At 43.7% G+C, this 57671-nt stretch carries 46 protein-coding genes, 2 tRNA genes, 2 pseudogenes and 1 riboswitch (2 of these 51 cut by a window edge); of the genes and pseudogenes, 33 read left to right on the top strand and 17 right to left on the bottom strand.

The features are described 5' to 3' along the window. From mraY to EL144_RS03870, 11 genes are all read left to right on the top strand, one after another. On the top strand, positions 1 to 423 hold the 3' portion of the coding sequence (mraY, locus tag EL144_RS03920) for a phospho-N-acetylmuramoyl-pentapeptide-transferase (RefSeq protein ID WP_005704247.1). 663 nt of this gene lie to the left of the window's left edge; only the last 423 of its 1086 coding nucleotides appear in the window; its start codon lies off the left edge, out of view; it ends in the stop codon at positions 421 to 423. A 39-nt stretch (positions 424 to 462) separates the two neighbouring features. Then, positions 463 to 1779 carry a UDP-N-acetylmuramoyl-L-alanine--D-glutamate ligase gene (gene murD, locus EL144_RS03915; RefSeq protein WP_005704246.1) on the top strand — a complete coding sequence of 439 codons (1317 nt, stop codon included), beginning with the start codon at positions 463 to 465 and terminating at the stop codon, positions 1777 to 1779. A 13-nt stretch (positions 1780 to 1792) separates the two neighbouring features. Continuing rightward, the gene (gene ftsW, locus EL144_RS03910) at positions 1793 to 2983 is read left to right on the top strand and encodes a putative lipid II flippase FtsW (protein ID WP_005704245.1); all 1191 of its coding nucleotides are present in this window, start codon (positions 1793 to 1795) and stop codon (positions 2981 to 2983) included. A gap of 39 nt (positions 2984 to 3022) precedes the next feature. Beyond that, on the top strand, positions 3023 to 4087 hold the full coding sequence (gene murG / locus EL144_RS03905; protein ID WP_005704244.1) for an undecaprenyldiphospho-muramoylpentapeptide beta-N-acetylglucosaminyltransferase: 1065 nt from the start codon (positions 3023 to 3025) through the stop codon (positions 4085 to 4087). A gap of 61 nt (positions 4088 to 4148) precedes the next feature. After that, positions 4149 to 5579 carry a UDP-N-acetylmuramate--L-alanine ligase gene (gene murC / locus EL144_RS03900; RefSeq protein WP_005704243.1) on the top strand — a complete coding sequence of 477 codons (1431 nt, stop codon included), beginning with the start codon at positions 4149 to 4151 and terminating at the stop codon, positions 5577 to 5579. Positions 5580 to 5595: 16 nt separating this feature from the next. Further along, positions 5596 to 6525 carry a D-alanine--D-alanine ligase gene (locus EL144_RS03895; RefSeq protein ID WP_032995269.1) on the top strand — a complete coding sequence of 310 codons (930 nt, stop codon included), beginning with the start codon at positions 5596 to 5598 and terminating at the stop codon, positions 6523 to 6525. Then, positions 6522 to 7289 carry a cell division protein FtsQ/DivIB gene (locus tag EL144_RS03890; protein WP_032995268.1) on the top strand — a complete coding sequence of 256 codons (768 nt, stop codon included), beginning with the start codon at positions 6522 to 6524 and terminating at the stop codon, positions 7287 to 7289. Before EL144_RS03895 ends, EL144_RS03890 begins: the two co-directional genes overlap by 4 nt. Positions 7290 to 7310: 21 nt before the next feature. Beyond that, positions 7311 to 8591, top strand: coding sequence for a cell division protein FtsA (ftsA, locus tag EL144_RS03885; protein WP_005704239.1), 1281 nt, complete (start codon positions 7311 to 7313; stop codon positions 8589 to 8591). A gap of 83 nt (positions 8592 to 8674) precedes the next feature. Next, positions 8675 to 9958 (top strand): cell division protein FtsZ, encoded by a 1284-nt coding sequence (ftsZ, locus tag EL144_RS03880; protein ID WP_005704238.1) that lies wholly within the window; start codon positions 8675 to 8677, stop codon positions 9956 to 9958. 43 nt (positions 9959 to 10001) lie between these two features. Further along, positions 10002 to 10919, top strand: a complete 918-nt coding sequence (gene lpxC, locus EL144_RS03875) for a UDP-3-O-acyl-N-acetylglucosamine deacetylase (RefSeq protein ID WP_050332845.1) — start codon at positions 10002 to 10004, stop codon at positions 10917 to 10919. Positions 10920 to 11297: 378 nt separating this feature from the next. Next, positions 11298 to 12461 carry a chorismate mutase gene (locus EL144_RS03870; RefSeq protein WP_005704235.1) on the top strand — a complete coding sequence of 388 codons (1164 nt, stop codon included), beginning with the start codon at positions 11298 to 11300 and terminating at the stop codon, positions 12459 to 12461. A gap of 64 nt (positions 12462 to 12525) precedes the next feature. On the opposite strand, the gene EL144_RS03865 is transcribed toward EL144_RS03870, so the two are convergent. Continuing rightward, positions 12526 to 13161, bottom strand: a complete 636-nt coding sequence (locus EL144_RS03865) for a tellurite resistance TerB family protein (protein WP_005704234.1) — start codon at positions 13159 to 13161, stop codon at positions 12526 to 12528. A gap of 234 nt (positions 13162 to 13395) precedes the next feature. Here EL144_RS03865 and htpG point away from each other — a divergent pair, with 234 nt between their 5' ends. From htpG to rlmKL, 10 genes and pseudogenes are all read left to right on the top strand, one after another. Beyond that, positions 13396 to 15279 carry a molecular chaperone HtpG gene (gene htpG, locus EL144_RS03860; protein ID WP_005704233.1) on the top strand — a complete coding sequence of 628 codons (1884 nt, stop codon included), beginning with the start codon at positions 13396 to 13398 and terminating at the stop codon, positions 15277 to 15279. 83 nt (positions 15280 to 15362) lie between these two features. After that, a complete protein-coding gene (locus tag EL144_RS03855; RefSeq protein WP_005704232.1) occupies positions 15363 to 15707 on the top strand; it encodes an ArsC family reductase in 345 nt (114 codons plus the stop codon). 298 nt (positions 15708 to 16005) lie between these two features. After that, on the top strand, positions 16006 to 17085 hold the full coding sequence (locus EL144_RS11515) for a TonB-dependent receptor plug domain-containing protein (protein ID WP_005704229.1): 1080 nt from the start codon (positions 16006 to 16008) through the stop codon (positions 17083 to 17085). Between the two features lie 15 nt (positions 17086 to 17100). Further along, positions 17101 to 17961, top strand: a pseudogene (locus tag EL144_RS11510) (TonB-dependent receptor domain-containing protein); the annotation flags it as partial. A 124-nt stretch (positions 17962 to 18085) separates the two neighbouring features. Next, the gene (gene dapE / locus EL144_RS03845) at positions 18086 to 19219 is read left to right on the top strand and encodes a succinyl-diaminopimelate desuccinylase (RefSeq protein WP_005704227.1); all 1134 of its coding nucleotides are present in this window, start codon (positions 18086 to 18088) and stop codon (positions 19217 to 19219) included. A gap of 1 nt (position 19220) precedes the next feature. Then, the gene (locus EL144_RS03840; RefSeq protein ID WP_005704226.1) at positions 19221 to 19901 is read left to right on the top strand and encodes a M15 family metallopeptidase; all 681 of its coding nucleotides are present in this window, start codon (positions 19221 to 19223) and stop codon (positions 19899 to 19901) included. A 292-nt stretch (positions 19902 to 20193) separates the two neighbouring features. Next, a complete protein-coding gene (nudF, locus tag EL144_RS03835; protein ID WP_005704225.1) occupies positions 20194 to 20817 on the top strand; it encodes an ADP-ribose diphosphatase in 624 nt (207 codons plus the stop codon). A 55-nt stretch (positions 20818 to 20872) separates the two neighbouring features. After that, entirely contained in the window at positions 20873 to 21697 is an 825-nt protein-coding gene (gene cpdA / locus EL144_RS03830) for a 3',5'-cyclic-AMP phosphodiesterase (RefSeq protein ID WP_005704224.1), read from the top strand. 84 nt (positions 21698 to 21781) lie between these two features. After that, positions 21782 to 21826: riboswitch (PreQ1 riboswitch) on the top strand. Positions 21827 to 21829: 3 nt separating this feature from the next. Beyond that, complete coding sequence (gene queC, locus EL144_RS03825; protein WP_005704223.1) at positions 21830 to 22501, top strand: 7-cyano-7-deazaguanine synthase QueC; 672 nt, start codon at positions 21830 to 21832, stop codon at positions 22499 to 22501. 167 nt (positions 22502 to 22668) lie between these two features. Then, a complete protein-coding gene (gene rlmKL, locus EL144_RS03820) occupies positions 22669 to 24825 on the top strand; it encodes a bifunctional 23S rRNA (guanine(2069)-N(7))-methyltransferase RlmK/23S rRNA (guanine(2445)-N(2))-methyltransferase RlmL (protein WP_005704222.1) in 2157 nt (718 codons plus the stop codon). Positions 24826 to 24954: 129 nt separating this feature from the next. On the opposite strand, the gene trhP is transcribed toward rlmKL, so the two are convergent. Then, complete coding sequence (gene trhP, locus EL144_RS03815) at positions 24955 to 26343, bottom strand: prephenate-dependent tRNA uridine(34) hydroxylase TrhP (RefSeq protein WP_005704220.1); 1389 nt, start codon at positions 26341 to 26343, stop codon at positions 24955 to 24957. 247 nt (positions 26344 to 26590) lie between these two features. Here trhP and EL144_RS03810 point away from each other — a divergent pair, with 247 nt between their 5' ends. Continuing rightward, the gene (locus EL144_RS03810) at positions 26591 to 26929 is read left to right on the top strand and encodes a cupin domain-containing protein (protein WP_005701394.1); all 339 of its coding nucleotides are present in this window, start codon (positions 26591 to 26593) and stop codon (positions 26927 to 26929) included. A gap of 218 nt (positions 26930 to 27147) precedes the next feature. On the opposite strand, the gene EL144_RS03805 is transcribed toward EL144_RS03810, so the two are convergent. The 3 genes from EL144_RS03805 to dnaQ form a co-directional block, all read right to left on the bottom strand. Next, a tRNA-Asp gene (locus EL144_RS03805) sits at positions 27148 to 27224 on the bottom strand. 22 nt (positions 27225 to 27246) lie between these two features. Then, positions 27247 to 27323: transfer RNA gene (locus EL144_RS03800), tRNA-Asp, on the bottom strand. A gap of 95 nt (positions 27324 to 27418) precedes the next feature. Next, the gene (gene dnaQ, locus EL144_RS03795) at positions 27419 to 28183 is read right to left on the bottom strand and encodes a DNA polymerase III subunit epsilon (RefSeq protein WP_050332843.1); all 765 of its coding nucleotides are present in this window, start codon (positions 28181 to 28183) and stop codon (positions 27419 to 27421) included. A gap of 67 nt (positions 28184 to 28250) precedes the next feature. On the opposite strand from dnaQ, the gene rnhA reads away from it, so the two are divergent. Further along, entirely contained in the window at positions 28251 to 28715 is a 465-nt protein-coding gene (gene rnhA, locus EL144_RS03790; RefSeq protein WP_005701392.1) for a ribonuclease HI, read from the top strand. A 141-nt stretch (positions 28716 to 28856) separates the two neighbouring features. Here the strand turns inward: rnhA and EL144_RS03785 are convergent, their stop codons facing one another. From EL144_RS03785 to citC, 6 genes are all read right to left on the bottom strand, one after another. Further along, positions 28857 to 30299: an anion permease gene (locus EL144_RS03785; RefSeq protein WP_005704217.1), complete on the bottom strand. Its 1443-nt coding sequence runs from the start codon at positions 30297 to 30299 to the stop codon at positions 28857 to 28859. Between the two features lies 1 nt (position 30300). Beyond that, a complete protein-coding gene (gene citG, locus EL144_RS03780) occupies positions 30301 to 31698 on the bottom strand; it encodes a triphosphoribosyl-dephospho-CoA synthase CitG (protein ID WP_005704216.1) in 1398 nt (465 codons plus the stop codon). Between the two features lie 174 nt (positions 31699 to 31872). Further along, entirely contained in the window at positions 31873 to 33375 is a 1503-nt protein-coding gene (citF, locus tag EL144_RS03775; RefSeq protein ID WP_005704215.1) for a citrate lyase subunit alpha, read from the bottom strand. 12 nt (positions 33376 to 33387) lie between these two features. Further along, positions 33388 to 34263: a citrate (pro-3S)-lyase subunit beta gene (gene citE, locus EL144_RS03770; RefSeq protein ID WP_032995267.1), complete on the bottom strand. Its 876-nt coding sequence runs from the start codon at positions 34261 to 34263 to the stop codon at positions 33388 to 33390. After that, positions 34260 to 34547 (bottom strand): citrate lyase acyl carrier protein, encoded by a 288-nt coding sequence (gene citD, locus EL144_RS03765; RefSeq protein ID WP_005704213.1) that lies wholly within the window; start codon positions 34545 to 34547, stop codon positions 34260 to 34262. The genes citE and citD overlap by 4 nt, the downstream gene beginning before the upstream one ends. Before the next feature lie 153 nt (positions 34548 to 34700). After that, a complete protein-coding gene (gene citC / locus EL144_RS03760) occupies positions 34701 to 35726 on the bottom strand; it encodes a [citrate (pro-3S)-lyase] ligase (RefSeq protein ID WP_005704212.1) in 1026 nt (341 codons plus the stop codon). 231 nt (positions 35727 to 35957) lie between these two features. Here citC and corC point away from each other — a divergent pair, with 231 nt between their 5' ends. Both corC and lnt read left to right on the top strand, forming a co-directional pair. Beyond that, positions 35958 to 36854, top strand: coding sequence for a CNNM family magnesium/cobalt transport protein CorC (gene corC / locus EL144_RS03750; RefSeq protein WP_005704211.1), 897 nt, complete (start codon positions 35958 to 35960; stop codon positions 36852 to 36854). 186 nt (positions 36855 to 37040) lie between these two features. Continuing rightward, entirely contained in the window at positions 37041 to 38591 is a 1551-nt protein-coding gene (gene lnt, locus EL144_RS03745; protein WP_032995284.1) for an apolipoprotein N-acyltransferase, read from the top strand. A gap of 56 nt (positions 38592 to 38647) precedes the next feature. Here the strand turns inward: lnt and infA are convergent, their stop codons facing one another. Next, complete coding sequence (infA, locus tag EL144_RS03740; protein WP_126379396.1) at positions 38648 to 38866, bottom strand: translation initiation factor IF-1; 219 nt, start codon at positions 38864 to 38866, stop codon at positions 38648 to 38650. Positions 38867 to 39159: 293 nt separating this feature from the next. Here infA and pepB point away from each other — a divergent pair, with 293 nt between their 5' ends. The 5 genes from pepB (at position 39160) to EL144_RS03720 (ending at position 43727) form a co-directional block, all read left to right on the top strand. Next, a complete protein-coding gene (gene pepB, locus EL144_RS03735) occupies positions 39160 to 40467 on the top strand; it encodes an aminopeptidase PepB (protein WP_032995266.1) in 1308 nt (435 codons plus the stop codon). An 11-nt stretch (positions 40468 to 40478) separates the two neighbouring features. Continuing rightward, entirely contained in the window at positions 40479 to 40898 is a 420-nt protein-coding gene (gene ndk, locus EL144_RS03730; protein ID WP_005704206.1) for a nucleoside-diphosphate kinase, read from the top strand. Positions 40899 to 41748: 850 nt separating this feature from the next. After that, on the top strand, positions 41749 to 42270 hold the full coding sequence (locus EL144_RS11690; RefSeq protein WP_331251153.1) for a nucleotide sugar dehydrogenase: 522 nt from the start codon (positions 41749 to 41751) through the stop codon (positions 42268 to 42270). Beyond that, positions 42224 to 42664: a nucleotide sugar dehydrogenase gene (locus tag EL144_RS11685; RefSeq protein ID WP_005704203.1), complete on the top strand. Its 441-nt coding sequence runs from the start codon at positions 42224 to 42226 to the stop codon at positions 42662 to 42664. The genes EL144_RS11690 and EL144_RS11685 overlap by 47 nt, the downstream gene beginning before the upstream one ends. Then, positions 42651 to 43727 (top strand): polysaccharide biosynthesis tyrosine autokinase, encoded by a 1077-nt coding sequence (locus tag EL144_RS03720; protein WP_005704202.1) that lies wholly within the window; start codon positions 42651 to 42653, stop codon positions 43725 to 43727. The genes EL144_RS11685 and EL144_RS03720 overlap by 14 nt, the downstream gene beginning before the upstream one ends. Before the next feature lie 236 nt (positions 43728 to 43963). Here the strand turns inward: EL144_RS03720 and yedE are convergent, their stop codons facing one another. Continuing rightward, on the bottom strand, positions 43964 to 45025 hold the full coding sequence (gene yedE / locus EL144_RS03715) for a YedE family putative selenium transporter (RefSeq protein ID WP_005704201.1): 1062 nt from the start codon (positions 45023 to 45025) through the stop codon (positions 43964 to 43966). Positions 45026 to 45425: 400 nt separating this feature from the next. Between yedE and tssI the strand changes: the two genes are divergently transcribed. Together tssI and EL144_RS03705 are read left to right on the top strand one after the other, a co-directional pair. Further along, positions 45426 to 51176 carry a type VI secretion system tip protein TssI/VgrG gene (tssI, locus tag EL144_RS03710; RefSeq protein ID WP_126379393.1) on the top strand — a complete coding sequence of 1917 codons (5751 nt, stop codon included), beginning with the start codon at positions 45426 to 45428 and terminating at the stop codon, positions 51174 to 51176. A 12-nt stretch (positions 51177 to 51188) separates the two neighbouring features. Beyond that, positions 51189 to 51473 carry a hypothetical protein gene (locus EL144_RS03705; RefSeq protein ID WP_032994700.1) on the top strand — a complete coding sequence of 95 codons (285 nt, stop codon included), beginning with the start codon at positions 51189 to 51191 and terminating at the stop codon, positions 51471 to 51473. Positions 51474 to 51775: 302 nt separating this feature from the next. On the opposite strand, the pseudogene EL144_RS03700 reads toward EL144_RS03705, so the two are convergent. The 4 genes and pseudogenes from EL144_RS03700 to putP all read right to left on the bottom strand — a co-directional run bounded on the left by EL144_RS03700 (position 51776) and on the right by putP (position 56398). Continuing rightward, positions 51776 to 52446 (bottom strand): annotated as a pseudogene (locus EL144_RS03700) (DUF484 family protein). Positions 52447 to 52513: 67 nt separating this feature from the next. Continuing rightward, positions 52514 to 53812, bottom strand: a complete 1299-nt coding sequence (gene purA / locus EL144_RS03695) for an adenylosuccinate synthase (protein WP_005702767.1) — start codon at positions 53810 to 53812, stop codon at positions 52514 to 52516. Between the two features lie 85 nt (positions 53813 to 53897). Next, positions 53898 to 54863 carry a tRNA 5-methoxyuridine(34)/uridine 5-oxyacetic acid(34) synthase CmoB gene (gene cmoB, locus EL144_RS03690; protein WP_005702768.1) on the bottom strand — a complete coding sequence of 322 codons (966 nt, stop codon included), beginning with the start codon at positions 54861 to 54863 and terminating at the stop codon, positions 53898 to 53900. Between the two features lie 14 nt (positions 54864 to 54877). Then, a complete protein-coding gene (gene putP / locus EL144_RS03685; protein ID WP_005702769.1) occupies positions 54878 to 56398 on the bottom strand; it encodes a sodium/proline symporter PutP in 1521 nt (506 codons plus the stop codon). A gap of 138 nt (positions 56399 to 56536) precedes the next feature. Between putP and rng the strand changes: the two genes are divergently transcribed. Then, positions 56537 to 57671, top strand: partial view of a ribonuclease G gene (gene rng / locus EL144_RS03680; protein WP_005702770.1) — the 5' portion only. The gene runs 341 nt beyond the window's last position; 1135 of the gene's 1476 nt are visible here — the first part of the coding sequence; the start codon lies at positions 56537 to 56539; the stop codon falls past the right edge of the window.

Below are 57671 nucleotides of genomic sequence, written 5' to 3'. Positions count from 1 at the left end.
GTCAACTTCGCCGAATATTTACACATTCCGTATATTAAATTTAGTGCCGAATTAGTCGTATTCTGTACCGCTATTGTGGGTGCCGGCTTAGGGTTCTTATGGTTTAACACTTATCCTGCGCAAGTTTTTATGGGCGATGTGGGCTCGTTGGCTTTAGGTGGCGCTTTAGGCGTGATTGCCGTGTTAGTACGTCAGGAATTTTTATTGCTCATCATGGGTGGGGTGTTTGTGATGGAAACCCTGTCAGTCATTCTTCAAGTGGGCTCCTATAAATTACGCAACAAACAACGCATTTTTTTAATGGCGCCGATTCATCATCATTTTGAGAAAAAAGGCTGGCCGGAACCGCGTGTTATCGTGCGCTTTTGGATCATTTCATTAATGCTCGTATTAATCGGTTTGGTCACCTTAAAACTGCGTTAAGCCGAATCAAAGAGCGGTCGTTTTTGAGAGAGAATTTCAATGCAATATCAAAATAAAAAAGTCACCGTGATCGGTTTAGGCAAGACGGGATTGTCTTGTGTGGATTTTTTACGTGCCAAACAGGCGGATGTGCGAGTGATTGATACCCGCCAACAGCCGACAGGTGCCGATCAATTAAGCAAAGAAATTCCGTTGCATACGGGTAGCTTAAATCAACAATGGCTGTTGGAAAGTGATTTGATTGTTATCAGTCCGGGGCTTGCGGTAAAAACACCTGAAATTCAGACCGCACTTCAAGCGGGCGTCGAAGTGGTGGGTGACATTGAATTATTCTGCCGTGAAGCGGATAAACCGATTGTGGCGATTACCGGTTCGAACGGCAAAAGTACTGTGACCACATTAGTTGCGGAGATGGCAAAAGCCGGCGGATTAAGCGTGGGGATGGGCGGTAACATCGGTATTCCGGCGCTTTCTTTGTTAAATCAACAACATGATTTGTATGTGTTAGAGCTTTCCAGTTTTCAATTAGAAACCACTTATTCTCTCAAAGCCGTGGCGGCAACGGTGTTAAATGTCACCGAAGATCACATGAACCGCTATGTCGATTTACAGGATTATCGCCACGCCAAACTTAAAATTTACGATCATTGTCAAACTGCCGTCATTAACGGGGAAGATGCTTTAACGTTGCCGACAACACAACGTCCGCAACAACAAGTCTCTTTTGCGCAAAATAACGCGGATTATTGGTTAAAAACCGATGGACACCACACTTATTTAATGGCGTGTAATGAGTCCATTTTGACCATTGATGAAATGAAACTAAGCGGACGTCATAATTATATGAACGCATTGGCTGCGATAGCTTTGGCACAGGCTGCGGGTGTAAATTTATCGGGAATTCAGACCGCACTTCGTGAGTTTGGTGGGTTGGATCATCGTTTCCAATTGGCGCACATGGTAAATGGTGTACGCTGGATTAACGATTCTAAAGCGACCAATGTGGGAAGCACTGTTGCGGCCTTAACCGGTTTGCAGGTGAAGGGGAAATTGCATTTATTGCTTGGCGGTGATGGAAAAGGCGCAGATTTTTCTGAATTGGCGACATTAATTAATCAACCGCATATTTTTTGTTATTGCTTTGGGCAGGATGGTAAACAGTTAGCCGCACTTTCGCCACAAAGCCAATTATTTGACACCATGGAACAAGCCATTGCGGCAATTCGTCCGCAGTTACAAGCAGGGGACATGGTATTGTTATCTCCGGCGTGTGCCAGCTTAGATCAATTCCCTTGTTTTGAAGCGCGTGGTGACGAATTTACGCGTTTGGCGCAATTAAGCTCGTCGTTAGGTTAGATTAGGAAAATACATGGGATTTTGGGATAAGTTTAAAGAGAGTAGTTTGCAAGCAACCACAGTCACGCCAAACAGTTCGTTGTATGACCGCGCGTTGCTTTGGCTGTATTTAGTATTGCTATTAATCGGTTTATTGGCAGTATCATCTGCATCCATTCCGGTGGGTACCCGTTTGTATAGTGATGCTTTTTATTTTGCCAAGCGAGATGTGGTTTACATTATACTTTCCTGCATCACCTGTTATTTCACCTTACAAATTTCCATGGAAAAATGGGAAAAATGGCACGTGAGATTATTTGGGATTGCGTTGATTTTGCTTTTTCTTGTGATGATTCCCGGTATCGGACGAGAGGTGAATGGTGCGCGCCGTTGGATCCCGATGGTTTTATTCAATTTCCAACCTGCAGAATTTGCCAAATTAGCGTTAACCTGTTTTCTCGCCAGTTATTTCACCCGTCGCTACGACGAAGTACGCAGTCGCAAATTAAGTGCATTTAAGCCTTTTATGGTAATGGGATTAATGGGGTGTTTCCTTTTAGTACAACCTGACCTGGGCAGTACCGTTGTATTATTTATCATTACCTTTGGTTTATTATTCATCGTGGGCGCCAACTTCTGGCAGTTTATCGGTTTAATTGGTGTCGGCGTGCTGATGTTTGTGTGGTTGGTGCTGTCTTCCGCTTATCGTCTGAAACGTATTACCGGTTTTATGGATCCGTTTAAGGACCCTTACGGTACAGGCTTTCAATTATCCAACTCCCTCATGGCATTCGGACGTGGCGGCTTTTTCGGCGAGGGGTTAGGTAATTCCGTGTTGAAACTGGAATATTTGCCGGAAGCGCATACTGACTTCGTGATGGCAATTGTAGGTGAAGAGTTTGGTTTTTTTGGCATTTTTATCATCATTATTTTACTCGGCTTATTAGTCTTCCGTGCCATGAAAATCGGGCGTGAATCTTTAATTTTGGAACAGCGCTTCAAAGGCTTTTTAGCCTTCGGTATCAGTTTTTGGATTTTCTTCCAAGGTTTCGTCAACCTAGGTATGGCACTGGGGATGTTACCAACCAAAGGTTTGACTTTTCCGCTTATCAGTTATGGTGGCTCCAGTATTATCATTATGTCCATCACTGTTGGAATGTTGCTACGCATTGATCATGAAAACCGCTTAATGCGTGGTGGTCAAGCACGATTGCGGGATGATTAAAAGTGCGGTCGTTTTTTTTAGTGTTTTTAGAGAAAAGATATGGGTAAAAAATTATTAGTGATGGCAGGCGGAACAGGTGGACATGTTTTTCCTGCCATTGCCGTTGCACAAGAACTACAACAACACGGCTGGGAAATCCGTTGGTTAGGCACCAAAGATCGCATGGAAGCCCAACTAGTACCAAAACACGGTATTCCCATTGAATTTATCCAAATTTCAGGTTTGCGTGGCAAGGGCATCAAGAGTTTATTATTCGCGCCTTTTGCGATTTTACGTGCGGTGTGTCAGGCGCGCCGAATCATCAAACAATATCAACCTAACGCCGTATTAGGCATGGGGGGGTATGTATCCGGACCGGGGGGTATTGCCGCAAAACTTTGTGGCGTGCCGGTAGTCTTACATGAACAAAATGCTATTGCGGGACTAACCAACCACTGGTTGTCAAAAATTGCGACTCGTGTATTACAGGCATTTCCGAATGCTTTTCCTGATGCTGAAGTGGTGGGCAATCCGGTGCGTCGTGATTTATTCCAAACGGAAGCGCCTCAACAGCGTTTTGCCGCGCGTAATAAAACGTTGCGCATTTTAGTGGTCGGCGGTAGCCAAGGGGCACGCGTGCTGAATCAAACCGTGCCGCAGGTGGCGGTGAAACTTACCGCACAGGGATTGGATATTTATGTGCGTCACCAGGTCGGCAAAGGCAATTTGGCGGGCATTGAAGAAGTTTATCAGGAAAATCACAACGGCGTTGCCACCGAATTTATTGACGACATGGCGGAAGCCTACGCGTGGGCGGACATTGTCATTTGCCGCTCCGGCGCGTTGACCGTCTGCGAATTGGCGGCGGTGGGCACACCGGCAATTTTCGTGCCGTTTCAACATAAAGATCGTCAGCAGTTTTTGAATGCGAAATATTTAGCGGATGCAGGCGCGGCAGTCATTATTGAGCAGCCGGAATTTACCGAAGAGCGTCTATTACAAGCATTAACGCCTTTGTTGGCAGAGCGTGAAAAATTACTTACCATGGCATTAAATGCCAAAAAAATGGCAACACCACTATCAGCCAAACGGGTTGCCGACGTTATTGAAGACGTAGCGAATTAAACGAAAAGTGCGGTCGTTTTTTCAAATGTTTTTTAACGGCCGAGTAAAAGGGAAAATATCAATGGACAATTATCATCAACAGATTAGAAACATCATTCCGGAAATGCGCCGTGTGAAACAAATTCATTTTATCGGTATTGGTGGCGCGGGAATGTGTGGCATCGCGGAAATTTTATTGAACGAAGGGTATTGCATTTCCGGCTCGGATATTGCTGAGAGCGCCGTGACTCAGCGTTTGACTAAAGCCGGTGCGAAGGTGTTTATTGGACATAGCGCAGAAAATATCATTGGTGCCAGCGTGGTGGTGATTTCTTCCGCGATTCATGGGGATAACCCGGAAGTGATGGCTGCCAAAAAAGCCCGTATTCCGGTAATCCAACGTGCCCAAATGTTGGCAGAATTAATGCGTTTTCGTCACGGGATCGCTGTTGCCGGTACGCATGGTAAAACGACCACTACGGCGATGGTGTCTATGATTTATGCACAAGCCGGGTTGGATCCAACCTTTGTTAATGGCGGCTTGGTCAAGTCGGCGGGAACTAACGCTCATTTGGGCTGTAGTCGTTATTTAATTGCCGAAGCGGATGAAAGCGACGCCTCTTTCTTGCACTTGCAACCGATGATTTCTATTGTGACCAATATTGAGCCGGATCATATGGATACCTATCACGGTGATTTCGATGAAATGAAGCAAACCTATGTGAATTTCTTACATAATTTACCATTTTATGGTTTGGCGGTGTTGTGTGCCGATGATGCTGATTTAATGAGTTTGGTGCCACAAGTCGGGCGTCAGGTGATTACTTATGGTTTCAGCGAGAATGCTGATTATCGTATTGAAGATTATCAACAAACCGGTTTCCAAGGGCATTACACAGTGATTTGTCCGAATGGCGAACGCATTGATGTACTATTAAATGTGCCTGGACGCCATAATGCCTTAAATGCTACGGCAGCGTTAGTGGTGGCGAAAGAAGAAGGCATTAAAAACGAAGCAATTTTAGCCGCATTGGCGGATTTCCAAGGAGCAGGGCGTCGTTTCGATCAGTTAGGACAATTTATCCGTCCGAACGGTAAAGTAATGCTGGTGGACGATTATGGTCACCATCCGACCGAGGTCGGCGTGACTATTCAGGCAGCACGCCAAGGTTGGGAAAATAAGCGCGTTGTGATGATTTTTCAACCACATCGTTATTCTCGTACTCGGGATTTATTTGATGATTTTGTGCAAGTGTTGTCACAAGTCGATGCCTTAATTATGTTGGATGTGTACCCGGCAGGTGAGTCGCCAATTGTAGGTGCGGACAGTAAGGCGTTGTGTCGTTCGATTCGTAATTTGGGTAAAGTGGATCCGATTTTGGTATCGGATACGGCACAATTAGGTGACGTGCTCGATCAAATTATTCAAGATGGCGATTTAATTTTGGCGCAAGGCGCCGGTAGCGTGAGCAAACTTTCACGCCAGTTAGTAGAACGTTGGATGAAAGAATAAGTAAGTGGATAACAAAATGAGTAAAACATTAAAGCAAGAAAAGATTGCCGTATTACTTGGCGGTACATCGGCAGAACGTGAGGTTTCGTTAAATTCCGGCAACGCAGTATTAGAGGCGTTACGCAAACAGGGCTATGATGCCCATCCGATTGATCCGAAAACATTTCCGGTAGCGACATTAAAAGAACAAGGGTTTGATCGCGTATTTAATATTTTACACGGTCGCGGTGGAGAAGATGGCACGATGCAAGGGTTATTGGAGCAAATTGAGCTTCCGTACACCGGTTGTGGCGTAATGGCGTCAGCGTTAACCATGGATAAAATGCGTACTAAAATGTTGTGGAAGGCCTTTGGATTGCCGGTGGCAGAGATGGAAATTGTCACTACGGAAAATAGAATAAACTTAAACCCGATAGCTGTGGTCAAAAAGCTAGGTTTGCCGTTGATGGTTAAACCTTCTTTGGAAGGTTCAAGTGTCGGTTTAACGAAAGTGAAAACCGTTGAAGAGTTAGAGAGTGCGGTGGATTTTGCGCTTAAATTTGATCGCACAGTACTTATCGAAGAGTGGCTTGCCGGTGATGAATTCACCGTCCCGGTGTTGGATGGCGAAGTGTTGCCTTCCATTAAAATCGTGCCGGAAGGCGAGTTCTATGATTATAATGCAAAATATATTTCCGATAATACACAATATTTTTGCCCAGCCGGCTTAACCGAAGCGCGTGAGCAGGAATTACGTCGTTTGGTGAAACAGGCCTATGATGTGGTCGGGTGTCGTGGTTGGAGCCGTATTGACGTGATGGCCGATGCTGAAGGGAAGTTCCGTTTGGTGGAAGTCAACACTAACCCGGGCATGACCAGTCACAGCTTATTCCCAAAATCTGCAGCAACCGTCGGCTATTCTTTTGAGCAACTGGTTGAGAAAATTTTAGAGTTGAGTGCGGAATGAATTTACTAAGACGCAAAACAACACAAAATATAAGATATGGTGAGCCAAAATCAAAAGTTTTTGTGCAAATTAAATTATTACTTGTGCTATTATGCGTTGGCATATTGTTCTATTCTTATTCAAATTGGCAAAGTTTCCTAGAAAAATTAGATAGTAAGCCTATTAGTGCATTTGCTTTAGTCGGAACACCAAATTTTACTACTGATGCGGATGTACGAGATGTTTTATTAAAAATGGGCGACTTAAAAGGTTTTTTCGGACAGGATGCAGATATTATTCGTGAGCAAATTGAGACAATGCCTTGGGTAAAAGGCGCTGTTGTACGAAAAATGTGGCCGAATAAATTAAGCATTTGGGTCACAGAATATAAACCGGTTGCGATTTGGAATGAAAGTGATTTTCTCTCTGATGATGGCGTGGTTTTTCAATTACCTATGAGTCGATTAAAAGAAACTCACCTGCCTCGTCTAGCAGGCCCTGATTTCCAAAGTGAGAAAGTGCTTGATGCATGGAATAGAATTTATGCCGATTTAAAACAAAAAGGCTTGAATTTGAAAGCTGTTGCTATTGATGCGCGTGGTGCATGGCAAGTGGTATTAGATAATGATGTGGTATTAAAACTTGGGCGAGGCGACTGGAAAACTAAACTCGATCGTTTTGTCACTATTTATCCGCAGATTGAAATTCCTGAAAATAAGAAATTATCTTATGTTGATTTACGTTACGCCTCCGGTGCTTCGGTGGGTATGGTGGATGTTAATTAAATATTAATAGTGAAGTAAAAAATGTCTAAAATTGTGGAATCAAAGACTATTGTAGGATTAGAAGTCGGTACATCGAAAGTTGTTGCCGTGGTGGGGGAAGTGTTGCCTGATGGTGTGGTAAATGTGCTTGGTGTTGGCAGTTGCCCCTCAAAAGGTATTGATAAAGGGAGTATTACCGATTTAAATGCGGTGGTAACTTCTATTCAACGTGCAATTGAAGCTGCCGAATCGGTAGCTGATTGTCGTATTATGAGCGTAACCCTAGCCATCACAGGTGAGCATATTCAAAGTTTAAATGAAAATGGCTTTGTGCCGATTGCCGAAGGTGAGGTCACACAAGACGAAATTGATTCCGCTATTCATACAGCCAGCTCGGTGAAAATGCCGGAAGGCCTGTCTTTATTACATATCATTCCACAAGAATTTGCCGTTGATAAACAAATGAATATTAAAAACCCGCTTGGTTTGCAAGGCGTGCGTTTAAAAGCGCAAACCCATTTAATTGCCTGCCACCAAGATTGGCTAAACAATTTGAAAAAAGCAGTAGAACGTTGCAAATTAAAAGTAGATAAAATTGTATTTTCCGGTTTAGCCTCAAGTTATTCCGTATTGACTGAAGATGAAAAAGATTTGGGCGTATGCTTAATCGATTTCGGTGCCGGTACCATGGACATTATGGTGTATATTAACGGCGCATTGCGTTTTAGTAAGGTTATCCCTTATGCCGGTAATCGTGTTACCGATGATATTGCCTATGCTTGTGCTACCTCACGAATGGAGGCTGAAAGCATTAAAGTCAATCATGGTAGCGCATTTAGCCCACCAAAACATCATGCCGATAAAAAAATTGAAGTGTCCAGTATCGGGGGGCGCGGTCCGCGTACATTAACCCGAGATCAGCTTTCAATAGTTACTTCTGCCCGTTATAAAGAATTATTAGGTTTAGTAAAAAATGAACTACTTTACTTAAAAGCTGACTTAGATTCTAAAAATATGAAATGTGAACTTATTGCTGGAATTGTGATTACCGGCGGTGGTGCACAAATTGAAGACTTAAAAGAATGTGCCGCCGAAGTATTTGGTACTCATGCTCAAGTGCGTGTTGGTAGTCCATTAAATATTACCGGTCTAACGGATTATGTAAATAAACCACAGTATGCAACAGTCATTGGATTATTACAATATGAACATAGTAATGAAGATGAAGGTCCAATAAATGAGGAACATTCTGGTGGCGGATTTTTAAGTGCTTGCGGCAACGTGGTGAAAAAAATTTTTAATAAAGTGCGGTCGGAATTTTGAGAATTTTAATTTTTCATCTACAATATGAACAATTTGGGTTTTAATATATGCTGATAATGTGTCGGCATTGACGGAGAATAAGTATGTTTGAACCGGTGGATTATGATCTTGGTGAAATGAATGGCGCGCTGATTAAAGTCGTAGGCGTTGGTGGCGGCGGTGGTAATGCTGTGAACCATATGGTTGCGACTATGGTTAGAGACAATATTGACGGTACTTTGGTAGATGAAACAATGATGAGTACCGATGAACACGGTAAAATCATCTTCTACGCTATCAATACCGATGCTCAGGCATTGCGCAAGAGCCAAGTTCAACAAACTGTTCAAATTGGTGCCAATACCACCAAAGGATTAGGGGCTGGTGCAAATCCAAATGTTGGTCGTAAAGCTGCCGAAGATGATCAAGATGCTATTCGTCAAATGTTGGAAGGGGCCGACATGGTATTCATCGCAGCCGGTATGGGCGGTGGTACTGGTACTGGGGCTGCGCCGATAGTTGCCCAAATTGCTAAAGAATTAGGTATTCTTACCGTTGCTGTGGTAACTAAGCCATTTGCATTTGAAGGTAAGAAACGGATGATGTTCGCAGAAATGGGAATTAAAGAGTTATCTAAACATGTGGATTCCCTTATTATTATTCCAAATGAACAATTAGCGAAAGTAATGCCAAAGAATGCAACATTGATGCAGGCATTTTCTGCTGCAAATGATGTGTTGCGTAATTCTGTTACCGGTATTTCCGATATGATTACTTCTCCGGGGCTAATCAATGTGGACTTTGCCGATGTGCGTACTGTTATGTCCGAAATGGGGCAAGCGATGATCGGTTTTGGTTCTGCTCTAGGTTCTCCAGGGGAAGGTCGTGCAGAAGATGCGGCTAAAATCGCAGTGAAAAGTGATTTATTAGAACGTGTTGATTTATCCGGTGCGAAAGGTGTGTTGGTAAATATTACGGCTGGTATGGATTTAGGTTTAGCGGAATTCTATGCTGTGGGTGATACCATTAAGGCTTTTGCTTCTGAAGAAGCAACGGTGGTAATTGGTACAACCTTAGTTCCTGATATGGTAGATGAAATTCGAGTAACGATTGTTGCAACAGGTATAGGTGATCCAGAAGATGCGCCGGAAATTCAAATTCCACCACGCCCTCAAACAACACAAACAACAGTACAGCCGGGTCTTCAACCTATTAATACTTCTTTCGGTGGGTTGGGAACTAGAACAACAAGTTATGGTCATGCTCCACAAGATGTGAATAATTTATCTAACCATAATCAAAGTGCACAGCCTGTAGAAAAACCAGTTCCTGCAAATGTTGATTCGCTGTTTAATGTGCGTGATTTTATGCGCAATAATGACAAATAAAAAGAATTATCTTGTTGTATAACAATAAGTTAAGAGAAAAATTATGATTAAGCAAAGAACTTTAAAAAAAAGTATTAAAGTGACCGGTGTCGGTTTGCATAGTGGAAACAAAGTTACCCTAATTTTGCGTCCGGCAATGCCGAATACCGGTGTAGTTTATTGTCGTACTGACTTAAACCCGCCGGTGACATTCCCAGCCAATGCAAATTCAGTGCGTGATACCATGCTTTGTACTTGCTTAGTGAACGAAGAAGGTGTACGCATTTCAACTGTTGAGCATCTAAACGCGGCGTTAGCTGGTTTAGGTATTGACAATATTATTGTTGAAGTGGATGCGCCGGAAATTCCAATTATGGATGGTAGTGCAAGTCCGTTTATTTATTTATTACTTGATGCGGGCATTGAAGAGCAAAATGCACCGAAGAAATTTGTTCGTATTAAACAAAAAGTACGCGTAGAGGATGGTGATAAGTGGGCGGAGTTTTCCCCTTATAATGGTTTCCGTTTGAACTTTACCATTGATTTTAATCATCCGGCCATTAACAAAGATGTGCGTAATTATGTGATGGATTTTTCTGCACAGGCCTTTGTTCAGCAAATTAGTCGCGCCAGAACCTTTGGTTTTATGAAAGATATCGAATATCTTCAATCTCAAGGTTTGGCTTTAGGCGGTAGTTTGGATAATGCCATTGTGCTTGATGATTATCGTATTTTAAATGAAGACGGCTTGCGTTTTAAAGACGAATTAGTTCGTCACAAAATGTTAGATGCTATCGGTGATTTATATATGTGTGGTTATAACATCATTGGTGATTTCAAAGCCTACAAATCAGGGCATGGTTTAAACAACAAGCTGTTAAGATCTGTGTTGGCAAATCAGGAGGCTTGGGAGTTCGTTACCTTTGATGACAAGCGACAAGTGCCACAAGGTTATGTTGCACCGGCCCAAGTTTTGATTTAAAAAATATTTTCTTAAAAGCTATATTTCAATGAAATATAGCTTTTTTTATCCTTTAAAAGGCATTTTATCAGTGCGGCTTATAAAAAAGTGCGGTTAGAAATTAAAATGTTTTTGTTTGTTTTTCGATTTAATGAATACCGATAATCCATAACCTAATAGAGAAAACCAAATGAAAAAATTCTTCTTTCTATTTCTATTAAGCTTATCCAATGTGACTTTTGCGGCAAGTGATGTTATTGTTGATGCCGTTACTTGCAAGACATTTGAGGGGAAGGATTTAAAACTCATTTTTATTCCAATTCTTTAGTGATAATTCGCCGATTGACGCTATTAAATTTGAACCGAAAGACGCTGTAGTATTCAAATAAAGGAAAAGTTATGTCATTGGATTTAAGTGAAATTCGACAGCAAATTACCCAAATTGATCGCAGTTTGTTGAAGCTGCTTTCCGAACGTCATCGCCTAGCGTTTGATGTGGTGCGTAGTAAAGAAATTACACAGAAGCCGTTGCGTGATGCTGTGCGTGAAGAACAGCTGTTACAAGAGTTGGTGCAATTTGCCCAAAATGAGAATTATCAACTTGAACCGCAATACATTACGTCAATTTTCCAAAAAATCATTGAAGATTCTGTGTTGACGCAACAAGTTTATTTGCAGAAAAAACTGAATGAACAGCGTGAACAGAATATTCATATTGCATTTTTAGGCAAGCGCGGCTCTTATTCTCATTTGGCCGCGCGTAATTATGCCACCCGTTACCAAGAAGAATTGGTGGAAATGAGCTGCGCCAGTTTTGAACAAGTTTTTGCAAAAGTGCAAAGTGGCGAGGCCGATTATGGTGTTCTCCCGTTGGAAAACACCACATCCGGTGCCATTAACGAAGTTTATGACTTGTTGCAGCACACCGATTTGTTTCTAGTAGGCGAATTGGCTTACCCTATTCAACACTGCGTTTTGGTGAATGATCAGGATGATTTAAGTAAAATTGATACGCTATATAGTCATCCGCAAGTGATACAGCAATGTAGTCAATTTATTCATGGTTTAGAACGCGTGCATATTGAATATTGTGAAAGTAGTTCTCACGCCATGCAATTGGTTGCCGGGTTGAATAAACCGAATATTGCCGCATTGGGCAATGAAGATGGCGGCAAGTTATATGGTTTGAAAGTGCTGAAACGTAATATTGCTAATCAAGAAAACAATATCACCCGTTTTATTGTAATTGCGAAAGAACCGCATAATGTTTCTCCGCAAATTCATGCAAAAACACTGTTGTTAATGAGTACGGGGCAACAGGCCGGATCCTTGGTAGATGCGTTGTTGGTGTTTAAAAAACACAATATCAACATGACAAAATTGGAGTCACGTCCGATTTATGGCAAGCCTTGGGAAGAAATGTTTTATTTGGAAATCGAAGCCAATATTCATCATCCTGATACACAGGCAGCGTTGGACGAGTTACAACAATTCAGCAACTACCTGAAAATTTTAGGTTGTTATCCTAGTGAAATTGTGAAACCAACTAAAATTTCAGCATAATTTAAGCCAAAACAAACGAGGCATTACCCTATGGATAATGCCTCGTTTTTTCTTTTTATAGAAATTAGAAACCGGCTTGTTGTTCCAACTGTTCCACCAACTGATCATCCAAGCCAAGGGCTTTGGCGAGTTCCGATAAGAAAATGATTTCTTTGCGGGACAACTGTTGGCAAACTAAGCGGGCTGCCAAATACACGTTTGCCGCAAGTGCGGTGTCATTTCCAACTGTTTTTGCAATTTCGGCAACACTAATCGGATGTTCTATTTCTTGAGCAAGCCATTGGGTTAATTCAGAATCGCCACTTTCTTTTAAAATTAATGCTTTTTCATCCTCGCTAATTTCACCATCAGAAGCGGCTGCCGCAATCATTGTGCGTAAAATAATCGCACTTGCGTCACCATTATCGGCGGAATTTAACACATCAAATTCATTTTTGGTAATTTCCGGTTGGGCGGTTTGTTGGCTTTTTTGATAGTTTTGGTAGGCCTGGTAAGCCATATTACCTAAAATTGCCAAAGAACCTAATTTAGTTAAACTGGCACCGCCGGAACGGCCTAGGATCATAGATAAAATCCCGGTGAGCGCTGCGCCGCCACCGACTTTAGTAATCGTATCCACAGTAGAATTTCTGGTTTCTAAACGACCGGCGGATTTTTTCGCAAGATCGACCACTTGATTAAATAGATTGTTGAAGTCCATAAAGTTTCCTTATGTTAGTGAGTAAATATTCTGTTTATAGACAAATGAAGAACAAAAAAATTCCCGAAATTATTTATAGGCACATTTATATATTCCTTAGGGGCATTGGTATAGCCACCACAAAAAAACGTTGTCAAAAACCACCGCACTTTTCTTCTTTCCTACTCTTGAAATTTCACCTTCCGCACTTATATCCATAACGTTTTCAATTTATTCAACATAAGTAGGAAGAATATGAGTACAAATCAAGAAACCCGTGGCTTCCAATCGGAAGTCAAACAACTTCTCCAATTAATGATTCATTCTTTATATTCCAATAAAGAAATTTTCTTGCGTGAGCTGATTTCAAATGCCTCCGATGCGGCGGATAAATTGCGTTTCAACGCCCTTTCTAATCCGGCTTTATATGAAGGTGACGGCGAATTACGCGTGCGTGTTAGTTTTGATGCGGATAAAGGCACGCTTACCATCAGCGATAACGGGATTGGGATGACTCGTGAACAAGTGATCGATCATTTGGGCACAATTGCCAAATCCGGAACAAAAGAATTTTTGACCGCACTTGGGCAAGATCAAGCGAAAGACAGTCAGCTTATCGGTCAATTCGGTGTGGGTTTCTATTCGGCGTTTATCGTTGCCGATAAAGTGACAGTGAAAACCCGTGCGGCAGGTGAGGCAACTGATAAAGGCGTGCTTTGGGAATCTGCCGGGGAAGGCGAGTATTCCGTGGCAGATATTGAGAAAAAATCCCGTGGTACTGACGTTATTTTACATTTACGCGAGGACGAAAAAGAATTCTTAAACGAATGGCGCTTGCGTGACATTATCGGCAAATATTCTGATCATATCGGTTTGCCGGTAGAAATGCTCACCAAAGAATATGATGACGAAGGCAAAGAAACCGGTGAGAAATGGGAAAAAATCAATAAATCGGATGCCCTTTGGACTCGTTCTAAAAACGACATTTCCGATGAAGAATATAAGGAATTTTATAAACATTTAAGCCATGATTTTGCGGATCCGTTATTGTGGGCGCACAACAAAGTGGAAGGTAACCAAGAGTACACCAGTTTGCTTTATGTGCCGTCGAAAGCGCCTTGGGATTTATTCAACCGTGAACACAAACACGGCTTGAAACTCTATGTACAACGCGTGTTTATTATGGATGATGCGGAGCAATTCATGCCGAATTATCTGCGTTTTATGCGTGGTTTAATCGACAGCAATGACTTACCGTTAAATGTGTCCCGTGAAATTTTGCAGGACAACAAAACCACGGCGGCGTTACGTAAAGCGTTAACCAAACGTTCGTTGCAAATGTTAGAGAAATTGGCGAAAGAGGATGCCGACAAATATCAGCAGTTCTGGAAAGAATTTGGTTTAGTGCTAAAAGAAGGCCCAGCGGAAGATTTTGGCAATAAAGAAACCATTGCGAAATTATTGCGTTTTGCCTCTACCCACAACGACAGCAGTGAACAAACTGTGTCATTAGAAGACTATGTTGCCCGCATGAAAGAAGGGCAAAAAGCCATTTATTACATTACGGCAGACAGCTATGTGGCGGCCAAAAACAGCCCACACTTGGAATTGTTCAATAAAAAAGGCATTGAAGTCTTATTGCTTTCCGATCGTATTGACGAATGGATGTTAAGTTATTTAACCGAGTTTAACGGCAAAGCGCTCCAAACTATTACGAAAGCGGGTTTGGATTTAGGTGATTTGGCGGATAAAGAAGAAAACGAAGTACAAAAAGAACAAGATAAAGCTTTTGATAGCTTTATTGAACGCGTAAAAACCTTGCTGGGCGAACGCGTGAAAGAAGTACGCTTAACTCACCGTTTAACGGATACACCGGCAGTAGTTTCCACCGGTAATGACCAAATGACCACGCAAATGGCAAAACTTTTTGCTGCGGCAGGTCAACCCGTACCGGAAGTGAAATACACATTTGAATTAAATCCGGAACATCACTTGGTGAAAAAGGTGGCTGACATTGCCGATGAAGCGGAATTTGCTGATTGGGTAGAATTGTTGCTAGAGCAAGCCATGCTTGCAGAGCGCGGTTCGTTAGAAAATCCGGCGGCGTTCATTAAGCGCATCAATAAGTTATTGGGTTAATCTATTTGTGATTGATTAATGTAATGGTTAAAATCCTCAGTCTGAATAAGATTGAGGATTTTTTATTTTTTTGAGGTGAAAATATGATTACCGTTTACGGCATTAAAAACTGTGACACCGTGAAGAAAGCGTTGAAATGGCTTGCGGATCACAACATCGAACATAAACTCCATGATTATCGAGTGGACGGTTTAGATAATGCTTTTTTACAGCAAGCGGAAGCGCAATTCGGTTGGGAAAACTTGGTCAATAAACGTAGCACGACTTGGCGCAATCTCCACGAGGACGTGAAAAAAACGTTGTCAAAATCCACCGCACTTTCTGTGCTTGCCGAGAATCCTACACTGATTAAACGCCCGATTATTTTGCAGGACGGCAAAACGTTAATTGGTTTTGATGCAAAAGAGTATGAAGCCGCGTTTAAATAATATGAATCGGAAAAAGTCTATTTTGACCCATTTATAGCCTTCGTTATTATTGTTTTGATTTCGGCATTGTCGCTTGCTTTTGTATTGTGGTGATTTACTTGGCGAAAGTGCGGTCATTTTTGCAGGCATTTTCGCGCCTTGCTTTTTGCCATTAATGGGAATAAGATTTGTTACTGTATTGTTACAGACATCCATTATTGATGTGATAAATGTTTCATGTAGCTTAGTTGTTTGGAATATTTAATATGCTTGGATTTTGTAATCCATTCCCGTTAATTAAAGAAACAAAGGATTGCTTATGAATAACAAATCTTATTTGGCCCTCCTTCCTCTTCCGTTCTTTTTATCCAATGCTTTTGCGGAGGAGCCTCAATCTACCACCTCACTTGACCCGATTGTTGTGACCGGTGTGTCACAAAAGAGTGCGAATACGGTAAAACTTAACCCTAAAACGACGCTTCAACCTTTGCCGGCAGGTGATGGTGCGGATTTATTGCAATCCGTTGCAAATATGAGTGTGATTCGTAAAGGCGGGAGTTCCGGTGATCCCTTATTTAGGGGATTGGGTGGCTCCCGTTTGAGTATTCAGGCAGATGACCAATTTATTCACGGCGGTTGTAGTAACCGAATGGATCCGCCAACGGCGTATATTTTCCCATCGGCTTATGATGAAGTAGTGGTGACCAAAGGACCGCAAACGGTGACACAAGGGACGGGGTTGGTTGCAGGCGCGGTGCGTTTTGTGCGGAAAGAACCTGAATTTGATACGCAAAACACTTATTTAAACGGCAGCGTAACCCTTGGTGGGAATAAACGTCGTAATGCTTATTTTGATGCGATGGCCGGTGGCAAATATGGTTATTTACGTACCAGTGTGTCACATAATGAAGCAGGCAATTACAAAGATGGCGACGGTAATCGCATTCATTCTTCTTTTGAACGCCGTAACCAAATGTTACAACTTGGCCTTACTCCGACAGAAAATACATTGCTGACAGGAACCTATGAGCGTAGCCGTGGTGAAGCGGCTTATGCGGATCGTATGATGGACGGTAGCAAATTTGACCGCGATGCATGGAATGTTCGTTTTGTGCAACGTAATATTGCGCCATGGTTTAGCGAGCTTGAGTTGCGCTACGGTCAAAGCAAGATCGATCATGTGATGGATACTTACAGCCTGCGTTATTTGCGCATGATGGGAAGCCAAGTCAAAAAAGCAATGAATCCAAAACGTGAAACAAATACCGGACACTTAAAAGCGACCTTTGATTGGCCGGATATTAATTTGCAGACCGGAATTGATTATATGCGTGACAAACACCTTGCTCGCATGGAAATTCGCGGTGAAGGCTATACGCATAAACCTTATCAGCCGTAACAAAACTTTACCCAATGGGGCGGATTTGCAGAAGGGGCATGGACGGTTAATGATAGCCGTAAGTTCATAGCAGGTTATCGTTATGATGAAGTGAAGGCGGAATACGACACCTTAATGGCAAATCATCCGAATAAAAAACGCACCTATGATTTACACGCGGGTTTCTTCCGTTGGGAAGAAGAAATCAATGGCATTAAATATTATGCCGGTCTTGGTGTTGCCGAGCGTGCGCCGGATTATTGGGAGCGTCGTGTAAGCCAAGTGTTGAATAAAGAACAGAACCGTCAAATTGATACGGGACTGATTTGGAAAAATGATGCTTTTGATCTTTCCGTCTCGCTTTTTGGCAGTGATGTACATAATTTTATTATGTTAGAACGCATAAATAACAATGTGACAGCCCGAAATGTGAAAGCGACCCGTTTAGGCGGTGAGGTTGAAGGTAAATGGAAATTTGCCGAACACTGGGAAATTGGTAGTAGCCTAGCTTACACCTACGGTAAAAACCGTACCGATGATCGCCCGCTGGCTCAAACTCCTCCGTTAGAATGGAAAAACTCATTAACTTGGGATAACGACACCTTGAGCGCAGGTCTTTTATGGCGTTTGGTTTCCGCCCAAAAACGTTATGCCGAAGGGCAAGGTAATATTGTCGGGCAAGACATTAGTCCATCAGCGGGATTTGGCACATTGTCTTTAAACGCAGGATGGAAGATTAACAAATATGTGACTTTACAGGGCGGTATTAATAATCTCTTTGATAAATCCTATGCCGAATTCGTCAGCAAAGGCGCCGATCCTTCTGCCGGAGTACAAACCACACGGGTGAATGAACCGGGCCGTCAATATTGGATGCGGCTACAAGTGCAATTTTGATGTTGCAAAAATAACAAAATGGATAGCCAAGCTATCCATTTTTTGTTCAATAAGATTTAAATAAAAAAGAAATTTTGTTAAATTACACCGCACTTTTACTTATTTTGCCAATTTCCTCAATGCTATGAAACAACATATCATCCAATTATCTCAATCGCTTATCCGCCGTCCTTCCATCAGCCCGAATGATGAAGGCTGTCAACAACACATTGCCGAACGTTTGGAAAAATTAGGCTTTCAAATTGAATGGATGCCCTTTAACGACACCTTAAACTTGTGGGCGAAGCATGGTTCAGGGGAGCCCGTGATTGCTTTTGCCGGGCATACGGATGTGGTGCCCACGGGGGATGAAAGCCAATGGACGTATCCGCCGTTTTCTGCCGAGATTATGGATGGGATGCTTTACGGACGTGGTGCTGCCGATATGAAAGGCTCATTGGCAGCGATGATTGTGGCGGCGGAAGCGTATGTGAAAGCCAATCCAAATCACGCGGGTACGATTGCCTTATTAATTACCTCCGATGAGGAAGCAGCGGCGAAAGACGGTACGGTACGTGTGGTGGAAACCTTAATGGCGCGCGGTGAGAAAATCACGTATTGCATGGTAGGCGAGCCGTCCAGTTCGAAAAACTTAGGCGATGTGGTCAAAAATGGTCGTCGCGGTTCGATTACAGGCAACCTCTATATTCAAGGCGTTCAAGGCCATGTGGCATATCCACATTTGGCGGAAAATCCTATTCATAAAGCGGCGCCATTCCTACAAGAGCTGACAACTTATCAGTGGGACAACGGCAATGAATTTTTCCCGCCGACCAGTTTGCAAATCGCCAATATTCATGCCGGTACGGGCAGTAATAACGTGATTCCGGGTGAGCTTTACGTGCAATTTAATTTGCGTTATTGCACGGAAGTCACCGATGAAATCATCAAACAGAAAGTCGCTGAAATGCTAGAAAAACATGGATTGAAATACCGCATTGAGTGGAATCTTTCCGGTAAACCGTTTTTAACCAAGCCAGGCAAATTATTAGATGCGTTGACCGATGCTATTGAGCAAACCACAGGTATTACGCCACAAGCGGAAACCGGTGGCGGCACCTCTGACGGTCGTTTTATTGCGCTAATGGGAGCTGAAGTGGTGGAATTTGGGCCGCTTAACGCGACGATACATAAAGTGAATGAATGTGTGAGTGTAGATGATCTCGCCAAGTGCGGTCAGATTTATCATCAAATGTTAGTCAATTTATTGGATAAATAAGATGAAATTAACCCCTGACATGTTGACCGGCAAATCTCGGGAACATTTGGTGAATTTGCCGACACCTCATTCTCCTCATCATTTTTTGCAGGCGCAGGCAATGAAAGCCTTTCAAGGGCTGCAACAAAGTGCGGTCAAAAATGGCTTTAATTTACAACCCGCCAGCAGCTTTCGTGATTTTGTGCGCCAACAACTTATTTGGAACGGCAAATTTAACGGTGAACGCAAAGTGCACGATGATGCAGGCAATGCGTTAGATTTGACCCAATTGGACGATTGGCAAAAAGCGCAAGCTATTTTACGTTGGTCGGCGCTACCGGGAGGTAGCCGCCATCATTGGGGCACGGAAGTTGACATTTTCGATCCCGATTTATTGCCTCAAGGTCAATCCTTACAACTTGAGCCTTGGGAATATGAAAAAGGCGGTTATTTCTTTGAACTGAGTGAGTTTCTCATTGAAAACCTACCGCACTTTGATTTCGCATTGCCGTTTATGCACCAACCCGAAGGTAAAAAAATTGGGCGGGAGCCTTGGCATATCAGCTATATTCCGTTGGCTGAACAAGCGGTAAAAGCATTTACGCCGGAGGTGTTGTTGAAGGCGTGGGAAAAGGAAGAGATTGCGGGAAAAAGCGTGTTAACGGCGCATTTGGTGAGCATTTTTAAGCAGTTTTTTATTTAGTGTTAATTTTGCATTTCAGGTTTGCGTGGCCCTGGGCTGGGAATAATCGGCAAACGAGATAAAAAAATAATCCCAGCCTGAAAACGAGCAGTAGCATTCACTCTTCCATAGGCATCTCTTTACTTCTTTGTCATTCTGACCATTTTCATTGCAATATTTTCATGAGACACCCCGTTCTTTGGTGCACTTTTGTGACCTACTTCAAAAATCCGGAAATTTTACAAAGAATTACATTTTTTTTTGGCGTGAATGAAAGTATCCTAATCGCCAGCTATTATTTATGGAGATAAAGATGTATCAGTTTCAACAGTTTACTCAACAAGATATTGAGATTGTAAAGGATGAAACGGTTTATCGCGGTTTTTTTAAGCTAAATAAGGTGCAATTCAAGCATAAACTTTTTGCCGGCAGTTGGAGTGGTGTGGTCACCCGTGAGCTGTTAATCAAAGGTGCAGCATCTGCCGTGGTTGCTTATGATCCGGTATTGGATAATGTGGTATTGGTGGAGCAGGTACGTATCGGCGCTTATGATCCGACATTGAAGCAATCACCATGGTTACTGGAATTGATCGCCGGTATGGTAGAAGAAGGCGAAACACCGGAATCTGTTGCGTTAAGAGAAAGTGAAGAAGAAGCCGGTGCGAAAATCACCAATATGCAACATTGTTTAAGCGTTTGGGATAGTCCGGGAGGCGTACTTGAGCGCATTCACCTGTTTGTCGGTAAAGTGGACAGCTCCCAAGTGGGTGGTTTGCATGGTTTAGCTGAAGAAAATGAAGATATTCGAGTTCATGTCGTAAGTCGGGAAACCGCGTATCAATGGCTTTGCGAAGGTAAGATTGATAATGGCGTTGCAGTAATGGGATTACAATGGCTGGAGTTAAATTACCTAAAATTAAAAGCGCAGTGGTTGTAAACAGGCGACATAGGTAATTTAGACTAAGTTTAATATTAGGAAGTAGGAGTTTACTTTGTTAAATACCTATCAATATAACACCCAACAAGAGGTGTTCCGTATCGTTCAAATTACGGATCCTCATCTATTTAAAGACACCAACGGTGAATTGTTGGGCATCAATACTCAAGCGAGTTTTTCTCAGGTTCTGACTGAAATTCAACAACAGCAATATGCTTATGATCTTGTGCTGGCTACGGGCGATTTAGTGCAGGACAGTAGTGACGAAGGCTATTTGCATTTTTGCGAAGGCGTCAAGGCGTTGGAAAAAATGGTATTTTGGATTCCGGGAAACCATGATTTTCAGCCGAAAATGTTTGATTTACTGACAAAAGATAACATTAGCGCGAAAAAGCATATTTTACTGGGTGATCGTTGGCAAATATTATTGCTGGATAGCCAAATTTCCGGTGTGCCCCATGGTCAACTTGGTGAATATCAACTGGATTGGTTGTTGGCAAAATTAAAAGAATATCCACAACGTTATTCTTTAGTGGTGTTGCACCATCACATTTTATCCACCCATTCCGCTTGGTTGGATCAGCATAATTTACGTAACGCCCATGAATTGGCCTATATATTGGCGCCATTTTCCAATGTCAAAGGGATTTTACACGGTCATATCCATCAACAAGTGGATGGCGAATGGCACGGCTACAAAGTGATGGCAACCCCTTCAACGGGCATTCAGTTTAAACCGGACAGCAATACGTTTGCCTTAGACACCGTTCAACCCGGTTGGCGTGAAATTGAACTGTACGCCGACGGGCGCATCGAAACCCGTGTCAAACGCATTCAGCACAAGACTTTCCTGCCAAATTTACAGGAAGAAGGATATTGATTGACGTTAAAGTGCGGTCGAAATTCACAACGTTTTTAAAGGGGATGTTTCATCCCCTTTATTTTTGCTACAATGCCACCTCTTTCATCTGTGGTTCGCAACCCTCCCACATAAAAAAACTAAGGATATATCATGTCAAATCAACCGAACAAAGCCCTTGTGATTTTCTCCGGCGGGCAAGATTCCACCACCTGTTTATTTCTCGCGATCAAAGAATTTGGTGCGGAAAATGTTGAAGTCATCACCTTTCAGTATGGCCAACGCCATGCCATCGAACTGGAAAAAGCCCGTTGGATTGCGCAGGATTTGAAGGTCAAACAAACGCTACTCGATACCAGTGTAATCAAAGCTATTACGCACAATGCCCTGATGGATCCAAACGCACAAATTAGTCAAAAAGACGATGAATTACCAAATACTTTTGTGGACGGGCGCAACGCCTTATTTTTGCTTTACGCCGCCATTTACGCCAAAAGCCAAGGCATTCGTGTCATTTACACCGGCGTGTGCGAAACGGATTTCAGCGGTTATCCCGATTGTCGCGACGTGTTTGTCAAATCCATGAACGTGACTTTAAACCTGGCCATGGATTACCCTTTTGACATTCGCACGCCACTCATGTGGTTAGATAAAAAAGACACTTGGGCACTGGCAGATCAACTCGGCGCATTCGATTACATCCGCCAACACACGCACACTTGCTACAACGGGGTAGAAGGTGGCTGCGGTGAATGCCCGAGTTGTATTTTACGAGAGCGTGGGTTGAACGCGTATTTGCAGGCACGTGACACTAAAAACGTTTAGAAAAAACACCGCACTTTTTAATGAATCAGTAGAAGATGAAATTACACTAAAAGTGCGGTTGGTTTTTAGCGGGAATCTAAAATATCCGTAAAATCCACCGCACTTCAACGCACTTGGCGTTTAAAACTGCTATAATCCCCGCCAATTTTTCCAACCATTGAGACCTTATGAAACAACTTTTTGCCACCACTGCCCGAGGGTTTGAAGAGCTTTTGAAATCCGAATTGACCGAATTAGGCGCACAGGATGCTAAAGTCGCGCAAGGCGGCGTGCATTACTGGGCGGATGATGAAACCCTGTATCGCACTTTGCTTTGGAGCCGTTTGAGTTCACGCATTTTATTGCCTATCGTGCAAGCCAAAGTCTTTAGCGATTTGGATTTATATTCTGCGGTGGTGGGCGTAAATTGGTTGGATTATTTTGATGAAAAAGTCCATTTTTTCGTGGATTTTAACGGTACAAACCAGGAAATTCGTCATACCCAATTCGGCGCAATGCGTGTGAAAGATGGGATTGTGGATTATTTTGAACGCCATGGTCGGGCTCGTCCAAACGTGGATAAAGAACAACCGGATATTCGTATTCATGCGTATTTGAATCGTGATGAGGTGGTGCTGTCGCTTGATTTGAGTGGTGATGCGCTGCATATGCGGGGTTATCGTGAAGACACCGGCAAAGCGCCGTTGCGTGAAACTTTGGCTGCTGCGATTGTACTGCGTTCCGGTTGGCAAAAAGGCACGCCGTTAGTGGATCCGATGTGCGGTTCGGGTACGCTATTGATTGAAGCGGCACAAATGGAAGCGCAAATCGCACCGCAATTATATCGTCTGCATTGGGGCTTTGATTTTTGGCAGGCGCATAATCAGGCAGCGTGGGAAAAGCTGAAAGAAGAGGCTTTAGCCTTGGCGGAAGCCGAAAAACAACGTGAAAATCCACCGCACTTTTATGGCTTTGATTTGGATCATCGCGTGTTGCAAAAAGCCAAACAAAACGCCAAAAATGCGGGCGTGGCGCATCTGATGCAATGGCAACAGGGCGATGTGGTGGCGATAAAAAATCCAAGTCCGAACGTAGCAGGCACGGTGATTTGTAACCCGCCGTACGGCGAACGTTTAGGCACTACGCCGGCGCTTATTGCCTTGTATTCTGTGTTTGGCCAACGCTTGAAACAACAATTTGCCGGCTGGAACGCATCTATTTTCAGTGGTGAGCCAAGTCTATTGGATTGCTTGCGCTTACGTTCTCATCGTCAGTTTAAAGCAAAAAACGGCCCGTTAGATTGCGTACAGAAAAATTATCAAATTGCCGAGCGCGCAGAGCAAAGTGCGGTAGAAAACGCCGTAGAATTTGACCGCACTTCTTCAGTTTCTTCTGAAGTAGCAGTGGATTTCGCTAATCGCCTGCAAAAAAATATCAAGAAAATTGAGAAATGGGCTAAGCAGCAAGGGCTAGACGCTTATCGCTTATATGATGCGGATTTGCCGGAATACAATTTGGCGGTGGATCGTTATGCCGATCACATTGTGGTGCAGGAATATGCCGCGCCAAAAAATATTGATGAAAATAAAGCGCGCCAACGGTTGTTGGATGCGGTGAATGCTACGTTGATCGTTACCGGTATTGAAACCAATAAGTTGATTTTAAAAGTGCGCCAAAAACAAAAAGGCACTAATCAATATGAAAAATTGGCGAACAAAGGCGAGTATTTTTATGTGAACGAATACGGCGCGAAGTTGTGGGTGAACTTAACAGATTATTTGGATACCGGCTTATTTTTGGATCATCGCCTGACCCGTAAAATGTTAGGTGAAATGGCGCAAGGCAAAGATTTCCTCAATTTATTTGCTTACACCGGTTCGGCAACGGTACATGCAGCGTTGGGTAAGGCAAAATCAACCACTACCGTGGATATGTCAAATACCTATCTCAACTGGGCGGAACAGAATTTGTTGTTGAACGACATTGAAGGTAAACAGCACAAACTGATTCAAGCGGATTGCCTGCAATGGCTAGAGAAATGCGACCGTCAGTTTGATTTGATTTTTGTTGACCCGCCGACATTCTCCAATTCAAAACGCATGGAAGACAGTTGGGACGTGCAACGGGATCACATTAAGTTAATGACGAATTTAAAACGTATTCTGCGTCCGAGCGGCACCATTGTGTTCTCTAACAACAAACGCGGTTTCAAAATGGATTTTGCTAAGTTGGAAGAGTTAGGCTTAAGTGCGGTAGAAATTTCTCACAAAACCTTACCGTTGGATTTTGAACGCAATAAGCAAATTCATAATTGTTGGCTGGTGCAAGCAGAGGCACACCGTTAATTATTCAAGAGATAAAAAAAAGCCCTTCAAGGGGAGAAGGGCTAAGAGTATTTGGAGTCATATTTTTATTAGGGGATGGCGACATTATAGCCATCTTGATTTATATTTCAACAAATCTGCAACAAAAAATTAACCTTTCTTTTCATGTGGATTGCGGGTGTTGGCGTTAACCAAATTACGCATGAGCAACGCATAATCCAAATGAATATCCTGTGGCATATCTAAAAAGACAAAGTGTCCGTCGCCCAAGGCCGCATCGACTTCAGCATTTTTTCGGTTGAGCATTTTGTTGATTTTAAACACGATGTTGCCTTGCGGTGTCATCATTTCCACTTCATCACCAAGCAAGAATTTATTCTTCACCGCTACTTCTGCCATGCCGAGTTCATTGCGTTTGCCGGTGAATTCGCCGACAAATTGTTGACGGTCAGAAATGGAGTAGCCGTAGTCATAATTTTGGTATTCATCGTGGGTGTGGCGACGTAGGAAACCTTCAGTATAACCACGGTGGGCAAGGGACTCTAAGGTGTCCATCAGATTTTCATCAAACGGTTTACCGGCGGCCGCATCGTCAATGGCTTTGCGATACACTTGAGCGGTACGAGCACAATAGTAGAAGGATTTGGTGCGACCTTCGATTTTTAAGGAATGCACACCAAGTGCAGTGAGTTTTTCCACATGTTGCACTGCGCATAAATCTTTCGAGTTCATGAAGTAAGTGCCGTGTTCGTCTTCAAAGGCGGTCATTTGCTCGTCAGGATTTTGCGCTTCGGTATAAAGGAACACTTTATCGGTTACTGTGCCTTCGCCCAACGTTGGGGCGACATTTTTCACCTCAATCTGTTGGCTTGGGTCGAATTTCGGCACGATATTGCCCACGTCATCCACTTTGCCTTCTTCCATTTTGTATTCCCAACGGCAGGCGTTAGTGCAGGTGCCTTGGTTTGGGTCGCGTTTGTTGATATAGCCGGAAAGCAGGCAACGGCCGGAATAGGCCATGCAAAGTGCGCCATGCACGAAAATTTCCAGTTCAATATCCGGCACTTGTTGGCGGATTTCGGCGATTTCATCAAGGGAAAGCTCACGCGATAAAATCACGCGGGTTAACCCCATTTGCTTCCAGAATTTCACAGTTGCCCAGTTCACCGCATTGGCTTGCACGGAAAGGTGAATATCAATGTCAGGGAAGTGTTCACGTACCAGCATAATCAAACCGGGATCGGACATGATCAGTGCATCCGGGCCCATGTCGATAACCGGTTGTAAATCTTTAATAAAAGTTTTGAGCTTGGAATTGTGCGGCGCAATGTTCACGACGACATAGAACTTTTTGCCTAGCGCATGGGCTTCATCAATGCCGATTTTTAAATTGGCGTGATTAAATTCATTATTGCGTACGCGCAAGCTGTAACGCGGTTGACCGGCATACACGGCGTCTGCGCCATAAGCAAAGGCATAACGCATATTTTTTAAGGAGCCGGCAGGGGAAAGTAATTCAGGTTTAAATAGGGTTGTCATAATGGTCTCTTGGTCTGATGTCAGGTCAGGAATTTGCGCAAGGCAAATGGAATAAAGACGGCTATTTTAGGCGGATTTTGCTTTTTGTAAAGCAAAAGTGCGGTCTGAAAAAATAACGTTTTTCGATTTTCATACATAAATATTTTAGATGATAATGAATTTCATTTTGTGCAGGCGTATAATGGCTTAGCTACTACTTAATTGAGGGAGCGAGTTCTGATTTGACGACTTAAAAAGGAGAATAAGTATGTTAAAAAATATTGAAAAGGCGACCGTTCTTAAACTTAATGATCTTTTGACATATCAGGATGGGCAGGTAATCAGTAAAACATTCTCACAAAATCCGGCCGTAGGATTAACCATGTTTTGTTTACCGAAAGGAGAAGAAATTAGCGCGCATAAATCTCGTGGTGACGCCCTTGTTACGATGTTGGAAGGTAAAGCCCGCATTACCATCGATAAAACCGATTATGAAGTAAATGGCGGCGAGAGTATTGTGCTTCCGGCAGATGTTCCTCATGCATTATATGCTTTGGAAAATTTTAAAATGTTTTTAACAGTAGTTTTCCCAAAAGAGGGAAGATAGTGGGGGAAACAGGCACTTGAAAAAGTGCCTTTTTACTGTAACAAATAAACGGTGGATTGATTGTCCTTTGATTTGTATTTAGGCTTGAAACAATCTCTTCGTTTTAGCAGAAAATAAAAAAGGAAGACATACAAAATAAACCTAATGATATTTTGTATACGATAAGAATATGAGGATTATTGTAAGTAAGAATAAAACAGCTTGATATTTGAGAAAATTGGCGGAACGGACGGGACTCGAACCCGCGACCCCCTGCGTGACAGGCAGGTATTCTAACCAGCTGAACTACCGCTCCGAATTAGAATTGAGATAAAAATTGGCGGAATGGACGGGACTCGAACCCGCGACCCCCTGCGTGACAGGCAGGTATTCTAACCAGCTGAACTACCACTCCGCACAGGTGAGGTGCATAATAATGGCGTAGGGGGATTCCGTCAACTTTTTTTTTTGTTTTTTTCGGTTACTTGTTTAATCGGTGAACGATTATTTTTACTGCAAGGTTTCCTCTTTTGTACGGCGATCCCACAGACAATTTTCTTTGCTTTTTTTGTTAATCAATTTGAGATATTCCAAATGGGCTTCCAGTTCTTCTTCTGTCGGTTTTAGCAAGCGTAAATTACGCGAAAAAGTCACCGCACTTTTCAGCTGATGATGCGTTACCGCTTGTTGAATCACGTCCTGTTCGCTTTCATCAAATAAACTGGTTTGCCCGCCGGTCATGGCAAGGTAAACGTCTGCTAAAATTTCCGAATCCAACAACGCGCCGTGCAGGGTACGTTTACTGTTATCAATATCTAAGCGGGAACATAAAGCATCCAAATTATTCTTCTTGCCGGGATACATTTGGCGCGCCATCACCAAGGTGTCGGTAACCGTGCAAATATCATTGGTTTTTATCGGCAAATTCAGCTTACGAAATTCATAATCCATAAAGCCCACGTCGAAGGGCGCATTATGGATCAATAACTCGGCACCTTTGATGTATTCAATAAATTCATTCGCTATCTGGCTAAAATCTGGTTTGTCCGCCAACATTTCATCAGTAATGCCGTGAACTTTAATGGCCTCGGGATCGATAGGCCGATCAGGTTTAATATAAATGTGAAAATTATTGCCGGTATAACGACGGTTAATTAGTTCTACCGCGCCGATTTCAATAATGCAGTGGCCTTCATAGTGGGCGCCTAATTGATTCATACCGGTGGTTTCCGTATCCAGTACGATCTGACGATTCTGATGGGTTTGAATACTCATAACTTCACTTTTTATCCGCAAAAATTTCGGGTATTATCGCCTCATTTGCAATAAATTAGTAGTCAATATGCGTAAACAAATCGAAATTTTTACCGACGGATCCTGCCTTGGAAACCCGGGCGCCGGAGGTATTGGCGTTCTGCTTCGTTACAAACAACATGAAAAAAGCCTCTCAAAAGGTTATTTCCTCACCACTAATAATCGCATGGAATTATTGGCCGTCATCGAAGCGTTAAATAGCCTCAAAGAGCCTTGCGACATCCATTTATACAGCGATAGCCAATACATGAAAAACGGCATTACGCAATGGATTTTCAATTGGAAAAAAAACAATTGGAAAGCCAGTAGTGGCAAACCGGTAAAAAACCAAGATTTATGGATAGCATTAGATCAAGCTATCGCTCGTCATAAGGTTGATTGGCGCTGGGTTAAAGGACACACCGGGCACCGTGAAAATGAAATCTGCGACCAGCTGGCAAAACAAGGTGCGGAGAACCCGACATTGCATGATGAAGGGTATCAAGGGGAGTAAATTTTTTAATGGTGGGGGCGAATAGTAGAAAATAAACGATTTTTTAACCGCACTTTTTCCGCAAGATCGAGCCGATTCGTTTTTTTGTATTCAACATGAAAAAGGGTGCATAAGCACCCTTTGTTATTATTGCGGAAGTGGTTAATTTAACCAACCTGCACTCATTAAGAAGTTCCACCATGTCATACCGATGGTGAGGTGGACGACGAGACTGCCGAAGGCAATGATGGCACCGGCTGTCCACCAAGATTTGATGTCGTTATAACCCGCACCGAAGGCAATTGGGCCCGGGCCGCCACCGTAGTGAGTGACAGATCCGCCGTAGGAGTTGGCGAATAATAAGCCGAGGGCAAGCAGTTGGGCCGGTGCGCCGGCAACATGGCCGACGGTGGCGAATACCGGCACCATGGCAGCAACGTAGGCACCGCCTGAAGCGAACAAGTAACGCACAGCCACACTTAAGGTGAGAATCACAATTAATGCAAGCGTGCCCTGGCCTTCAAATTGTAGAATCGCTTTTAAGGATTCCGCAAGCCATTCAAAGAATTTGGCTTTTTCAAGCAAACCGGACATCCCGATGATACCACCGTACCAAATCAAGGTGTTCCAGCCACCTTTGTTTTTCAAAATGTCATCCCAAGACACGATGCTTAACACAATACAACACACCATCACGATTAACGCAACGATGGTAGCATTCAGGTTAAGAGCAGAAGAGAAGATCCAACCGAATAAGGCAATGATAAATAACACAATCAAGGCTTTTTCGCGGTAAGACATCGGGCCTAATTCTTCCAACCCTTTACGGGCAATTTCTTTGTTATCCACTTCTTTCATTTCCGGCGGAGAAACCCAGTAGCAGATTAACGGAATTAAGAATAAACAGAGTAAACCAGGCACGGATGCGGCTAAGAACCAGTGTAACCAGTCGATATTGAAACCTAAAATCGGCGCCATTAAAGAAAGTGCAAGGGCGTTTGGCGCCATGGCGGTTAAGAAGATATAGGATGTGGTTTTAACCACCATATACACGTTCATCATTAAATAACGGCCGGCTTTTTTCGGACTTTTTTCAGGATCGGACCCCAGCGCCACCGCCACACTATTGATGATTGGGAATACGATCCCGCCTGAACGCGCTGTGTTAGACGGCGTTGCAGGAGAGAGCAGTAAATCCAAGAACATGGTTACATAACCAAGTCGCAAGGTCGTGCTACCCATAGCGCCAATCATGTGATAGGCAATACGTTTACCTAACCCAGTAATCACAAAGGCAGAACTCAGTGTGAAGGCAGTGAAGATCAGCCAAGTCGTACCGGATTTGTAGCCGTTGAGGATGTCACCGGCTTTCAGAAATTCTTTGGCGCCTTCGGTGTTACCGATAATCGCACCGGAAACTGCAACTGCCGCCAGCAAAATCACCGGTTCGCCGTAAGGTTTTAATACCAAACCTACAATGGTGGCGATATAAACCCCGAGTAAACGCCAAGCAATCAGAGAAAGGCCCTCCGGTGCCGGTAGTAGGAATGTGATGAGTGGAATCACCACTAGAATTCCCAGTTTTGCATTTTTAGATAGTGCCATTTTAATTACCTCTTAATGATAAAAAGAAAATCGCCAGTGCCAATAAATCGGCACTACCACCTGAACTTAAATTACGTTCAATGCAGGCAGCATCAAATTTCATTAATGCCCGTGTCAGTATTGCTTTATCCGATACGGTATGTTGATCTGCAAGCAGATCTTGAGCTGTTTGCCGTATAAAATGTAACCCGTCCAAACCGCCGCGATGAACCACATTGGTATCAGGATTGATTGCCATTAAATGCAACAACAGAATCAGTAAACGATGTTCCCGCTCCAACGGATGATACTCATCAAATTGCGGTAACAAAGTTTGAATTAGGTTAAAACCACTTTCCGCTTCACCGCGGGCGCCGGTTAAACCGTATTTTCGGAATAAGCGCACACCGGCTGTGACCGGCAAATGGTCGGGATAATGTTTCAGTTCGTCGGTGAGGCCTTGAGCAAATTGGGCGACAAGTGAGCAGATTAATTTAATATCAAAATCGACCGCACTTTGTGCCAAGTCTTGCCGTATCAATAAGCGTCCAATCGCTGTGCACACCAAACCGAAGGAAAAAATGGCCCCCTTATGGGTGTTAACGCCATGGGTGGCCTTAAACATCGCCTTTTCTGCCAACAGACCAAGAGGACGAACCTCCGCTAAGATTTGTTTTTCAGGCAAATGGGCGGTGGTCATGCCTTTGAGTACGAATTGCGTAAAAAAAGGGCGTAAACTGACCGCACTTTGCTCAAAGGTATGCAGGTTCATGTCCTTGTGCGAACCGTTGTTGACGGTATCCACCAAGCCCGGTTTCGGCGACAATCGTGCTTCTTGCACCAACGCCGAATAAACCTGCTCACCGATGTATTCCGCCACATCATGGCGTTGGGCGCGGGATTGCATTTCCGCCACAATTTCATCAACGGCGTGTTTACGGGTTCTGGCACAGATTTTTGCTTCATTGCCACACACTAAGCAGGCTCTTGGCGGAAGAGCAAAATCTGCACGGCTCAGCAGATTGCCTTTCGCATCGAACACATCCAAATCCCATAAACGGGCAAGAGGTATGCTTTCCTCCAATTCGATCGTTGCCGCTTTAAGCGCACGACCATCTATCGGCAACACAAAAAACCCCTCATGTCCCGTTACTAACGGACGAACAATTTCCTTTGTGGGCGTGATGTGCAACTGCATAAAAAGTGCGGTCAGATTTTCCAATGTTTTTGTAAAGACATAATCCAACAGGGCATTTTTCTTCACCCCGCCCACCGCCGTTAAGGTGACGCAAAGCAAGGTTTGCCCATATTGCGCTAACAGCTGTTGTTGCAGCAACGCACGCGCTTCCCGCGCAGATAAAAGCTGCTCAAGGGAGATTTCGGTTCCTGCTGTGGAAAAATGGTTTAGGGAAATTGCCATAAAAATAACTGTAAAAACGACCGCACTTTATGAATTTTTAGTCACTGCCACTTATTTTAGTAGCAGTTACTTATTACGATGGCGCGCGTCTCCCGACGCGAGCCTTCATTTTCTTATTTTTTATCAGCACGCGTCAGGAGACGCGCGCTATCGGTTGAGCGAAGAAAGTCACCCTTATTCTTTGACTTGATACACCGTATCGATCACCGTTCCGTCACGATAACGAACAACGGCGACCGGTTTATCGGTAAACTCAATTTCTTTTGGTTTGCCGGTTAAACTGTAAGCGCGTTTGCAAAGTTGTTCGATGGTAAATAACGGGATGCCTGCATCAGATAAGGCATTGATTAAATCCGGACGTTTCGGATTGACGGCAACACCGTGGTCGGTCACTAAGATGTCGATGTTTTCACCCGGCGTTACGCAGGTAATTACATTTTCCACTACGGTCGGGATACGTCCGCGTACTAATGGCGCAACGATAATCGCCACCTGCGCGGAAGAGGCGGTGTCGCAGTGACCGCCTGACGCGCCGCGAATCACGCCGTCGGAGCCGGTGAGTACGTTCACGTTAAATTTGGTGTCGATTTCCAATGCGGACAGAATCACTACGTCCAAACGCTCAACGGAGGCGCCTTTGGAACTGTAGTTGGCATATTGGTTGGCAGATACTTCAATGTGATTTGGGTTACGGGCAAGGGATTCGGCGGCAACGGCGTCGAAACTTTGCACATCGATCAGTTTTTTGATTAAGCCTTTTTCGTGCAGATCCACCATGCTGGCGGTGATACCACCGAGCGCGAAGTCGGCTTTAATGCCGTCACGTACCATTTTTTCTTCCAAGAATCGGGTTACCGCCAAGGAAGCGCCGCCGGTACCGGTTTGTAAGGAAAAGCCGTCTTTAAAATAACCGCTGGCGAAAATCACTTCGGCACATTTGCGGGCAATTAATAATTCGCGCGGGTTGGTGGTCATGCGGGTAGCGCCGCCACCGATTTTTTTCGGATCACCGACAGCATCCACTTGCACAATGAGATCCACTTGATCTTGGCCGATACTGATCGGGTGGTGCGGATAATCAGCGAATTCCTCGGTAAGCAACACGACTTTGTCGGCGTATTCGGCATCTACGCGGGCATAACCTAAAGAGCCGCACTTGCTTTTGCCGCTAAAGCCGTTAGCGTTACCGAATTTGTCACAGCAAGGCACACCTAAAAAGGCAACGTCGATTTTCAGTTCGCCGGATTTTACCAAATGCACGCGGCCACCGTGGGAGTGAATGTTTACCGGCTCGTCCAATAAACCGCGGGAAATTTGTTCGGCAAGCTCACCGCGTAAACCGGAAGAATAGATTTTGGTTACGACACCGTTTTTGATGTGATTGATAATCGGGTGGTGGCTGTCGATTAATGAGGAAGAGGCGAGGGTCAGATTCTTAAAGCCCATTTCGGCAATTTTATCCATCACCATATTGACGATGAAATCACCGGCGCGGAAGGCGTGGTGGAAAGATACGGTCATGCCGTCTTTTAAGCCGGAGCGTTTAATCGCCTCTTCCAAAGAGGCACAAAGTTTGCGGTCTTTCGCTGTACGGGCAAGGGATTCGGCTTTTGGAACTGCTTGATACACCGGACGATTGGCATTGAATTTGGCAATGCGTTGTTCTCTTGTTGTCATCTTTTTTCTCCCTTACTCTTCACGAATGCCTGATTTCGCACGTTCTAACACGAGTTTTGCACGATCAATAATCGGCGCATCAATCATTTTACCGTTTAAGGAAACGACGCCGGATCCTTGTTTTTCCGCTTCTTCGGCCGCTTCAATAATGCGTTTGGCCTGATCCACATCTTTTTGTGTCGGCGCAAACAAGTTGTGTAAGAGTTCGATTTGACGCGGGTTGATTAAGGATTTTCCATCAAAGCCTAACTGTTTAATTAATGCCGCTTCTTTTAAGAAACCTTCTTCGTTGTTGGCATTGGAATACACGGTATCAAAGGCTTGAATACCGGCGGCACGCGCCGCTTGTAAAATCGAACAGCGGGCAAATAGCAACTCGATGCCTTCCGGCGAGCGTTCAGTTTTAAGATTGCGCACATAGTCTTCCGCACCAAGAGCGATGCCGATTAAACGCTTGGAGGCGGTGGCGATTTGGTTTGCTTGAGTGATACCTAATGGCGATTCGATGGCCGCTAACATTTTGGTCGAACCTACTTCGCGACGGCAGGCTTTCTCAATGTCGGTAATTGCGTTATCCATATCAACCACATCTTGTGCAGTTTCGGTTTTCGGCATCCGCACCACATCAACACCGGCACGCACCACGGCATTTAAATCCAATAAACCGAATTCGGAATCCAACGGATTAACCCGCACTACAGTTTCGATTTCTTGATAAAGCGGGTGTTGAAGCGCGTGTGCGACTAATAAGCGGGCGGAATCTTTTTCTTTGAGGGCGACTGCGTCTTCTAAGTCAAACATGATGGAGTCCGGTTTATAAATAAAACTGTTGCTCAACATGGCGGCATTTGAGCCCGGTACAAACAGCATACTTCTTCTTAATTTCATAGCACGGCCTCCCAGTTAACGGTTTCATCGCTTGCACGTAATGCGGCGGCTTTTACGCGCGCCTGTAACACGCAGTCTAATGCGCCTTTGTCTTCCACTATCACTTGGGCCGCAGTGATGTTTAACTTGGCTAATACTGCGCGCACGGTAGCTTCAATTTGTTCACCAAACTGTTTTGCCACCGAGCTGTTGATTTCAATATCTAATGAATAAAAAGGTTGGATCCGTACTTGGGCATCACTGGATTCCAGCGTGCCGGCTACGGCTGCTTTCGTTATCTTCATAGGGTTTTCCTTCTATTGGGAGTAATCATTAAAAAACGTTTAAAAAAACGACCGCACTTTTTGGGTATTGCGCAAGACGTTTGTCAAGATGGTTGGTGAGCTTATCGAACAATGAGTTGAAATGTTCGCCTTATGCCCACGTACTGAAATGACTTATGCTTCGATAGACTCAGCAACCGTCATTTCATTTTGTAAATACGCCAATGTGCTCATTGGCACAAAATCCGCCAATGCCGTCCAATTTTTTTCGGCCAATAACTTTCTCACTGTTGAAGCGGAAATAACTTGGTTGTTTATGGTTTTTCTTGGGATTTCAATAACATTAATTGTCGGGCTATTTATTTCAGCGTTCGTCAACCAATAATGCATTTGGCGATTATATTCGGCAGTGACCGCACAATTCGGCTCGGTCCCCACAAAGCGGTGGGTGATGCCAAGGGCGGGCGCAATGTGTTGACGGAATAATTTAAGATCGATGGCAAAATAGCAGTCGTCCGTAAGGGTTTGGTCTTTTAGGAAATAATTAGGAAAGGTGGCTCGGGAAATAATATAGTCGGAGCCGGAATGGAGTGTAATATCGGATAAATCGGCAATGCCTTGTTTCACCAGCGCAAAACGTTCTGTATAAGAAAACTGTGAAGCATCTTCGCCGACGACAAATAAATGCAGATGATCACATTGCTGTAACGCTTGTTCTATTAAATAGCGATGGCCTAAAGTGAAGGGATTGGCATTCATCACGATGGTACCGATACGATTGCCCGCTACCCGCATGGTTTGCCATAAGGCACATTGTTTTTGTAAACGGGTGGCGCTGTTTTCCAACAGCACAACATAAGGTAGTGCGTCAGAGATGGTGTAAAAACCGCAGGATTTAAATAGCAGTGCGTATTCGGGTTTGGTATAGATAAAAAGGTGAGGACGTTTGAGTTCGTAGGCTAAATTGACTAATTCGGTGGCGAGTTTTAGGGCGACACCGTCGCCGCGTAAGGATTCATCAATGGCAACGCATTTTATAATATTGCCTGCCAAGCCACCGCAAACCGCCATGTCACCGGAGTCATGATATCCGACGATAAAATAGTCAATTTGTGCGTCCAACCCAAGCCCACTTTTTCTTAAAAACGCTCGAATGACGGACAAATCGTTGTGCTTGGCATCAATTCGCTCAAACTGCATACGCCCTCCGAGAATAAGTGAGAAAAAGTGAGTATATTCTACTTGAATTTAAACGTTTTTGCTAACTCCAAAATGGTATTGTTTATTTTCTCAAATTTGTTTTTTGTTGATTTTGTGACCTGGGGCAAATTTCTCATAAAAAAATGACCGCACTTTATGCTTATTTTTGCGCTTTGAAAGCAAATATGATACTTTTTGTCTGTCAATCCGACGGTAATAGTTAAACTTTTTATGAACGAAGAACACTCGACCAATCAACCCGAAGCCAGTAAAAAATCCTTTTTCCAATCTCTTTTCGGGCGCTTTTTCCAAGGCGAACTGAAAAATCGCGAAGACTTAGTGGAAGTTATCCGTGATTCCGAACAAAACGATTTAATCGACCAAGATACCCGTGAAATGATTGAAGGCGTCATGGAAATCGCCGAATTGCGCGTGCGTGACATTATGATTCCTCGATCTCAAATTGTGTTTATTGAAGCGGATCAGGATTTGGATTCCTGTTTAGATACCATTATTGAATCGGCACATTCCCGTTTTCCGGTGATTAATGATGCAGACGATCGCGACAATATCGTCGGCATTTTGCACGCTAAAGATTTATTGAAATATTTACGTGCCAACGCGGAAGAGTTTAACCTGTCGGATGTGATTCGCCCGACAATGATCGTGCCGGAAAGCAAACGTGTGGACAGAATGTTAAAAGATTTTCGTTCCGAACGTTTCCATATGGCAATTGTGGTGGATGAATTTGGTGGCGTCTCAGGTTTGGTGACTATTGAAGATGTGTTGGAGCAAATCGTCGGTGATATTGAAGATGAGTTTGATGAAGAAGATGTGGCAGATATTCGCCAGCTTTCCCGTCACACTTATGCGGTGCGGGCATTGACGGACATTGTCGATTTTAATCAAGAATTTAATACGCAATTTACCGACGAAGAAGTGGACACCATCGGCGGTTTGATTATGCAGGCGTTTGGTTATCTACCAAAACGCGGTGAAGAAATTACGCTGGAAAACCTCCACTTTAAAGTGACCTCCGCCGACAGTCGACGTGTTATTCAACTACGTGTTACCGTGCCGGATGAACATTTGCCGGAGATAGAAAAAACAGAAGGGGTTATCGACTAGTTTTTTATGTTTAATATGCCAATCCACCGTCTTCTTTAAAAAAATAGGGCAGAGGGATTGGATTAACGAAGAAAATAATTAAAGTTGTACTTTCAACGATGGCGCGCGTTTTCCAACGCGTGCCGTTTGTTTCATTAAATAACAAAAATTTAGGAATTCGCATCGGGAGATGCGTCCATCATGTTTATGAACAAATACTTAACTTATCTTATCGCACTGAGTTCTGGCCTTATTGGCGTGTTTGCTTTTGCACCTTTTAATTATTGGCCCCTATCTTATGTTTCCTTGCTCGGATTAATTTGGGTAATAAAAACGCCACAAAAATCCACCGCACTTTTCTCCGCATTTTTATGGGGCTTGAGCTTTTTCACGTTCGGTGTGAATTGGTTGCATGTCAGTATTCATCAATTCGGTGACGCCCCCTTGATGCTGAGCTATTTGTTAGTGGTAGTATTGGCAGCCTATTTATCTTTATATCCGCTTCTCTTTGCTTATCTAGTACGCCGCTTTCAAGTACAGCGGGCGGTGCTTTATCCTGTGCTATGGACGCTGACCGAATTTCTACGTGGCTGGGTATTGACCGGTTTTCCTTGGTTGCAATTCGGCTACACCCAAATCGATAGTCCGTTTGCGGGGATCGCACCGATTTTTGGCGTGACGGGATTAACGTTCTTTGTGATGTTCGTAAGCGCGGTCATTTTTAACGGCGTTTCTGCGTTGCTGACGGTGCCACGAAAAGTGAATGTGGCTGTTGCCAATGCTTTGATTTTGGCTGTTGTCGCCGTGCTTGCCGGCTATGCTTCTAAGGCGAAATATGTACAAGAAAATGCCGATAAAGCCGTTAATATCACCCTAGTTCAAGGCAATATTGAACAAAACTTAAAATGGGATCCTAATTATTTGTATCAAACCATGGAAAATTATGGTCGTTTGATCGGCAGTAATTTGGGAAAAACGGATTTGATTATTTTGCCGGAGGCTGCATTTCCCACTTATGAAAACAATATTCAGCCGTTTTTCGAGATGTTGCAATCCATGGCGGAAAAAGCAAATACGGAAGTGATGATCGGTACGATTTATCAAGATGAGTCCGTAGGGAAATTGCTTAATTCCATTGTGGTGGTCGGCAATAAAAATGTGCCTTATGAACTGCAAACGACGAATCGTTACAACAAACATCATTTAGTGCCGTTTGGTGAGTATGTGCCGTTAGAAAGCCTTTTGCGCCCGCTTGGTTCGGTGTTTAATTTACCTATGTCGGCCTTCCAAAGCGGAGATTTCATTCAAAAACCGCTATCGGCAAAAAATTTGAATTTCACCGCGGCGATTTGCTATGAGATTATTTTGGGCGCGCAGCTACAGAAAAACCTTGTGGCCAATTCCGATTTTATCGTGACAATTTCTAATGATGCCTGGTTCGGTAATTCTATTGGCCCGTGGCAGCATCTACAAATGGCGCAGATGCGGGCGTTGGAGTTTGGCAAACCGGTCATTCGCGCAACCAACACGGGCATTACCGCATTTATTGATGCACAAGGGAAAATTGTGGCACAAGCTCCACAATTTGTGGAAACCGTGTTAACGCATAACATGGCGCCGACAGAAGGCAAAACACCTTATGCTGTGTTAGGCGATACACCTTTATTTATTTTAAGTGCGGTCTTTTTCTTATTGCATTTATTGGGTGGATTAATTCAGCGCCGCATATTGAAAAAGGTGCAACATCCTATAGCTTAAAAAAACAAAAACACCGGAAAATATCCGGTGTTTTTGTTTGTTCGGTTAAGCGAAAATTAACGGCTACGGAAAATAATCCGGCCTTTACTTAAATCGTATGGTGTCATTTCTACGGTCACTTTGTTGCCGGTTAAAATACGAATGTAGTTTTTACGCATTTTACCGGAAATATGTGCAGTCACCACGTGGCCGTTTTCTAACTCAACGCGAAACATGGTGTTTGGTAAGGTTTCCAGAATCGTACCTTGCATTTCAATGCAATCTTCTTTTGCCATTTGATCCTCTAAAATAATTAATCAGTTTTCCCGCCGGCTTCCGTTGGCGGAATCTCATACAAAAAGTCGGTGCGGATTATACCGTTTTTGTTGGAGGCAAGAAAGTTTTTTAACTAAAAAAGCAACAATGGTATTTGTGCATGACAGAAAGAAATACGGTTCATGTATAAAATCTTGTGAGCAGAATTTTATAAGAATGTGATTGTGCCTTGATTTTCCTTAACTAATAGTTACTCTGATAGAGCAAAACTGATATATTACAAGCGATTATCATTTAATAAAAAGGAGAATTTATGTCAATGAAAGTGATTCTTTCGACGCAACCCGCCTCTTCCGCATGGGGGAAAAGTGCGTTAATCAGCTTTAACGAAGAGAAAGCTACCCTTCATTTAACCGATTTTTCTGACCGCACTTCCGTGCAAAAAGCCGCTCGAAAATTACAAAACCAAGGTATTTCTCACGTTATTTTAAGCGGAGAACACTGGCAATTAGAAACCTGCTGGGCATTTTATCAAGGGTTTTATAATGCGAAGCTAGATTTTAATATCCAATTTCCAACGCTCTCCGCAGAAGCACAAAAAGAATTGGATAATCGCATTCAATGTGCCGCATTCGTGCGCCAGATCATCAACTTACCGGCAGCAATTTTAACACCGGAAGAACTTGCTCAACGTGCCGCGAAGTTTATCAGCCAAACGGCTGAGCAATCGAGCAAGCAAAGTGCGGTCAGTTTTTCTATCATTTCTCGTGAGGAATTACTTGAACGCGGTTATCACGGTTTATGGCAAGTAGGCAAAGGCTCGCAAAATCTGCCTGCAATGTTGCAACTTGATTTCAACCCGACAGGCAACCCTGATGCACCGGTGTTAGCTTGTTTGGTGGGAAAAGGCATTACATTCGACAGTGGTGGTTATAGTATTAAACCGAGCGACGGCATGAGCACCATGCGTACTGATATGGGTGGTGCAGCATTATTAACCGGTTCGTTGGGCTTGGCAATTTTGCGTGGTTTAAATCAACGGGTGAAATTATTCCTTTGTTGCGCAGAAAACTTAGTCAGCAGTCGTGCTTTCAAATTGGGCGACATTATTAAGTATCGTAATGGCGTAACCGTGGAAATTTTGAACACCGATGCGGAAGGACGCTTAGTATTAGCGGACGGTCTAATTGACGCCGATGCACAACAACCGCAATTTATCGTAGATTGCGCCACCTTAACCGGCGCGGCAAAAGTGGCCGTGGGCAATGATTATCATAGTGTGCTATCTATGGATGATAACTTGGTTGCCGACTTATTTCGCTCCGCCGAACAGGAAATGGAGCCGTTCTGGCGCTTGCCGTTCGCTGAACTACATCGCGGACAAATTAAAACGGCTTTCGCCGATATCGCCAACACCGGTACCGTTCCGGTGGGAGCAGGGGCTAGCACAGCAACGGCATTCTTGTCATATTTTGTAAAAAACTACCAACAACATTGGTTGCACATTGATTGTTCCGCCACTTATCGGAAAACGCCAAGTGATTTATGGGCGATAGGCGCTACCGGTATTGGTGTACAAACCTTGGCTAACTTATTATTAACCAAAGCAAAACAACAGTAAGAGGATGTTATATGAGCTTACAACGAACGTTATCTATTATTAAACCAGATGCTGTGAGACGTAATTTGATCGGTGCTATTTTGGCTCGTCTTGAACAGCAAGGTTTCACTATTGTTGCGGCTAAAATGGTGCATTTGAACAAAGAACAGGCGGAAGGCTTTTACGCTGAGCACCAAGGGAAGCCGTTTTTTGAACCGCTCGTGGCTTATATGACTTCAGCTCCGGTGTTGGTGAGTGTGTTGGAAAAAGAAAACGCTGTGCAAGATTACCGTACGTTAATGGGAGCCACCAATCCTGAAGCTGCAGCCGAGGGCACGATTCGTCGTGATTTTGCTTTAAGCCAACGGGAGAACTCTGTTCATGGCTCTGATAGTCTAGAAAGCGCGGTGCGTGAAATTGCCTACTTCTTTGTAAGTGAAGAAGTGTTTTAATCATTAATTACAAGAGCAAAAACCACTTTGTGAGAACAAAGTGGTTTTTTATTGGAAAAATTATGGTGTTTTTAATTTTATTTGTAAAGAAGTGTAAGTGAATGTAAGAAATGCAAACTAAATATATAGCATTTGAAAATTACATTAAAGTATCGTTATTTTTGTTTTGAATTTCGTCTTTATGTCTATTTAAAAGTTAAGTGATTTAGTCGGGAATTAATTTCTCTTTTTTATTATGTTTAAAGATTTCATTTAGATTCAAATGGTTATCTGATTTATTGGTAGGTTTATATATTATTTTTATTTTAAATAAAATTTGAATTTATTTTTTACAATATAGATTTGTTGCTGTGATAAATTTAATTTTTGTATTTAATTTATTTGTGGTTTTGTTTAATTTTTATATTTTGTTTGTTTTTTTGATTTGTTATTTTAAATTTTTATCTTTTAATATATTATTTAATTTTTTTGTGTGATTATTTTTATATATTAACCTTGTCATTTAAATTAATTTTATATTAAAATCAAATAGTTATGACGCAATCTTTATTTTTGTATATTTAATTTATAAGGCTGTTTTTTATTTGTTGTGTTTATTTGTTGAATGGTCCAACCAGTTTATTTATGGGGGAACTTGCACGGGGGTTTATTAGTCAGATTGGGGTATGTGAAGCTGTGATTAGTGAATATTATTGGCTCATTTAAATGTGATTAAATTCCAAGCTATTTTTAAAGTTTAATCATTAGGTTAAATTCAAGAGATGTCATTTATGGATCTTAAAAGTTATAAAATCGGTGTAATTGGGCTGGGCTATGTAGGACTACTGTTAGCCGTAGAGTTCGGAAAAAAATACCTACTGTTGGATTTGATATTAATCAAGAGCGAGTAGATGAATTATCTTCTGGAAAAGACCGCACTTTAGAGGTTTCTTCTGAAGATTTACAAGCCGCAAACCATCTTTCTTATACCGCAGATTTAGCACAATTAAAACAATGTAACTTTTTTATTGTGACTGTTCCAACGCCTATTGATGATGTGAATCGTCCTGATTTAACGCCGCTTCAAAAAGCCAGTAATACTGTCGGTCAAGTCTTGAAGAAAGGTGATATTGTCGTTTATGAATCTACTGTTTATCCGGGGGCTACGGAAGAGGTTTGCGTGCCGATTTTAGAAGAAGTTTCCGGTTTGAAATTTAACCAAGATTTCTTTGCCGGTTATAGCCCTGAGCGGATTAATCCGGGTGACAAAGTCAATACATTAACCACCATTAAAAAAATTATCAGCGGCAGTACACCGGAAATAGCAGATATAGTGGATGCGGTTTATGCCAGCATCATTACGGCGGGTACACACCAAAGCTTCCAGCATTAAAGTGGCTGAAGCAGCGAAGGTTATTGAAAACACTCAACGCGACTTAAATATCGCATTAATCAACGAACTCTCCATTATTTTTGAACGTATTGGCATTGATACGTTAGATGTTTTGGAAGCTGCGGGCAGTAAGTGGAATTTCTTGCCATTCCGTCCGGGCCTGGTAGGAGGACACTGTATTGGCGTCGATCCTTACTACCTGACTCACAAAGCGGAGGAAGTGGGGTATAACCCACAAGTCAATCGGATTAATGATGACATGACAAGCTATGTGGCACAAAGCACTATTAAGTTAATGATTAATAATCACATTGATTTGGCGAAAGCCAAAGTGGGTATTCTTGGCGTGACATTTAAGGAAAAAAGGTCACCCAACCTACATGGCATTACTTGAACAACGCAAAGTCTTGCAAAAAGAGAAAGCGTGCTTAGCCAAGGAAATGGAATCCTTGCCGGAAACCCAAAAGGAAGTGGTACGCTTGACTCGTGATTTCCAGTCCGACCAAGAAATCTATGTCCAGCTTCAAAATAAAATTCAAGAACTTGATGTTATTCGTGCCGGCGCAGTGAGTAATGTACGCATTTTGGATAAAGCGCAAGTGATGCCAGATCCTATTGCTCCACGCAAATTGTTGGTTTTGGTGTTTGCTATTATTTTAGGTAGCATGGTTGGTGGTGCTATTGTTAGTGTTAGATTCTTATTACATAAAGGTATCAAAACTACCGATGAAATTGATGAAATCGGTGTACCGGTTTATGCCACCGTGCCTTATGCCCATAAACAAATAGCCTTATCGCGTGGTAAGGCAGCGAAAAAAGCTAAAGAATTACAGATTCCAAACTTACTTTCTTCACGCTTCCCGGATGATTTATCTGCCGAAGCATTGCGAGGATTACGTACTGACGTACAGCATTTATTAACGCAGGCTAAAAACAACCGTGTCATGTTCTCTAGCATTGGCACTGGCGCAGGAAAAAGTTTTATCGCGGCTAACCTGGCCAACTTAAGCGCCCAAACCGGCAAAAAAGTGCTATTAATTGACGCAGATTTGCGCCGAGGTTATTTGCACGACGCGTTAGGTGTCAGCAATCAAAATGGCTTGAGCGACTTGTTGGCGCAAGGTACAGCGATTGATCAAACTGTTCAAATCGCTGCTGAAAATTTATACGCCATTACTCGTGGCGCCATGTCTCAATCCTCATCAGAGTTATTGGCATCTCCGCGTTTTACACAGTTATTGGAGTGGGCTTCTGCTAATTACGACTTGGTAATCGTTTCCGCCCCACCTGTCTTGGCTGTGACGGATGCTGCCGTCATCGGGCGTCATGTTGGAACGGTATTATTAGTTGCCCGCTTTGAACAAACCAGCCAAAAAGAAATTGAGGTTTCCCGCCAACGCTTTATTAATACAGGCGTGACCGTTAATGGTGTAATCTTTAACGGCATTAAACCTTGAGCAGTTAACCGAGGCGATTATTTCCATCGGTATTACGGTTAACGCAAAGTGCTGTCGATTTAAAAAACGTTTGGAAAATAACTTGCAAGTGTGCCGACACACTTGCTTACCCTTAACGGGGTTGTAGGCAAAACCAACGTTTAAAATCCATTGGATTTTTTGACCGCACTTTCCATCATTCAATAACAACAAAACCGCCCGTTAACTAAGGGCGGTTTTTTCATGGATGATGTCGGTTAGATTTTTGATTTATTGCTTACCCCAATATAAATACAGGCCATAAATCCAAGCGCTAAAACATACGGAGTATAGGCTGTTACCCCGGCAGGCGAAGCCGCGAGACCGAAGTTATGGGCAATTGCTGCCCCCAATAACATACCTAATACAAACAATGCCGCGTCATTGTTTCCTTCCCCAATATTCACTAATTGTTTACCCGGACAACCACCGCCAAGGGAAAAACATAATCCGCATAACGCCATGGCAAAGAAGTTCCAGATGTATTGGTTATGTGCGATAGGTTGCTGTTCAAATCCCACATGGAATTGTCCGAGCAAGCTATTGGTGATTGCAGCAAAAACAACAAGGGCAATTACGCCATTTAAAAGTTGCGTGTCACGGAACAACACAAAATTACGAAACGCGCCGATAGTGCAGAAGCGGGATTTTTGCATTAGCACACCAAGTAACGCGCCGCCGGCAAGGGACATCCAAATGGCTGAGTGTTGTGCTCCGGGACCTTTTTCGGAAAAATAAACTGCAAGATTTTCGCCAAATTTAAATTGGGCGAGAAGCAACACTAACAGTACCAAGGTGAACAACACGCCAATGAATCCTGAGGATTTACTTTGTTCACTTGATTTGCCTAAGGAAAATCCGCGATTAGCAAAGAAAATACCGCCCAATATGCCGACGCACAAACCGATGATTCCCGCAATGGCAGTGAGGTCACCGCCGCCTAAACGTAAATAGGCACGCCACGGACAGCCTAAGAAAATCAGCGCACCAATCATGGCAAAGGCCCCAAGCATAATACGAGCCAACGGTGCGGAGCCGCCACGCGGTCGGAATTCCTTAGAAAAATAGGCACTGGCAAGTGCCCCTAAGACTAAGCCGATAAGTTCGGGGCGAATATATTGTAACGGAGCGGCGCGATGTAGCCCTAATGCACCGGCAGTATCTCGTAAGAAACACGCCGCACAGAAACCCATATTGCCGGGATTGCCATTGTAGGTTAGAAGTGGAGCAACGATACCAAGTGCAGCACCTGCAACCACAGGCCATGTGAAAATTTTCATAATGAGACCCTTGTGATATCTGAAGTAAAATTGAATTGTGTGTTCTTAATAAATTAAAAACAGGATCATTGTAGGAAGGCAATAGCAATAAAGAAAGTGTCTTTTTATTAAATTGTGAGCAGGATCAAGGATTTGTTTAATTTTAGATAGTTCTTGCTTTTTAACAGCGTATAATATCGAAAGCAAGAGGGGAGGCACGCGTTAGTAAAGACAGGCAAGCAATGAGTTAAAATACTTTTTAAACCAACCGCACTTTTACTTCAATGTTACAAAAAAGAAAAAATTTACATAAGTTGAAAATGAAGCGGAACTGGCTTATTTTTAATAAGCCCACAAAAACCAGGGATTTATGAGATGTAAACCATAAATGAATAAATAAGCGTCTTTATAGGAACCCGTTATGACAGTTCAATCAAATTATCGTTATAGCTTAACCGTAAATGGCTCAACCCAATTTGAAGTAGTGAGTTTTGTTGTAACCGAACACTTATCCGAATTATTTCGTGCAGAGCTTGAATTAGCAAGTTTCGATGATTCGCCAAAATTCTCCGATATCTTAGACCACCCCGCCACGTTAACCTTTTGGCAAGACAACGCTGCCGTACGACATCTCAACGGTATTGTGACCGGACTAAAACAAGGTGAAAGCGGTTTTTCCCGCACCCGTTATAGCATGGTGATTGAGCCGGCATTATCCCGTGCAGATTTACAAGCAGATTTACGTATTTTCCAACAACAGGACAGCCAAAAGATTATTGAAACGCTGTTAAGTAAAAATCAGGTCGCAAAACACCAATTTCATTTAAAAGACAGATACTGGACGCGTGAATACTGTGTGCAATATCGTGAAACCGACCTTGAGTTTATCAAACGCTTAGCGGCGGAAGAAGGCACTTATTATTATTTTGAACACACAAATGACGGGCACACGTTACATTTTTCCAATAGTACGGAATTGGCGGAGTTAAAAGGTGATTTGCTTTACAACGCGATGCCGTCAGGCGAGCGTCCACAAGCCGCGGTGTGGCGTTTTGCGTATGAAGAAAAGTTAAAGCCGACCCTGCAAACCTTGCGTGATTACACGTTTACCAATCCACGTTATAACCAAGAACATCAGTCCACCCATAACCGTGCCAACGTATTGGGTGAAAACCGTCATGGTCAGTATGAGCTATATGATTATCCGGGACGTTATAAACGTGATGCGCAAGGCAAACCTTTCAGCCAATACCGTTTGGAATATGAACAACGTGAAGCGGAAATGGCGATGGCAAACAGTGATGATTTACGTATCATCCCGGGCTATTGCTTTAGCTTAAGCGGTCATACACGCTCAAACTTCAACCAAGATTGGCTTGTTGTTGGAGTCGTTCATCGTGGTTGGCAAAGTGGCGTATTGGAAGAAGAGGCGGGGGCTGAGGGCAATCGTTACGAAAATGAAATGAAGCTGATACCGCATGGAAGACAATGGCGCCCGACACCACAACCCCGTCCTGTGGTCGATGGTCCTCAGGTGGCGCATGTTGTCGGTCCGGCAGATGAAGAAATCTATTGTGATGAATGGGGGCGGGTGAAGATTCAATTCCCTTGGGATAGATTGGGCAACAATGACGAACATAGTTCGTGTTGGGTGCGCGTTAGTCAAGGTTGGGCGGGCGCGCAATTTGGTGCCATGATGATACCGCGAATCGGGCATGAAGTGATTGTCGATTTCTTAGAAGGTGACCCGGACCAACCGATTATTACCGGTCGAACTTATCACAGCACCACCGAGCCGCCTTATAACCTTCCTGAACACAAAACGCGGATGACGATTAAGTCTAAGACGCATAAAGGTAATGGTTTTAATGAATTGCGTTTTGAGGATGAAAAAGACCGTGAAGAAATCTTTATTCATGCTGAGAAAGACCAAAACAATGTAGTGAATAATGATGAAACGACGAATGTAGGACGTAATCGTACTGAAAAAGTCGGGCGCAATGAAAAAATCACCGTAGGTAAAAACCGCTCGCAAACCATCAAACAAAATGAAATGCTCACCGTAGGCTTTAATCGCATGACCAACATTACCATGAATGAGTTGCACAATGTTGGCATGATGCGGAGCTTGAATGTATTGTTGGATCAACATGAAATGGTCGGGCAGAGCTATGATTTGAAGGTAGGCAAGGATTATCACATTGATGCGGGTAATAACACGCATCTGAGCACGGCACAATTATTGACGCTGATTAGCCAAAATATGCATGTTACCGGCAAAGATGAAATTCGGTTAGACAGTAAAGGCGGTCAGATTCATATTAATGAAAAGGGTATTACCTTAAAAGGTATCGTAACGATTGAAGGCCCATTAACGATTAAAGGCAATGCCGTGGCAGGTGGGCACTCGGTAGAGGGCGAGTGTATTGCCTGTAAACAGGCTGCGGCCGTCGGGCGTCCGGTGAATCCGATTTTAGGGATAAAATTGCTGAGCAATGAAGTGGATTTTACTTTCCCGGGTCTTCTGCCGTTGAACTGGCAGCGCAGTTATTTTTCTGATGTGGCGCATACCGGTTGGTTGGGGCAAGGTTGGTTAGTCAACGGCTGTCAGCGTATTGAATCTCGTATGTCTATACCGATAGAAGCGCTTGCCGATGTGGTAGGGGAAGAAGCCGGCAGTGACAAACAACACTCGGAGGCACAACCTGCTGAACAGCTGGTTTATGTTGATGAACAAGGACGAGAAATTCCCTTGCCATCTATCCTTGCGGAGCAAGAGCCTGTGTATATCCAAGCAGAGCAGATTTGGACTCACCGTTTATCTGCGGAAACGATTCGCATCTCCTCCTTGGATAAAACCGTACACTTCACCTTTATGCGTCAAGGGGAAGACGGTAGTGCTTTTGTGCTGACACAAATTACGGATAATCACGGTAACCGCCAACAGTTTTTATACGGACAAGACAACTTACCTTATGCCATTATAGATGGTAACGGGCGGGTCTTTGCTTTACAGTTTGCGAATATCTCTGAAAATCAGGCTAATACCGAGGATAGTTCTCAACGGCGGTTAACCCATGTCTATTTGTTAACACAGACCTTTTCAGACATTGATCTGGCTCTGCTGCAGGAAACACTGAAAAAATCGACCGCACTTTCTCACACCACAGATGAATCTTTCTTAGGACGTAAGTTAGTGTCTTATCGCTACAATGTCGAAGGCGATTTAATTGAGGTTACCGATGGCTTAGGTAACCTTGTGCGCAAATTTGGCTATCGTAATCATCTGATGATTTCCCATGAAGATAGCGCAGGCTTAATCTCTACTTATGAATACGACCACTATACACCAAATGGTAAAGTAACTCTCAATACTACCAACCTTGGTGAACGTTGGGAGTTTGCGTATTTCCCGACCTACACTGTGGTAACTGATGCCTTAGGCAGACGTGAGGAATACCATTTTGATGAACATAATGAATTGGTCAAATTAGTTTCAACAGACGGACAGGCGATGCTACTTGAACGGGACAAGTTAGGTCGAGTGTTGCGTCAAACGTCGCATTCCGGACAAACCTCCTATTTTGAATATAACCCGCAAGGACAGATTACCAAACTGACCCGCCCGGATAATGCCATGTTGTATTTTCTGTATGACAATGATGGACGCTTAATCGGGCAAACGGATGCGTTGGGTAATATGACCCGTTACCGTTACGACGACAGCGGTAACCTTATCGAACGTCTGGATGCATTAAGTCAAAAAAGCGTCTATGCCTACAACGACAAGGGGCTTTTGAGCTCAAGCACTGATCCATTAGGAAACAATACATTATTTGCTTACGATGAAAACTTCCAATTAAACCAAGTTACCGACTGTTCCGGCAATCAAACCTGTTTTAAGTATAACGCGTTAGGACAACTTACCTCACAAACCGACGTACTGGGTGACACCACGGCGTATCAGTACAACGATCGTCAGCAATTGATTGCGGTGCTATTACCGAATCAAAGTCAAACCCGCTATCAATATGACAAAGTGGGCCGACTTAGTCAGGTGATTGATCCACAGGGTAACCAAACAAGCTATCAATATCGTATCGACGGTTTGCCGACCAGCAAGACGAATGCACAAGGACATCACTTCCAATATCATTATGATCAAGCAGGCAGACTGGTTGGGTTGACCAATGAGAATCACGCCACTTACCGTTTTGTGTATGACGACCAAGACAGGCTGATTTGGGAAAAAGGTTTCGATGATAAGCTCACGCAGTATGAGTATGATACTCAAGGTCAGCTTATTAGACGCACGGATTACGGTGTGACGGAAGCGCCAAAACGCAACAAGCCGGCAATTCGTACTGCCGAATTCAAATATAATCAGCTTGGTCAAATGACCGAAGAGCATATTCGTCAGGGCGAGCAATCCAGTCGTACTACCTTTAGCTTTGATTTAAACGGACAAATGACACAGGTTGCCTGCGGAGGACAACACATTGATTTTCGCTATGATGCCACGGGACGTTTAATTGAAGAGGCGCATGGCGACAAAAAAATCGCTTATGAATATGATGCCAATAACAATCGTTTAAAAACAGTGTTGCCGTCGGGTGATAGTATTCGATATTTTTACTACGGCACGGGGCATTTAAGCGGAATTAAGCTGAATAAACAGCTAATTAGCGAAATGGAGCGGGATGATTTACACCGTGAGATTAGCCGCAGCCAAGGGCGGCTTAACGGACGTTACTATTATGACGATATGGGGCGCTTGGTCCAACAACAGGCAGGACTTGCGAATCAACAAAACGCCGTGCAAATCGACCGCACTTACGGCTATGACGAATTGGGTCACCTTAGCCAGACGCGTACTTATTTTCCACATAAGCCGTTTGATGCACCACAACAGACGCAGTATCAATACGACAACTTGGGACGCATTGCCAAAGCGGATAGCCAAGGGCATAGTCAGCATTTTTACTTTGACCCGGCAAGTAACCTTATCAACGACCCGACGGAAAAAGTTATCGACAACCGCGTGGTTAACTATTGCGGTATTCGTTTTACTTATGATAGCTTGGGCAATCTCGTGGAATGCCAAGCGGCAAACGGTGATTATCAGCGTTATACTTATGACCTGAAAAACCGACTTGTCCAGGCAGATATTCGTGACCGTTACAAGGCGGAAAGCTGGGTGTATGATTATGACCCACTGGGCAGACGGATTGCTAAATCGAAACTGAACAAGCAAGGTGAACAACGATTACATACCCAATTTATTTGGGACGGTTCGCATCTGGTGCAGGAGATTCGCACGGGTAATCATCAGCAAAATGCTGAAAAAACCGACCGCACTTTTACTTACATTTACAGCGAGCCGGGCAGTTACGAGCCGTTGGCGCAGTGTTACAAAGACGGTGATAATGCCGAACATACCATCAACTACTTCCACTGCGACCAAATCGGCATCCCACGGGAGATGACGGACAGCGACGGCAAGCTCATCTGGAAGGGGCGTTATGACGCTTGGGGCAGTCTTATTAGAGACAGCTACCGGGAAACCGCATCGGGCAGCCACCAACCGTTCCGCTTACAGAACCAATATTTTGATGAAGAGACGGGACTGCATTATAACTTTTTCCGCTATTACGAGCCGGTGTTAGGACGGTTTATTACGCAGGATCCGATAGGGTTGGCTGGGGGAGTGAATCTGTATCGGTTTGAGGGGGCGGTGCAGAATCAAACCGATCCGTTGGGGTTATTTGCACCGGCACTTCTTTTAGCTCCGGAGCTTATTGTGTTAGGGAAAGCTGCGCTTATTACACTGGGCGTTATTGCAGTTGGGGCTGCGGTAGAGGAAACAGTTAAAAGTAGGGCGCGAGCGAGTACGCAAGCTAAGACGGAAAGTACATCTAAATGTAAAAAATGTCCTCCTTGTATAACAACAAGTGGACGAATAGTTCCTCCTAAAACAATAGGATATCGTCCTCTTGATGTTATTCCTGATGATAAGATGGAGCATGGAGTATATGGTTCTCACCATAATATATTTGAATCAAATCAAGCTCCTTATCCAAATTGTAAATGTTTTTGGAGTAAACAAAAGTATGTATTAAAACCATACCAATTAACTCCAGCAATGGTGCCGGTTGAGCCATTCGTAAACTAAGAAGGAATTCTCATGAAATATGCTACCCATCAAAATATAATGCTTGGTGATCTTGTTTATTGGAAAAACTCGTTCCCTTTAGATAAAGGTATCGTGGTTTGTTTGATCGATGGAGGCGTATTTTTAGATGGATACGACTTTTCTTACTTAAAAGATTCAGGGGGGGGGGTAATGATTTTATTTGATTTTACGGGACTTGTTCAAATCATGAGGGATGATGAAAATATAGATATTGAATTTATTTCTCACTTAACTACTTCAGAGATTAATGATTTTTTGAAAAGTATTTCTTCTTAAAAGAGAAATATAAGTTAATGTCAATAGACACCAACTAGTTGATAAATTGCCATTTTAAAGCACATTCTAGCCATAGTAAAAGGTTTAGTAAAAACAAACTCTTTTACTATGATTGCCTTATTTCTCACAAACCTCTTTCAGTGCAAGATAAATATCATTCTTATCATTCCCCCAGATAGTGCGCGTCTCCCGACGCGTACTCGATAACAAACTGAAAATCGAGGTAATTTCACGGTCGCATTGCATGTGACCGTTATCATTTAAAAAAACGCCTGAAAAACCAACCGCACTTTTATGGGCAATTACACCCATCTTCCCAAATGCAATTCCACAATGTCCACGATGTGTTTTAAGAAGGTGGTGTCTTGTCCGTTATGGAAGCGAGCGGTATCTCTGGAGGTGAATAATAAAAGTGCGGTGGGTTTGTGGCTTGTTTTTGCGCCAAGCAGACAAATTGCCACGGAGCCAATGGGAAATTCTTCCGGCAGAAACATCAGGTGTTTTTCTTTGTTGCTTAAATCGCCCAAGTAAAATTGGCGCAAGCTGAGGCGTTCCAAGCGAATCAGTTCAAATGCCTTGCGGTCAATCCAATATTGTTCGGGAATGGTTTCATTTTTTGGCCACGCATTTCGAAATAGCAATATTTTTGCACCGTCCAGTTCATAGGACTGCGCCCATTGTTTCAGTTTTTCTTCACCCGTTGGAAATCTTCCGCTTGAAACAATTTCTTTTGTAAAGGCATGAGTGCGTAGAAAATGTCTGCCTCTTGATAGGCAAGTTGATGGAATTTTTCTAAGAATGCCGTAAGGGTTTTGATTTGTTGGCGTTGTTGTTCCAACTGTGCTTCCACCAAAGATAGCGTGCCTTTTTGTGGGTGAACCACGGACAGTTTGGCAAGCAAATCAGGATGAGTGGTGAAAAAATCAGGGTGTTCGGTTAGGTATTCGACGACGTTTTTTTCCTGTTCATTCATAAAAAAACTCTCCAAAAAAGAACCGCACTTTCATAGTTCAAAAGTGCGGTCATTTTTCTATACGTTTTTACGCAGCAAATGGATCTTGCAAAATCATAGTTTGTACGCGATCCGGTCCGGTGGAAAGAATGGCAATTGGTACGCCGGTGACTTCTTCGATACGTTTGATGTAATTACGGCAGGTTTGCGGTAATTGATTCACATCGGTTACGCCGAAGGTATTTTCTTTCCAACCCGGCATGGTTTCATAAATCGGCTCAACACCTTCCCAGTCTTTTGCCGCAAGCGGTGCGTATTCTACAATGTTGCCGTTTGGCATTTTGTAGCCTACGCAGATTTTCACTTCATCGAAACCGTCTAACACGTCTAATTTAGTCATGCAGAAACCAGAAATAGAGTTCAATTGAATCGCGCGACGAATGGCTACCGCGTCGAACCAACCGCAACGACGTGGACGTCCGGTGACCGCACCGAATTCGTTCCCTTTACGGGCAATTTCTGCGCCAACCTCATCGAATAATTCGGTAGTGAATGGGCCGCTACCCACGCGGGTGCAATAGGCTTTGATGATACCCAACACATAATCCAAGTTGCGCGGGCCGAAACCGGAACCGGTTGCTACGCCACCAGCAGTGGTGTTGGAGCTGGTGACATACGGATAAGTGCCGTGGTCGATATCCAACATGGTACCTTGTGCGCCTTCGAATAAAATGTTGTCGCCGTTTTTGCGCGCGGTATCTAAAATGGTGGTGATGTCGGCAACCATGCCGGTGATAATATCGGCAACAGCGAACACGTCATCTAAGGTTTTTTGATAATCAACCGGTTCGACTTTGTAGTAATTCACCAATTGGAAGTTGTAGTAATCAAGGAGATTTTTGAGTTTTTCGGCGAAGGCTTCGCGATTGAATAAATCACCCACGCGCAAACCGCGGCGAGCGACTTTGTCTTCATAAGCCGGGCCGATGCCGCGACCGGTGGTACCGATGGCTTTTTTGCCGAGTGCCGCTTCACGGGCGTGGTCCATGGCAACGTGGTAAGGCAGAATTAATGGGCAGGCTTCGGAGATTAATAAACGGTCACGTACATTTACGCCGCGGCTTTCTAATTCGCCCATTTCCTGCATAAGTGCGGAAGGGGAAAGCACAACGCCATTACCGATTAAACAGGTGACGTTATCGCGTAGGATGCCTGATGGAATTAAACGTAGAACGGTTTTTTCACCGTTGATGATTAAGGTATGACCGGCGTTGTGGCCGCCTTGATAACGCACCACATATTTGGCGCGATCAGTGAGCAAGTCAACGATTTTTCCTTTTCCTTCGTCGCCCCATTGTGCGCCGAGAACGACAACACTTTTACCCATATTTTCCGCCTTTTTAGCTTTAGTTTATAAAAATCAACGGTTGCTTACTTTACTATTTTCAGTCTTGAATCTCAATGTAATTCCTTTATTTATTCGCCAAAATGACCGCTCTTTTCGGTGCGGGATAGCCTTCAATCGTCTTGCTATGATCATTCGGATCGAGAAAATCAATGAGAGATTCATTTTCCAACCAATCGGTTTTGCGTTGTTCCTCTAATGAGGTAACGGCGACATCCACGCAACGCACATTTTTAAAGCCGGTTTTTTGCAGCCAATTAATCAATGCGGCAACGGACGGAATAAAATACACATTTTTCATTTTGGCGTAGCGATCCATCGGCACCAACACCGTGTTTTCGTCACCGTCCACCACTAAGGTTTCGAGCACCAATTCGCCGCCGTTAACCAGTTGCGCACGCAGTTGGGAAAGGTGATCCAACGGTGATTTGCGGTGATATAACACGCCCATAGAAAACACCGTATCAAATGCCGCAAGCGGTTGCATTTGCTCGATGCCGAGAGGAATCAAATTGGCTCGGCGATCGTCATTTAATAATTTGCGTACCGCTTCAAATTGACATAAGAACAATTCCGTCGGGTCGATACCCACTACCATTTTCGCGCCTTCGCCCACCATGCGCCACATATGATAGCCACTGCCGCAACCCACATCTAAAATCGTGCAGTCTTGCAATGGCGCTAAATGTGGTAGCACGCGATCCCATTTGAAATCGGAGCGCCATTCGCAATCCACATGAATGCCGAGTAAATGATAAGGCCCTTTGCGCCATGGCATGAGTTGTTTTAAATGGTGAATAATGCGTTGGCGTTCGCCGTCGGAAAGCGCAGAATCACGTTCGGATTTGACCGCACTTTTCAGATCAATACGGGAAGCCGATAAGTGCGGTAGAAATTCCAAGACTTTTGCCCACTTAGCATATTCCCCGTGGGTTTGTTGTTGCCATTGTTTCATTTGTAATGGCAAGGTTTCCAACCAAGGCGAAAGATGGGTCGTGGCGATTTGTTGATAAAAAGGACGAAAATCGATCATTTTTAGCGTTCCCGTTATAAGGCGTTTTTGTAGGCTTCTTGCGCTTTTTCAAAGGTTTCTTGCGTTTCGGCGTCAGGTTTGCTTGATAGCAGCGAAATGACAATGATAACAAGGGTAGCCAGTAAAAAGCCTGGGATCATTTCATAAACTTGAGCCAATTCACTTTTCGCCGGGATCCATTCTTTCCACGCAAAAACCGTGATGGCACCTGTCAGCATGCCTGCCATGGCGCCGGAGGAAGTCATGCGTTTCCAAAATAATGAAAGTAAAACCACCGGGCCAAAGGCGCTGCCGAAGCCCGCCCAAGCAAATTCCACAAGTTTCAGAACCTTGCTGTTTTGATCTTGAGCGATCCAAATGGCGATAGCGGCGATCATCAATACCATGGCGCGTCCAAGCCAAACCAATTCTTTTTCTGAAGCCTTCGGGCGGATAAAGCCTTTGTAAAAGTCTTCAGTAATGGCACTGGAAGAAATTAACAGTTGGCAACTTAAGGTACTCATCACTGCAGCAAGAATGGCGGAAAGCAAAATACCGGCGATCCACGGATTAAATAATAGTCGGGATAATTCAATAAAAACTTGTTCCGGTTCATGGTTTACCAAAGCCGCAGAAGCCGTGTTTGCATTCGCATAGAAATATGCCATACCAAAGAAACCGATCGCAACGGCACCAACCAAACAGAGTACCATCCATATCATACTGATTTTACGGGCTTTATTTAGGGAGCGCACGGAATCTGCTGCCATGAAGCGGGCCAGAATATGCGGTTGCCCGAAATAGCCCAAGCCCCAAGCGGCAAGACTTAGCAAGCCGACGGTGGAGGTGCCGCGGAATAAATCCGTAAAGTCTTTTTGCGCGCTAATTTCCGCTTGTTGTAAGACGTTTTGCAACTCGTCAATGCCGCCAATGGAAATCACCACGAAAACCGGCGTGAGCAATAACGCGAAAATCATTAACGTGGCTTGAATGGTGTCTGTCCAGCTGACGGCAAGGAAACCGCCGATGAAGGTGTAAATGATGGTGGCGAGCGCGCCGTACCAAAGTGCGGTGGAGTAGTCAATTAAAAACAGATTGCGGAATAATTTCGCACTGGCAACCACGCCCGAGGCGCAATAAATAGTGAAAAACACCAGAATAATGGTGGCGGAGACGATCTTCAATAAGTTATGGGACGTGCCGAAACGGTGATGAAAATATTCGGGCAGGGTTAAAGCGTTATTATTGAATTCTGTGTAAACGCGCAGACGACCGGCGATAAACAGCCAGTTCAGGTACGCACCGAGGGTTAAACCGATGGCGATCCACCCTTCAACCAAACCGGATAAATAAACTGCGCCGGGCAAGCCCATTAACAGCCAGCCGGACATATCGGAAGCGCCGGCAGACATGGCGGTGACGAAACTACCCAAACGGCGACCGCCGAGAATGTAGTCGGAGAAATTTTGGGTGTAATAGTAAGCGGCAATCCCGATACCGAGCATGCCGACGATATAAATAACAAATGTGATAATTGTTGGATCTAATCCAAACATCGTACCAACCTTAGTACATAGACTGCTGAAAAATGTGAAAAGAGGCGCATTTTACCGCATTTGCCCCTATTATTCTATTTTCCTTTTCGTTAGACTTATTAGACGAAAAAAATTAGAAAACTTAAGAGCAGGGACATTATGGATTCGGTCGAATTATTGGTCAATGTGACACCCAACGAAACGCGCATTGCCCTTGTAGAAACAGGTATATTAAAAGAAGTACATATTGAACGCCAAGGCAAACGCGGTATTGTGGGAAACATTTATAAAGGGCGCGTGACCCGCGTGCTGCCGGGAATGCAGTCAGCGTTTGTTGACATCGGCTTGGAAAAAGCCGCCTTTTTGCACGCCTCAGACATTGTCTCACACACCGAATGCGTGGATGAAAACGAACAAAAGCAATTTGTGGTAAAAGACATTTCCCAGCTGGTGCACGAGGGGCAGGATATTGTCGTGCAGGTGGTGAAAGATCCGCTCGGCACCAAAGGCGCGCGCCTTACTACGGACATTACGCTGCCTTCCCGCTATTTGGTGTTCATGCCGGAAAATAGCCATGTGGGCGTGTCGCAACGCATTGAAAGCGAGGAGGAACGCGCCCGCTTGAAAGAACTGGCGCTGCCGTTATGCGATGAATTGGGCGGTTTCATTATTCGCACTGCTGCCGAAGGCGCAAGTGAGCTGGATTTACAACAAGACGCGGAATTCCTGAAACGTTTATGGCGTAAAGTGCTGGAGCGTCGTGCTAAATACCCGACCCGTTCCATGCTTTACGGTGAACTAGCGCTGACTCAACGCATTTTGCGTGATTTTATCGGTGCCAAATTAGATCGTATTCATGTTGACTCCCGACTTTGTTTCAACGAAGTGAAACAATTCACCGAAGAATTTATCCCGAATCTCACGGATAAATTGATTTTATATACGGGAAATCAACCGCTCTTTGATGTGTACAGCGTAGAAACGGCGATTCACAATGCGTTGGATAAACGTGTGAATCTTAAGTCCGGCGGCTATTTGATTATCGAACAAACAGAAGCCATGACTACTATCGATATCAACACCGGCGCGTTTGTCGGGCATCGTAATTTGGAAGAAACCATTTTCAACACCAATATCGAAGCGACCAAAGCCATCGCCCAACAGCTCCAATTACGCAATCTCGGCGGCATGATCATCATTGATTTCATCGATATGCAAAACGAATTGCACCGCACTCGCGTGTTGGAATCTTTAGAAGAGGCGTTGGCTTCCGATCCAGTGAAAACAAATGTGA

Origin of the sequence: Aggregatibacter aphrophilus ATCC 33389 (assembly GCF_900636915.1) — a bacterium.
Classification (GTDB): domain Bacteria; phylum Pseudomonadota; class Gammaproteobacteria; order Enterobacterales; family Pasteurellaceae; genus Aggregatibacter; species Aggregatibacter aphrophilus.
The sequence above is the reverse complement of the archived record's forward strand: the minus strand, read 5'-3'. Positions and strand labels throughout refer to the sequence as shown.

Bases quoted from the DNA above. Each gene is read 5' to 3' on its own strand.
- murD (WP_005704246.1), top strand. From the start codon at position 463: ATGCAATATCAAAATAAAAAAGTCACCGTGATCGGTTTAGGCAAGACG.
- ftsW (WP_005704245.1), top strand. From the start codon at position 1,793: ATGGGATTTTGGGATAAGTTTAAAGAGAGTAGTTTGCAAGCAACCACA.
- murG (WP_005704244.1), top strand. From the start codon at position 3,023: ATGGGTAAAAAATTATTAGTGATGGCAGGCGGAACAGGTGGACATGTT.
- murC (WP_005704243.1), top strand. From the start codon at position 4,149: ATGGACAATTATCATCAACAGATTAGAAACATCATTCCGGAAATGCGC.
- EL144_RS03895 (WP_032995269.1), top strand. From the start codon at position 5,596: ATGAGTAAAACATTAAAGCAAGAAAAGATTGCCGTATTACTTGGCGGT.
- EL144_RS03890 (WP_032995268.1), top strand. From the start codon at position 6,522: ATGAATTTACTAAGACGCAAAACAACACAAAATATAAGATATGGTGAG.
- ftsA (WP_005704239.1), top strand. From the start codon at position 7,311: ATGTCTAAAATTGTGGAATCAAAGACTATTGTAGGATTAGAAGTCGGT.
- ftsZ (WP_005704238.1), top strand. From the start codon at position 8,675: ATGTTTGAACCGGTGGATTATGATCTTGGTGAAATGAATGGCGCGCTG.
- lpxC (WP_050332845.1), top strand. From the start codon at position 10,002: ATGATTAAGCAAAGAACTTTAAAAAAAAGTATTAAAGTGACCGGTGTC.
- EL144_RS03870 (WP_005704235.1), top strand. From the start codon at position 11,298: ATGTCATTGGATTTAAGTGAAATTCGACAGCAAATTACCCAAATTGAT.
- EL144_RS03865 (WP_005704234.1), bottom strand. From the start codon at position 13,161: ATGGACTTCAACAATCTATTTAATCAAGTGGTCGATCTTGCGAAAAAA.
- htpG (WP_005704233.1), top strand. From the start codon at position 13,396: ATGAGTACAAATCAAGAAACCCGTGGCTTCCAATCGGAAGTCAAACAA.
- EL144_RS03855 (WP_005704232.1), top strand. From the start codon at position 15,363: ATGATTACCGTTTACGGCATTAAAAACTGTGACACCGTGAAGAAAGCG.
- EL144_RS11515 (WP_005704229.1), top strand. From the start codon at position 16,006: ATGAATAACAAATCTTATTTGGCCCTCCTTCCTCTTCCGTTCTTTTTA.
- dapE (WP_005704227.1), top strand. From the start codon at position 18,086: ATGAAACAACATATCATCCAATTATCTCAATCGCTTATCCGCCGTCCT.
- EL144_RS03840 (WP_005704226.1), top strand. From the start codon at position 19,221: ATGAAATTAACCCCTGACATGTTGACCGGCAAATCTCGGGAACATTTG.
- nudF (WP_005704225.1), top strand. From the start codon at position 20,194: ATGTATCAGTTTCAACAGTTTACTCAACAAGATATTGAGATTGTAAAG.
- queC (WP_005704223.1), top strand. From the start codon at position 21,830: ATGTCAAATCAACCGAACAAAGCCCTTGTGATTTTCTCCGGCGGGCAA.
- rlmKL (WP_005704222.1), top strand. From the start codon at position 22,669: ATGAAACAACTTTTTGCCACCACTGCCCGAGGGTTTGAAGAGCTTTTG.
- trhP (WP_005704220.1), bottom strand. From the start codon at position 26,343: ATGACAACCCTATTTAAACCTGAATTACTTTCCCCTGCCGGCTCCTTA.
- EL144_RS03810 (WP_005701394.1), top strand. From the start codon at position 26,591: ATGTTAAAAAATATTGAAAAGGCGACCGTTCTTAAACTTAATGATCTT.
- dnaQ (WP_050332843.1), bottom strand. From the start codon at position 28,183: ATGAGTATTCAAACCCATCAGAATCGTCAGATCGTACTGGATACGGAA.
- rnhA (WP_005701392.1), top strand. From the start codon at position 28,251: ATGCGTAAACAAATCGAAATTTTTACCGACGGATCCTGCCTTGGAAAC.
- EL144_RS03785 (WP_005704217.1), bottom strand. From the start codon at position 30,299: ATGGCACTATCTAAAAATGCAAAACTGGGAATTCTAGTGGTGATTCCA.
- citG (WP_005704216.1), bottom strand. From the start codon at position 31,698: ATGGCAATTTCCCTAAACCATTTTTCCACAGCAGGAACCGAAATCTCC.
- citF (WP_005704215.1), bottom strand. From the start codon at position 33,375: ATGACAACAAGAGAACAACGCATTGCCAAATTCAATGCCAATCGTCCG.
- citE (WP_032995267.1), bottom strand. From the start codon at position 34,263: ATGAAATTAAGAAGAAGTATGCTGTTTGTACCGGGCTCAAATGCCGCC.
- citD (WP_005704213.1), bottom strand. From the start codon at position 34,547: ATGAAGATAACGAAAGCAGCCGTAGCCGGCACGCTGGAATCCAGTGAT.
- citC (WP_005704212.1), bottom strand. From the start codon at position 35,726: ATGCAGTTTGAGCGAATTGATGCCAAGCACAACGATTTGTCCGTCATT.
- corC (WP_005704211.1), top strand. From the start codon at position 35,958: ATGAACGAAGAACACTCGACCAATCAACCCGAAGCCAGTAAAAAATCC.
- lnt (WP_032995284.1), top strand. From the start codon at position 37,041: ATGAACAAATACTTAACTTATCTTATCGCACTGAGTTCTGGCCTTATT.
- infA (WP_126379396.1), bottom strand. From the start codon at position 38,866: ATGGCAAAAGAAGATTGCATTGAAATGCAAGGTACGATTCTGGAAACC.
- pepB (WP_032995266.1), top strand. From the start codon at position 39,160: ATGTCAATGAAAGTGATTCTTTCGACGCAACCCGCCTCTTCCGCATGG.
- ndk (WP_005704206.1), top strand. From the start codon at position 40,479: ATGAGCTTACAACGAACGTTATCTATTATTAAACCAGATGCTGTGAGA.
- EL144_RS11685 (WP_005704203.1), top strand. From the start codon at position 42,224: ATGCCAGCATCATTACGGCGGGTACACACCAAAGCTTCCAGCATTAAA.
- EL144_RS03720 (WP_005704202.1), top strand. From the start codon at position 42,651: ATGGCATTACTTGAACAACGCAAAGTCTTGCAAAAAGAGAAAGCGTGC.
- yedE (WP_005704201.1), bottom strand. From the start codon at position 45,025: ATGAAAATTTTCACATGGCCTGTGGTTGCAGGTGCTGCACTTGGTATC.
- tssI (WP_126379393.1), top strand. From the start codon at position 45,426: ATGACAGTTCAATCAAATTATCGTTATAGCTTAACCGTAAATGGCTCA.
- EL144_RS03705 (WP_032994700.1), top strand. From the start codon at position 51,189: ATGAAATATGCTACCCATCAAAATATAATGCTTGGTGATCTTGTTTAT.
- purA (WP_005702767.1), bottom strand. From the start codon at position 53,812: ATGGGTAAAAGTGTTGTCGTTCTCGGCGCACAATGGGGCGACGAAGGA.
- cmoB (WP_005702768.1), bottom strand. From the start codon at position 54,863: ATGATCGATTTTCGTCCTTTTTATCAACAAATCGCCACGACCCATCTT.
- putP (WP_005702769.1), bottom strand. From the start codon at position 56,398: ATGTTTGGATTAGATCCAACAATTATCACATTTGTTATTTATATCGTC.